The 49,561-nt window shown below is 67.6% G+C and carries 51 protein-coding genes, 1 tRNA gene and 1 pseudogene (1 of these 53 only partly in view); 28 read left to right on the top strand and 25 right to left on the bottom strand.

Annotated features, from left to right (window positions below; genetic code table 11):
* The 4 genes and pseudogenes from B2515_RS12625 to rpsL form a co-directional block, all read right to left on the bottom strand.
* Nucleotides 1-679, bottom strand: a pseudogene (locus B2515_RS12625) (GTP-binding protein); the annotation flags it as partial.
* Nucleotides 680-877: 198 nt separating this feature from the next.
* Entirely contained in the window at nucleotides 878-2,974 is a 2,097-nt protein-coding gene (gene fusA, locus B2515_RS12620) for an elongation factor G (RefSeq protein ID WP_293876804.1), read from the bottom strand.
* A gap of 83 nt (nucleotides 2,975-3,057) precedes the next feature.
* Nucleotides 3,058-3,528 carry a 30S ribosomal protein S7 gene (gene rpsG, locus B2515_RS12615; RefSeq protein WP_230629367.1) on the bottom strand — a complete coding sequence of 157 codons (471 nt, stop codon included), beginning with the start codon at nucleotides 3,526-3,528 and terminating at the stop codon, nucleotides 3,058-3,060.
* 86 nt (nucleotides 3,529-3,614) lie between these two features.
* Nucleotides 3,615-3,986: a 30S ribosomal protein S12 gene (gene rpsL, locus B2515_RS12610; protein WP_112381158.1), complete on the bottom strand. Its 372-nt coding sequence runs from the start codon at nucleotides 3,984-3,986 to the stop codon at nucleotides 3,615-3,617.
* 241 nt (nucleotides 3,987-4,227) lie between these two features.
* Between rpsL and B2515_RS12605 the strand changes: the two genes are divergently transcribed.
* From B2515_RS12605 to B2515_RS12575, 7 genes are all read left to right on the top strand, one after another.
* Complete coding sequence (locus B2515_RS12605; RefSeq protein WP_293876796.1) at nucleotides 4,228-4,866, top strand: hypothetical protein; 639 nt, start codon at nucleotides 4,228-4,230, stop codon at nucleotides 4,864-4,866.
* A gap of 98 nt (nucleotides 4,867-4,964) precedes the next feature.
* Nucleotides 4,965-5,040: transfer RNA gene (locus tag B2515_RS12600), tRNA-Trp, on the top strand.
* An 80-nt stretch (nucleotides 5,041-5,120) separates the two neighbouring features.
* On the top strand, nucleotides 5,121-5,264 hold the full coding sequence (locus tag B2515_RS12595) for a hypothetical protein (protein ID WP_293876794.1): 144 nt from the start codon (nucleotides 5,121-5,123) through the stop codon (nucleotides 5,262-5,264).
* 187 nt (nucleotides 5,265-5,451) lie between these two features.
* Complete coding sequence (gene secE, locus B2515_RS12590; RefSeq protein WP_017979500.1) at nucleotides 5,452-5,649, top strand: preprotein translocase subunit SecE; 198 nt, start codon at nucleotides 5,452-5,454, stop codon at nucleotides 5,647-5,649.
* Between the two features lie 11 nt (nucleotides 5,650-5,660).
* Nucleotides 5,661-6,197, top strand: a complete 537-nt coding sequence (nusG, locus tag B2515_RS12585; RefSeq protein ID WP_037534189.1) for a transcription termination/antitermination protein NusG — start codon at nucleotides 5,661-5,663, stop codon at nucleotides 6,195-6,197.
* 205 nt (nucleotides 6,198-6,402) lie between these two features.
* Entirely contained in the window at nucleotides 6,403-7,296 is an 894-nt protein-coding gene (locus B2515_RS12580; RefSeq protein ID WP_293876787.1) for a DUF262 domain-containing protein, read from the top strand.
* A gap of 157 nt (nucleotides 7,297-7,453) precedes the next feature.
* Nucleotides 7,454-7,993, top strand: a complete 540-nt coding sequence (locus B2515_RS12575; RefSeq protein ID WP_293876785.1) for a hypothetical protein — start codon at nucleotides 7,454-7,456, stop codon at nucleotides 7,991-7,993.
* 128 nt (nucleotides 7,994-8,121) lie between these two features.
* Here the strand turns inward: B2515_RS12575 and B2515_RS12570 are convergent, their stop codons facing one another.
* From B2515_RS12570 to B2515_RS12555, 4 genes are all read right to left on the bottom strand, one after another.
* Nucleotides 8,122-9,036, bottom strand: coding sequence for a hypothetical protein (locus B2515_RS12570; protein WP_293876784.1), 915 nt, complete (start codon nucleotides 9,034-9,036; stop codon nucleotides 8,122-8,124).
* 296 nt (nucleotides 9,037-9,332) lie between these two features.
* The gene (locus B2515_RS12565; protein ID WP_293876783.1) at nucleotides 9,333-11,201 is read right to left on the bottom strand and encodes a CHASE4 domain-containing protein; all 1,869 of its coding nucleotides are present in this window, start codon (nucleotides 11,199-11,201) and stop codon (nucleotides 9,333-9,335) included.
* The gene (locus B2515_RS12560; RefSeq protein WP_293876782.1) at nucleotides 11,201-13,111 is read right to left on the bottom strand and encodes a putative bifunctional diguanylate cyclase/phosphodiesterase; all 1,911 of its coding nucleotides are present in this window, start codon (nucleotides 13,109-13,111) and stop codon (nucleotides 11,201-11,203) included. The genes B2515_RS12565 and B2515_RS12560 overlap by 1 nt, the downstream gene beginning before the upstream one ends.
* A 48-nt stretch (nucleotides 13,112-13,159) precedes the next feature.
* On the bottom strand, nucleotides 13,160-14,071 hold the full coding sequence (locus tag B2515_RS12555) for an ROK family protein (RefSeq protein ID WP_414711395.1): 912 nt from the start codon (nucleotides 14,069-14,071) through the stop codon (nucleotides 13,160-13,162).
* Nucleotides 14,072-14,246: 175 nt separating this feature from the next.
* Here B2515_RS12555 and B2515_RS12550 point away from each other — a divergent pair, with 175 nt between their 5' ends.
* Nucleotides 14,247-14,567 carry a hypothetical protein gene (locus B2515_RS12550; protein WP_293876779.1) on the top strand — a complete coding sequence of 107 codons (321 nt, stop codon included), beginning with the start codon at nucleotides 14,247-14,249 and terminating at the stop codon, nucleotides 14,565-14,567.
* Nucleotides 14,557-15,123, top strand: a complete 567-nt coding sequence (locus B2515_RS12545) for a type II toxin-antitoxin system VapC family toxin (protein ID WP_293876777.1) — start codon at nucleotides 14,557-14,559, stop codon at nucleotides 15,121-15,123. The genes B2515_RS12550 and B2515_RS12545 overlap by 11 nt, the downstream gene beginning before the upstream one ends.
* A gap of 402 nt (nucleotides 15,124-15,525) precedes the next feature.
* On the opposite strand, the gene glmS is transcribed toward B2515_RS12545, so the two are convergent.
* Nucleotides 15,526-17,349, bottom strand: a complete 1,824-nt coding sequence (gene glmS, locus B2515_RS12540; RefSeq protein WP_293876775.1) for a glutamine--fructose-6-phosphate transaminase (isomerizing) — start codon at nucleotides 17,347-17,349, stop codon at nucleotides 15,526-15,528.
* A gap of 1 nt (nucleotide 17,350) precedes the next feature.
* Nucleotides 17,351-18,703 carry a bifunctional UDP-N-acetylglucosamine diphosphorylase/glucosamine-1-phosphate N-acetyltransferase GlmU gene (gene glmU / locus B2515_RS12535; RefSeq protein ID WP_293876774.1) on the bottom strand — a complete coding sequence of 451 codons (1,353 nt, stop codon included), beginning with the start codon at nucleotides 18,701-18,703 and terminating at the stop codon, nucleotides 17,351-17,353.
* Nucleotides 18,704-18,765: 62 nt separating this feature from the next.
* Here glmU and B2515_RS12530 point away from each other — a divergent pair, with 62 nt between their 5' ends.
* Complete coding sequence (locus B2515_RS12530) at nucleotides 18,766-19,470, top strand: HAD family hydrolase (protein ID WP_293876773.1); 705 nt, start codon at nucleotides 18,766-18,768, stop codon at nucleotides 19,468-19,470.
* Nucleotides 19,471-19,654: 184 nt separating this feature from the next.
* On the opposite strand, the gene B2515_RS12525 is transcribed toward B2515_RS12530, so the two are convergent.
* A complete protein-coding gene (locus B2515_RS12525; protein ID WP_293876772.1) occupies nucleotides 19,655-19,993 on the bottom strand; it encodes a DUF2794 domain-containing protein in 339 nt (112 codons plus the stop codon).
* A complete protein-coding gene (epsC, locus tag B2515_RS12520) occupies nucleotides 19,993-20,685 on the bottom strand; it encodes a serine O-acetyltransferase EpsC (protein WP_293876771.1) in 693 nt (230 codons plus the stop codon). Before epsC ends, B2515_RS12525 begins: the two co-directional genes overlap by 1 nt.
* Before the next feature lie 172 nt (nucleotides 20,686-20,857).
* Between epsC and B2515_RS12515 the strand changes: the two genes are divergently transcribed.
* The 5 genes from B2515_RS12515 (at nucleotide 20,858) to B2515_RS12495 (ending at nucleotide 25,723) form a co-directional block, all read left to right on the top strand.
* Nucleotides 20,858-21,631: a sulfite exporter TauE/SafE family protein gene (locus tag B2515_RS12515; RefSeq protein WP_293876769.1), complete on the top strand. Its 774-nt coding sequence runs from the start codon at nucleotides 20,858-20,860 to the stop codon at nucleotides 21,629-21,631.
* A 139-nt stretch (nucleotides 21,632-21,770) separates the two neighbouring features.
* Entirely contained in the window at nucleotides 21,771-22,334 is a 564-nt protein-coding gene (ahpC, locus tag B2515_RS12510) for an alkyl hydroperoxide reductase subunit C (RefSeq protein ID WP_293876767.1), read from the top strand.
* A gap of 158 nt (nucleotides 22,335-22,492) precedes the next feature.
* Nucleotides 22,493-24,082 carry an alkyl hydroperoxide reductase subunit F gene (ahpF, locus tag B2515_RS12505; RefSeq protein ID WP_293876765.1) on the top strand — a complete coding sequence of 530 codons (1,590 nt, stop codon included), beginning with the start codon at nucleotides 22,493-22,495 and terminating at the stop codon, nucleotides 24,080-24,082.
* A 74-nt stretch (nucleotides 24,083-24,156) separates the two neighbouring features.
* Complete coding sequence (locus B2515_RS12500; protein WP_293876763.1) at nucleotides 24,157-25,059, top strand: hydrogen peroxide-inducible genes activator; 903 nt, start codon at nucleotides 24,157-24,159, stop codon at nucleotides 25,057-25,059.
* Between the two features lie 37 nt (nucleotides 25,060-25,096).
* Entirely contained in the window at nucleotides 25,097-25,723 is a 627-nt protein-coding gene (locus B2515_RS12495) for a fasciclin domain-containing protein (RefSeq protein ID WP_293876761.1), read from the top strand.
* Nucleotides 25,724-25,897: 174 nt separating this feature from the next.
* Here B2515_RS12495 and B2515_RS12490 read toward each other — a convergent pair whose 3' ends face one another.
* Genes B2515_RS12490 through pgsA form a run of 3 tightly spaced genes read right to left on the bottom strand, consistent with a single transcriptional unit; the run spans nucleotide 25,898 to nucleotide 27,169 of the window.
* Nucleotides 25,898-26,344, bottom strand: coding sequence for a molybdenum cofactor biosynthesis protein MoaE (locus tag B2515_RS12490; protein WP_293876759.1), 447 nt, complete (start codon nucleotides 26,342-26,344; stop codon nucleotides 25,898-25,900).
* Nucleotides 26,341-26,598 (bottom strand): molybdopterin converting factor subunit 1, encoded by a 258-nt coding sequence (moaD, locus tag B2515_RS12485; RefSeq protein WP_293876757.1) that lies wholly within the window; start codon nucleotides 26,596-26,598, stop codon nucleotides 26,341-26,343. The genes B2515_RS12490 and moaD overlap by 4 nt, the downstream gene beginning before the upstream one ends.
* A gap of 4 nt (nucleotides 26,599-26,602) precedes the next feature.
* Nucleotides 26,603-27,169, bottom strand: coding sequence for a CDP-diacylglycerol--glycerol-3-phosphate 3-phosphatidyltransferase (gene pgsA / locus B2515_RS12480; RefSeq protein ID WP_293876755.1), 567 nt, complete (start codon nucleotides 27,167-27,169; stop codon nucleotides 26,603-26,605).
* A 136-nt stretch (nucleotides 27,170-27,305) separates the two neighbouring features.
* Here pgsA and B2515_RS12475 point away from each other — a divergent pair, with 136 nt between their 5' ends.
* Nucleotides 27,306-28,595, top strand: a complete 1,290-nt coding sequence (locus tag B2515_RS12475) for an MFS transporter (protein ID WP_293876753.1) — start codon at nucleotides 27,306-27,308, stop codon at nucleotides 28,593-28,595.
* Nucleotides 28,596-28,784: 189 nt separating this feature from the next.
* Here the strand turns inward: B2515_RS12475 and B2515_RS12470 are convergent, their stop codons facing one another.
* Complete coding sequence (locus tag B2515_RS12470; protein ID WP_293876831.1) at nucleotides 28,785-28,952, bottom strand: hypothetical protein; 168 nt, start codon at nucleotides 28,950-28,952, stop codon at nucleotides 28,785-28,787.
* A 98-nt stretch (nucleotides 28,953-29,050) separates the two neighbouring features.
* On the opposite strand from B2515_RS12470, the gene B2515_RS12465 reads away from it, so the two are divergent.
* Complete coding sequence (locus B2515_RS12465; RefSeq protein WP_293876751.1) at nucleotides 29,051-29,518, top strand: GreA/GreB family elongation factor; 468 nt, start codon at nucleotides 29,051-29,053, stop codon at nucleotides 29,516-29,518.
* Between the two features lie 572 nt (nucleotides 29,519-30,090).
* Here the strand turns inward: B2515_RS12465 and B2515_RS12460 are convergent.
* The 3 genes from B2515_RS12460 to B2515_RS12450 all read right to left on the bottom strand — a co-directional run bounded on the left by B2515_RS12460 (nucleotide 30,091) and on the right by B2515_RS12450 (nucleotide 33,561).
* Nucleotides 30,091-31,443 carry a sensor histidine kinase gene (locus tag B2515_RS12460; protein WP_293876749.1) on the bottom strand — a complete coding sequence of 451 codons (1,353 nt, stop codon included), beginning with the start codon at nucleotides 31,441-31,443 and terminating at the stop codon, nucleotides 30,091-30,093.
* Complete coding sequence (locus B2515_RS12455; RefSeq protein ID WP_293876747.1) at nucleotides 31,440-32,171, bottom strand: response regulator; 732 nt, start codon at nucleotides 32,169-32,171, stop codon at nucleotides 31,440-31,442. Before B2515_RS12455 ends, B2515_RS12460 begins: the two co-directional genes overlap by 4 nt.
* 61 nt (nucleotides 32,172-32,232) lie before the next feature.
* Complete coding sequence (locus B2515_RS12450) at nucleotides 32,233-33,561, bottom strand: MFS transporter (RefSeq protein WP_293876745.1); 1,329 nt, start codon at nucleotides 33,559-33,561, stop codon at nucleotides 32,233-32,235.
* 192 nt (nucleotides 33,562-33,753) lie between these two features.
* Between B2515_RS12450 and cyoA the strand changes: the two genes are divergently transcribed.
* The 5 genes from cyoA to B2515_RS12425 are packed head-to-tail and all read left to right on the top strand — an operon-like array spanning nucleotide 33,754 to nucleotide 38,602.
* Nucleotides 33,754-34,893 carry a ubiquinol oxidase subunit II gene (gene cyoA / locus B2515_RS12445; RefSeq protein ID WP_293876743.1) on the top strand — a complete coding sequence of 380 codons (1,140 nt, stop codon included), beginning with the start codon at nucleotides 33,754-33,756 and terminating at the stop codon, nucleotides 34,891-34,893.
* Between the two features lie 10 nt (nucleotides 34,894-34,903).
* Nucleotides 34,904-36,916 (top strand): cytochrome o ubiquinol oxidase subunit I, encoded by a 2,013-nt coding sequence (gene cyoB, locus B2515_RS12440; protein WP_293876741.1) that lies wholly within the window; start codon nucleotides 34,904-34,906, stop codon nucleotides 36,914-36,916.
* Nucleotides 36,917-36,921: 5 nt separating this feature from the next.
* Nucleotides 36,922-37,551, top strand: coding sequence for a cytochrome o ubiquinol oxidase subunit III (gene cyoC / locus B2515_RS12435; RefSeq protein ID WP_293876739.1), 630 nt, complete (start codon nucleotides 36,922-36,924; stop codon nucleotides 37,549-37,551).
* On the top strand, nucleotides 37,548-37,928 hold the full coding sequence (gene cyoD / locus B2515_RS12430) for a cytochrome o ubiquinol oxidase subunit IV (RefSeq protein ID WP_293876737.1): 381 nt from the start codon (nucleotides 37,548-37,550) through the stop codon (nucleotides 37,926-37,928). The genes cyoC and cyoD overlap by 4 nt, the downstream gene beginning before the upstream one ends.
* Before the next feature lie 2 nt (nucleotides 37,929-37,930).
* Nucleotides 37,931-38,602: an SURF1 family protein gene (locus B2515_RS12425; protein ID WP_414711394.1), complete on the top strand. Its 672-nt coding sequence runs from the start codon at nucleotides 37,931-37,933 to the stop codon at nucleotides 38,600-38,602.
* A gap of 231 nt (nucleotides 38,603-38,833) precedes the next feature.
* Here the strand turns inward: B2515_RS12425 and B2515_RS12420 are convergent, their stop codons facing one another.
* Genes B2515_RS12420 through B2515_RS12410 form a run of 3 tightly spaced genes read right to left on the bottom strand, consistent with a single transcriptional unit; the run spans nucleotide 38,834 to nucleotide 40,689 of the window.
* A complete protein-coding gene (locus B2515_RS12420) occupies nucleotides 38,834-39,010 on the bottom strand; it encodes a DUF4169 family protein (RefSeq protein ID WP_293876733.1) in 177 nt (58 codons plus the stop codon).
* 7 nt (nucleotides 39,011-39,017) lie between these two features.
* Nucleotides 39,018-39,566 (bottom strand): transcriptional regulator, encoded by a 549-nt coding sequence (locus B2515_RS12415; RefSeq protein ID WP_293876731.1) that lies wholly within the window; start codon nucleotides 39,564-39,566, stop codon nucleotides 39,018-39,020.
* Nucleotides 39,567-39,603: 37 nt separating this feature from the next.
* On the bottom strand, nucleotides 39,604-40,689 hold the full coding sequence (locus B2515_RS12410) for a GNAT family N-acetyltransferase (protein WP_293876729.1): 1,086 nt from the start codon (nucleotides 40,687-40,689) through the stop codon (nucleotides 39,604-39,606).
* A gap of 97 nt (nucleotides 40,690-40,786) precedes the next feature.
* On the opposite strand from B2515_RS12410, the gene B2515_RS12405 reads away from it, so the two are divergent.
* Both B2515_RS12405 and B2515_RS12400 read left to right on the top strand, forming a co-directional pair.
* Complete coding sequence (locus B2515_RS12405) at nucleotides 40,787-41,236, top strand: DUF2721 domain-containing protein (RefSeq protein WP_293876728.1); 450 nt, start codon at nucleotides 40,787-40,789, stop codon at nucleotides 41,234-41,236.
* Entirely contained in the window at nucleotides 41,233-41,664 is a 432-nt protein-coding gene (locus B2515_RS12400) for a DUF4345 domain-containing protein (RefSeq protein ID WP_293876727.1), read from the top strand. Before B2515_RS12405 ends, B2515_RS12400 begins: the two co-directional genes overlap by 4 nt.
* Here B2515_RS12400 and B2515_RS12395 read toward each other — a convergent pair.
* Complete coding sequence (locus B2515_RS12395) at nucleotides 41,622-43,178, bottom strand: amidase (protein WP_293876726.1); 1,557 nt, start codon at nucleotides 43,176-43,178, stop codon at nucleotides 41,622-41,624. The genes B2515_RS12400 and B2515_RS12395 overlap by 43 nt on opposite strands.
* Nucleotides 43,179-43,309: 131 nt before the next feature.
* Between B2515_RS12395 and B2515_RS12390 the strand changes: the two genes are divergently transcribed.
* Nucleotides 43,310-44,545 carry an MBL fold metallo-hydrolase gene (locus tag B2515_RS12390; RefSeq protein WP_293876725.1) on the top strand — a complete coding sequence of 412 codons (1,236 nt, stop codon included), beginning with the start codon at nucleotides 43,310-43,312 and terminating at the stop codon, nucleotides 44,543-44,545.
* Between the two features lie 34 nt (nucleotides 44,546-44,579).
* Here the strand turns inward: B2515_RS12390 and B2515_RS12385 are convergent, their stop codons facing one another.
* Together B2515_RS12385 and B2515_RS12380 are read right to left on the bottom strand one after the other, a co-directional pair.
* Entirely contained in the window at nucleotides 44,580-45,878 is a 1,299-nt protein-coding gene (locus tag B2515_RS12385; protein WP_293876724.1) for a chloride channel protein, read from the bottom strand.
* A gap of 217 nt (nucleotides 45,879-46,095) precedes the next feature.
* Nucleotides 46,096-46,917, bottom strand: coding sequence for a ferredoxin--NADP reductase (locus B2515_RS12380; RefSeq protein WP_293876723.1), 822 nt, complete (start codon nucleotides 46,915-46,917; stop codon nucleotides 46,096-46,098).
* A 125-nt stretch (nucleotides 46,918-47,042) separates the two neighbouring features.
* Here B2515_RS12380 and uvrB point away from each other — a divergent pair, with 125 nt between their 5' ends.
* The 3 genes from uvrB to B2515_RS17305 form a co-directional block, all read left to right on the top strand.
* Complete coding sequence (uvrB, locus tag B2515_RS12375) at nucleotides 47,043-49,241, top strand: excinuclease ABC subunit UvrB (protein ID WP_293876721.1); 2,199 nt, start codon at nucleotides 47,043-47,045, stop codon at nucleotides 49,239-49,241.
* A gap of 82 nt (nucleotides 49,242-49,323) precedes the next feature.
* Nucleotides 49,324-49,488 (top strand): type II toxin-antitoxin system RelE/ParE family toxin, encoded by a 165-nt coding sequence (locus B2515_RS17310; protein WP_349676247.1) that lies wholly within the window; start codon nucleotides 49,324-49,326, stop codon nucleotides 49,486-49,488.
* 3 nt (nucleotides 49,489-49,491) lie between these two features.
* Nucleotides 49,492-49,561, top strand: partial view of a type II toxin-antitoxin system RelE/ParE family toxin gene (locus B2515_RS17305; RefSeq protein WP_349676246.1) — the 5' portion only. The gene runs 50 nt beyond the window's last position; only the first 70 of its 120 coding nucleotides appear in the window; it begins with the start codon at nucleotides 49,492-49,494; its stop codon lies off the right edge, out of view.

Raw genomic sequence — 49,561 nt, 5'->3', positions numbered from 1 at the left:
CCCGAGATCGAGAACACGTCCTCGATCGGCATCATGAACGGCTTGTCGAGCGGACGCTCGGGCTGCGGGATGTAGTCGTCAACCGCCTGCATCAGCTCGGTGACGGCATCCTTGCCGAACTTGTCGTTCGAACCCGACAGCGCGCAGGTCGCCGACCCCTTGATGATGGGGATATCGTCGCCCGGGAATTCGTACGAGCTGAGCAGCTCGCGGATTTCCAGCTCGACCAGCTCGAGGATTTCCTCGTCGTCGACCAGATCGACCTTGTTCATGAACACGACCATCGCCGGCACGCCGACCTGACGGGCGAGCAGGATGTGCTCGCGGGTCTGCGGCATCGGGCCGTCGGTCGCCGACACGACGAGGATCGCGCCGTCCATCTGCGCCNNGCTGCACCGGTGATCATGTTCTTCACATAATCGGCGTGGCCCGGGCAATCGACGTGCGCATAGTGGCGGTTCGTCGTCTCATACTCGACGTGCGCGGTCGAGATCGTGATGCCGCGCTCGCGCTCTTCCGGAGCCTTGTCGATGTTCGCGAAGTCGACCGCGGTGCCGCCGGTCGTCTCTGCCAGCACCTTGGTGATCGCGGCGGTCAGCGACGTCTTGCCGTGATCGACGTGGCCGATGGTGCCGATGTTGAGGTGCGGCTTGTTCCGCTCGAATTTTGCCTTAGCCATTTTCCTACCTTCTGATTCGAATTCGGTGCCGCCGGGGCCACGCGAACGCGGCCCTGTAGCGGTAGTTGGTATGTAACGCCAGCCCCTGTGCGGCGGGGCCGACGACGGAGTAAATCCGTCGTCGGACGGGTTCGACTGCGTCGCCCCGCCGTCCGGCCTTCGGTGTCTCGGGGCCAAGTCGCCTCAGCCCCGCGCCCCTCAGGCGAGCTTCGCCTTGACCTCGTCAGCGACGTTCTGCGGCACTTCGTCGTAATGCGAGAACTGCATCGAGTATTGCGCGCGGCCCTGCGTGAACGAACGCAGCGCGTTGACGTAGCCGAACATGTTGGCCAGCGGCACCATCGCCTCGACCGTCTGCGCGTTGCCGCGACTGTCGGTGCCCTGGATCTGACCACGACGGCTGTTCATGTCGCCGATGACGTCGCCCAGATAATCCTCCGGAGTGACGACCTCGACCTTCATGACCGGCTCGAGCAGCGTGATGCCCGACTTCTGCGCCGCTTCGCGCATCGCGCCACGGGCACAGATTTCGAACGCCAGCGCCGACGAGTCGACGTCGTGGTACGCGCCGTCGTACAGCAGGACTTCGAAGTCGATGATCGGGAAACCGACCAGCGAACCGGTTTCCGCGGTTTCACGGAAGCCCTTCTCGATCGCGGGGATATATTCCTTCGGAATGTTACCGCCCTTGATCTCGTCCTTGAAGACGAAGCCGCTGCCACGCTCGCCCGGCGACAGCTTCACCTTGACGCGGCCAAACTGACCGGTGCCGCCCGACTGCTTCTTATGCGTATAGTCGATGTCGACCGGCTTCTTGAGGTATTCGCGATACGCCACCTGCGGCGCACCGACGTTCGCCTCGACCTTGAACTCACGCTTCATGCGGTCGACCAGGATCTCGAGGTGGAGCTCGCCCATCCCCTTGATGATGGTCTGGCCAGATTCGGCGTCCGACGACACGCGGAACGACGGATCCTCGCGGGCGAGACGATTGAGCGCGACGCCCATCTTCTCCTGGTCGGCCTTGGTCTTCGGCTCCACCGACAGCTCGATCACGGGCTCGGGGAATTCCATCCGCTCGAGGATGATCGGGGCGTTCTGCGCGCAGAGCGTGTCACCGGTCGTGGTATCCTTGAGGCCGGCGAGAGCGACGATGTCGCCCGCGAAAGCCTCCTGGATGTCCTCGCGGCTGTTCGCATGCATCAGCAGCATGCGACCGACCTTTTCCTTCTTGTCCTTCACCGAGTTCTGGACCTGCGACGCCGCTTCGAGCTTGCCCGAATAGATGCGCGCGAAGGTCAGCGTGCCGACGAACGGATCGTTCATGATCTTGAACGCCAGCGCCGAGAACGGCTCGGAGTCGGAGGACGGACGCTCGTCCGGCGTTTCGCCGTCGAGCTTGACGCCCTTGATCGCCGGCACGTCGAGCGGGCTCGGCAGATAGTCGACCACCGCGTCGAGCAGCGGCTGGACGCCCTTGTTCTTGAACGCCGAACCGCAGACGATCGGAACGAACGCCATCTCGAGCGTACCCTTGCGGATCAGCTTCTTGAGGTCGGCGACCGACGGCTCGTTGCCCTCGAGATACGCCTCCATCAGCGCATCGTCCTGCTCGACGGCCATCTCGATCAGCTCGCTGCGATACTTGGCGGCCTTGTCGGCCATGTCCGCAGGAATGTCCTGATATTCGAACTTCGCGCCCAGCGACTCTTCGAGCCAGATGATCGCGCGGTTCTCGACCAGGTCGACGAGGCCCTTGAAGCCGCCCTCGATGCCGATCGGCAGATACAGGACGGCCGGACGCGCGCCGAGACGCTCGATGATCGAATCGACGCAGAAATAGAAGTCCGCACCGGTACGATCGAGCTTGTTGACGAAGCACATGCGCGGCACGCCGTACTTGTCGGCCTGACGCCACACGGTTTCCGACTGCGGCTCGACACCGGCGACGCCGTCGAAGCACGCGACCGCGCCGTCGAGCACGCGCAGCGAACGCTCGACCTCGATGGTGAAATCGACGTGGCCCGGCGTATCGATGATGTTGATGCGGTGCTCGGGCCCCTTGCCCTCTTCCGCCGACCAGAAGCAGGTCGTCGCGGCGGACGTGATCGTGATCCCGCGCTCCTGCTCCTGCTCCATCCAGTCCATCGTCGCGGTGCCTTCATGCACTTCGCCGATCTTGTAGGACTTGCCGGTGTAATAGAGGATGCGCTCGGTCGTGGTCGTCTTGCCGGCGTCGATATGCGCCATGATGCCGATGTTGCGATAGCGATCGAGCGGATGGCTGCGGGCCATGATCGTGTTTCCTTAGCGATGTGGGGAGCGCAGCTTCCGCCGGCTCCCCACGATATAGGTCAAAGGTTGGAAGCTTCCAAGCCTTACCAGCGATAGTGGCTGAAGGCGCGGTTGGCTTCGGCCATGCGATGCGTGTCTTCGCGCTTCTTCACCGCGTTGCCGCGGTTGTTGGCGGCGTCCATCAGCTCGCCCGACAGGCGGGCGGCCATGGTGTTCTCGCTGCGGGCGCGGGCGGCAGTGATGAGCCAGCGGATCGCCAGCGCCTGGGCGCGCTCCGGACGAACCTCGACGGGGACCTGATAGGTCGCACCGCCGACGCGGCGCGAACGCACCTCGATGCCGGGCTTGATGTTGTTGAGCGCGTCATGGAACACGCCAATCGGCTCGCGCTTGGCGCGCTGCTCGACGGTTTCCAGGGCACCGTAGACGATCAGTTCCGCGACGGACTTCTTGCCGTCGAGCATGACCGAATTCATGAACTTCGAGAGGACCTCATCACCGAACTTGGGATCGGGGAGGATGATACGCTTTTCCGGGCGACGACGACGTGCCATTTCAAAAACCTTTCTAACTTCAGCCTGATGGTCGAGCCTGTGTGCCAGATGCCCGACTTGCGTCGGTTGGCGGGAGGCCGGCCGGCTTACTTCGGACGCTTGGCGCCGTACTTGGAGCGGGACTGGCGACGATCCTTGACGCCCTGCGTATCGAGCACGCCGCGCAGGACGTGGTAGCGGACGCCGGGAAGATCGCGCACACGGCCACCGCGGATCAGGACCACCGAGTGCTCCTGCAGGTTGTGGCCTTCACCCGGAATGTAGCTGATGACTTCGCGGCTGTTGGTCAGGCGGACCTTGGCCACCTTGCGCAGCGCCGAGTTCGGCTTCTTCGGGGTCGTCGTGTAGACGCGGGTGCAGACGCCGCGCTTCTGCGGGTTCTGCTCCATCGCAGGGACCTTGGACTTGGCCTTCTGCGGTTCGCGGCCCTTGCGGACCAGCTGGTTGATCGTTGGCATGAAGCCTTCACCTCGTGAATGGGTTACTTTGCTGGAGCCATCACAGCACTTCGGAATACAAAAAGGGACGTGAGCAGCGACACGCGCCACCCCGGCCCCACAACTTTGCATCCAGCAATGTTCAAGCTTGCCCGCCGGATCACTCCGACGAACGGGGCGGGCCTATACGCAGAGTCAGACGGATGGTCAACGGGGCGGCGCCTTAACGCGGTCGCAACCGGGCCGCGCGCAAGACGGGACGATGATCGCCATCCCGCGTCCGGCCGCGTCCGCCCTGCCCCTCCCGATTGTTGCGCCTCTCGTTGCAGCGGCGCTGCTGGCTGGGTTGCTGCCGGGCGGCCGGTGGAGCGACGCCCTCGCGCTGCTCGCGTCGGTCGCGGCGCTCTGCGCGGCACACGAAAGGCGGACCGGCGCGATGATCGTCGCTGCCGGGCTGGCAGCCGGGCTGGCGTCGACGGGGTTGCTGCTCGCGCCCTTGTGGCTGGGCCTTGCCATTCAGCGCCGGGCGGTGCGACTCTTGCCGAATGCGGCGGTGACTGCGGCGCTCGCCAATCTTGCGCTCCCTTGGCCCACACCGGTGCTGACACTCCCCAACCTCGCACAGGTGGCCGCCGCGTATCCGGACGCCTCGCCCCTGATCGCGGCGATCAGTATCGGGATGGCCGCATGGCTGGCGGCACGGGCCTCCGTCTCGACATCGGGCGTATTATGGTCCGAGGCACGATTGGGCGCGATCCTTATGGCTAGCGTCCTGCCGCTGCCGGTGAGCGCCCTCGGCATCGTCGTGATGCTTGCAGCCCTTCCCCAGCCCAGGCGACCGCTTCTCGATGCAGCCAACGACAATGTCGTCGGTCGGCGAACGATTCGACTTGCCGCCTGATCCCCCGCCCCGCGATCAGCCGCGACTCCGGTTTCATCCCGACCCCACAACAGCGTCTTGCCCTTTTTTTTCGGGGGGGGTAGGGGGTGCGGCGCTGCAGGAGTGTAGCTCAGTTGGTAGAGCATCGGTCTCCAAAACCGAGGGCCCACGGTTCGAGTCCGTGCACTCCTGCCAGTATCGCGCGCCGCGATGCCCCATGAAATTTTTGTCACGCGAGGCGATGACGCACGCGTCCGGGCTGCTATAGGCGCCCGATGGATGAGGCCACGCGATACACCCTTGTTTATGCGATCGTCGGGACGCTGCTGCTGATCGGCGTGCCCGCGTTGATCGTCCACCTGCGCCGCCGCAAACGCGAGAAGCTGCGCCGCCGCGGGATCAAGCGCTACGGCCATTGAGCCGCCGACACCCCCCGCCGACACTCCCCGCGCAGCGGCCTTGCGTTCGCCGCCCCGTACGGCTATCTGCGCAGGCCATCCGACAGCGAGGACGGGCCACGCCGGTTCCCCACCCCAGGGGAAGCGGCAGCGGTCTTATGCCTCGCGATCCGGTTTTCGTGATTCCAGCGGGTTTTGAGACAAAACAGTGGCGAAGACGACCCCCATCGAATTCATCCGCCAGGTTCAGGCCGAGACCAAGAAGGTCGTCTGGCCGACCCGGCGCGAGACGATCATGACGGGCGTCATGGTGGTCATCATGACCACCATCCTCGCGCTGTTCTTCCTGGGCGTCGACACGTTCTTCAACGCGGTCGTCCAGGCGCTGCTCAAGCTCGCGAAGTAAGGGTAGATCCAATGGCGCGCTGGTACATCATTCACGCCTATTCGGGCTTCGAGGGCAAGGTCCGCGACGCGATCATGGCGGAGGCGACGCGGCTCGGCCTCGAACAGCTGGTCGAGCAGATCGAGGTCCCGACCGAGACGGTGACCGAGGCCCGCCGCGGCAAGAAGATCGCGGTCGAGCGCAAGTTCATGCCCGGCTACGTCCTCGCCAAGCTCAACATGAACGACGACGTCTACCACCTCGTCAAGAACACGCCCAAGGTCACCGGCTTCCTCGGCAGCATGGGCAAGCCGCAGGCGATCAGCGAGGCCGAGGCCGCGCGCATGCTCAACAGCAAGGAAGAGGCCGCCGCCGCCCCCAAGACCAAGGTCAAGGTCGATTACGAGATCGGCGACGCGGTCAAGGTGCTGGAAGGCCCGTTCGCGAGCTTCAACGGCATCGTCGAGGAACTCGATTTCGACAAGTCGAAGGTCAAGGTGTCGGTGTCGATCTTCGGCCGCGCGACCCCGGTCGAGCTCGACTTCGAACAGGTCGAACGCTCGAAGTAAGGCGCACGCGGCTGGCGGCCGGGTCGCGGCGCGCGCACCGACTGGAAGCAAAAGCAAAGATGGCAAAGGCCGGGGCAGCAACGCCCCGGCCTTTGTCGTTTACAAGCCGGTGGTGTGCTAAAACAATATTTAACGCCCTTTCGGCCAACTTATTTGCAACCAGCGTTACACCGATACAGGTTCTGGGTCAGCGACAGGGGACACAATGGCGACAGTAGCGATACGCACGGCAATCGAACGCATCTTGAGCGGATCGATACGCATACCTGCATTTCAGCGCGGCTTTGTCTGGACGACAGACAATATATCTTTCTTGATGGATAGCATTTATCGCAACTACCCCATAGGAAACATTCTTCTTTGGCGCACACGTGACACACTTGAGAAAGAACGGGACCTTGGGCCATTTGCACTGCCAAAAGCCGAAAAAGAGTATCCGGTAGATTACGTGCTTGATGGTCAACAGAGACTGACCGCCATTTTTAGCGTTTTTCAAACAACTCTACAAGCAAATAGCTCGACTGAAGCTTTTGATATTTTCTTTGATCTACAGGCACCAGACGGTGCTTTAGAGGATCAATTTGTCTCGATCTTTGAGACGGGAGCGGATCCTAATAGATATTTCCCGCTTAGAGCTATTTTTGACACGGCTCGATTCTTTAAAATCGCAAGCGAACTGTCTGAGGACAATAAAGACAAAGTGGTAGAATTACAACGAAGATTTCAGGAATTTCAACTTAATCTAGATGTAATTGAGTTCGATAACAAAGATGAAATTGCAATAATTTTTGAGCGTGTCAATAGAGCGGGTATTCGTCTTGATGCTTTTCAACTACTATCGGCTTGGACTTGGAGTAGTGAATTCGACTTGAATGAGTCAATTTCCGAATTGGCAAGCGACCTCGAACCATTCGGATTTTACGACCTTTCATCAGACCCCAACTTAATGATGAAATGTTTTGCAGCCGTAGTGAAAGGCGACGCCCAGCTTAAGGACGTTGTCAGCCTTCATGGACCGACGGTACGGGCACGCTTCGACGAGATAAAGCGCGGTATTCTTGGCGCGATCGACTTTCTAAAAAAAGCAACTGTCCATTGAGAGCTTGGCACTTATGCCGTATCCGGCAATGCTCGTGCCCCTCTCTGCATTCTTCGCAACATCGTCACTTAGCGGCGTACATCCTACCGACGCGCAACGGCAGGCAATAATTCGCTGGTACTGGCGCTCGTGCCTATCTCGACGTTACTCGTCAGGCGTGGGCCGCGCTCATGCAGCGGATATAGCGTTAATGACGTTAATTAAAGCCGGGCAGGATCCCGACATCCTTCGCTCTGTCCGACCAATTGAACCGAGCTTTTTCGAAGAGAATCGCTTTGCAATCGGCAACGTAAACTCAAAAATTCTGATCAATATTCTTTCGCAGAAAAATCCAGTTAGCTTGCTATCAGGCGCAAAGATCGACCTCTCTTCAGTACTCCAAAAAGCAAATAAAAATGAATTTCATCATATATTTCCGAGAGCACATCTCAAACGAGAGGGACTCGAGAATGATCGCATCAACGCCATCGCAAATATTTGCTTCCTATCGAAAAGTGACAACAACCGAATTAAAGACAAAGAACCTAGTGCCTACGTGTCGATGATGACGGATGGCAAAATAGATGAAATTCTGCAAACAAACTTAGTACCCGTAAATTTTGCAACACTGAGCTACGATGAATTCATGCGGGATCGGTCGATATTAATTGCAAATTTTGCAAACTCGCTAGCCGGGATTTGGGGAACATCGCATTGAGGGAGATATTCGTCAAAGTCTGCTCTACTGTGATGGAAAAGCCTCCCACATCCGCTCAAGAGCTCTAGACACTTCGACCGCGAATTGTTTGACCGGCACTATCTCCGTACCCGTGTCGAGTGACTGGCTCACCCGCCCCCGCCCTTCCAGTCCCCGATCCGCCAGCCGCCGGCGATGCCGCGCCCGGGGCGGCGGGGCGTCCGGGCCGGGTCGGCCTTGCTCCAGCCCGTGACCTGGTCGAGCGCGGGGAGGATCGCGGGCGGGTGTTCGTGGGGGTCGCGGCGGGCGGGTTCGGCGAGCGCGGTGCGGGCGATCGCGTCGTCCTCGGCATCGCGGGCGCGTTCGGCCTGCCATTGCAGCGCCATGCGGGCGGATTGCTGGTCGCCGGTCTCGCCGCGGCGGCGCCTGTAGTCGGGACGCGTCGCCCACAGGCGGACGGCCTTGTGGTTGAGGGCGAGCAGCTGGATGACGTGGTCGCCGGTAACCTGCGCGACCGGCGGCAAATCGTTGTGGCGCCAGCCGTCGTCGCGCGCGGCGGCGACGTCGAAGCTGTCGAGCAGGGCGCCCTCGACCCGGTCATAGCCGCATTGCAGCGCGAGCCGCATCTCGCGGGCGAAGCCGGGATGCGCCTTTGCCCGGGCGTAGAAGGTGGCGTGGCTGAACCCCGCGGCGGCGGCGGACAGGCGGACGTTGGCGGTGGCGGACAGAGCGGCGAGGAACGCCTGTTCGGCGGCGCGGGTGAGCTGGCCCTTGCGGTGGGCGCGCAGCTGGAGCCGGCCGTTGCGGGTGCGGATCGCCTTGGGTTCGGGGACGGATTCGGCGGCGGCGGCCGGGGCGGGCGCGCGCTGCAGGCGGGCATGGGCGATGGCGAGCGCGGCATCCCATTCGGCCGCGAAGGCGGGGTGACTCGCACGGCGGCGGGTGAACAGCGCGCGATGCGCGCCCATCTCGCGGGCCGCGGCGCGGACGTTGCCGGTGCGACGGAGGATGGCGAGGAAGGCCGCGTTCTGGAGCGCCTGTGCGCGGGTGAAGGGTCTCGGCATGATTCGCATGGCGTGCGCCGGCCGATCCAACATTGGAAGAGGGCGCGGTCAGGGAAAGCACCGGATCGGAGCGGGCTTGGCGAACGGCCGTTGCCGCGGGGCCGACGACCCTCGGCCGCCGTTCGGTCATGCCGCCGCCCCCTCCGGCGGCACCGTTGCGCGAGCGCGGTGGACCTTCGGTATGCGGGCCCGTGGACGCCGGAATCCGTGCGGGGTGACGGGGCGATGGGGCGATGGGGGCGCCCGTTGCGACCTCGAACCGCGCGCCGTCGCATGGCGACCGGCGATCGGCGGCGTCAGGCGGCCTGCGCGATCGTGTCGGGCTGCGCGCCCCTGAGGGTGAGGACGGCGACCGCGCCCCTGCCCCGGCCCTCGCTCTCGAGCCGCAGGCTGCCGTCCATCGCGTTCATCGCATTGGCGCACCAGTGCAGGCCGAGGCCGCCCGATTTGTGCGCGCGGGTCGAGAAGCCGCGCTGGAACAGGGTAGCGCCGGTCGCCGCGTCGAAGCCCTCGCCGTCGTCGCGGATGTGGACGACGACGCTGGCGCCGTTTTCGTGGATGGTGACGCCGATCGAGCCGCTGTCGCGACCGCTGGCGGCGATCGCCTCGGCGGCGTTGCCGAGCAGGTTGCCGATCACCTGGCTGAGGATGACGCGGTTGGCGAGCGCGTGGTGCGCGCCCGCGGGGAAGCTGAAGGCGATCGACGCGGCGTCGGAATAGCGCGCGATCGCGGCGTTGCGCGCGACGATCGCGCTGAGATCGCAGACCTCGAGCGTCGGGCGTTCGTGCGCCTGCTGCTGCTGCTGGCCGATGATCTCGAGCACGTGCGCCATCGCCTCGCGGCCGACCTGGAGTTCGCCGCGCATCGTCTCGCGGCCCTGCACCTCGGCGGCGAGCGCGGCGGCGACGAAGGCGGCGAGCTTGGCGCGGCGGCCGGGGGCGAGGTCGTCGCGGCCGAGCTCGGCGAGCGCGCGCTCGACGGTGGCGCGGTCGATCGGCGGCGCCTGGGCGATGCCCTGGCTGAGGATGGTGCTGATCGGGTTGAGCGCGTTGCGGACGTTGTGCATCACCGCGACCGCGCTCTCGCTGCGGCCGAGCGCGAAGCTCTGCGCCTCGATCTGTTCGCGCAGATCCTTGAGCTGCGAGAGCATCGCGTTGAGGCTGCGGCCGAGCGAGCCGAATTCGTCGCGGCGGCCGTCGTCGTCGAACAGCGCCATCGCGCCGGAAGCGCGGACGCGCTGCATGTGGCGCTCGACGCGCTGCAACGGGCCGAGCACCAGCCGGGCGATGACGCGGCGCAGGACGACGAGGACGATCAGCAGCAGCAATGTCGAGCCGGCGACGGCGAGCAGCAGCATGCGGCGGCCTAGCAGCGAGACGTCGCGGACGATGTGGAAGCGCGCGGCGGCGACCGCATGGCCGTCGGCGCCGGGGATCGGCACGGCGATTCCCATCGTGTTGCGGCCCGGCACGACACGCGCGTGGTCGCCGGTCGCCGCGAGGTCGATGCGCGCGTCGAGCTGGAGCAGCTCGGAGATCTGGCGCGAGGTGATCTGGCGCGCCATCAGCACATAGCCGCGCGGGCTGCCGGTGCCGTCGGAGCGGCGGACCTGCGCGACGCCGACCGCGGCGACGGTCGATCCGAGCCGGGCGTAGACATGGCCGGAATTGCCGGCGCCGACGATGCGGGCGAGGTCGGTGCGGGTGGCGAGGCGGACCATTGCGGCGCGCAGGTCGGCGCGTTCGCGGCCGGTCGCCGCGTCGAGCCAGCGGGCGATCTGGATGCGGCCGTCGGGGCGGACATAGGCCATGCCCTGCACGCCGAGGTTGGTCATGGCGAGCGGCGAGAAGCTGTCGCGCTCGAACGCCGCCGACTGCGCGGTGGAGGGCGCGCCCATGTAATCGTAGCTCTGCGTCCAGTCGCCATAGTCGCGGACGGCATTCTCCACCTTCGCGGCATATTCGCCGAGCGCGGCGCGGGTGCGCTCGACATGGCCGTCGATCGCCTTGGTTTCGAGCGCGCTGAAGCTGGGGGTGATGACGCCGGCGAGCAGCAGGGTGATGCCGAGCGCGCCGGCGACGCCGACCACGGTGAGGATCAGCACCAGCTTCGCCCCGAGCGAGGCGGGGCCGCGGACCCAGGCCCGGGACCGGGCGCGGCGCATCAGCCGTGCGTCCCGTTGCCCGGCTGCGGCTGCGGCTGCGGCTGCGTCAGGTCGCCGCCCAGGAAGCGCTGTGCCGCGAGTGCGACCGCGAGATCGGGCGCGACCGGGCGCGAGAAATAATAGCCCTGCAGGTGGCTGGCGCCGGCGAGGCGGAGCGCCTGCACCTGCGCCGCGGTCTCGACCCCCTCCGCGATCACCTCCAGCCCGAGCGCGCGGCCGAGGTGGATGATCGAATGGACGATCGCCGCGCTTTCGCGCTCGCGGCCCATGCCGTCGATGAAGCTACGGTCGATCTTGAGGCTGTCGAGCGCGAACTTGCGGATGTTGTAGAGGCTGGAATAGCCGGTGCCGAAATCGTCGAGCGCGATGCGGAAGCCCATCTGGCGCAACTTGTAGAGCGTTTCGGCGGCGCGTTCGGCGTCGTCGAAGATCGCGGTTTCGGTGATCTCGATCTGGACGCGGCCGGGCAGCACGCCGGCGCGCTGGACGCTTTCCATGATATGGCCGACGAAGTTGCTGCGGCGGAACTGGCGCGGCGAGAAATTGACCGAGACATATTGGTCGGGGAAGCGCTGCACCATGGTCAGCGCGGCGTCGAGGATCCAGTCGCCGAGTTCGTGGATGACGTTCGATTCCTCGGCGATCGGGATGAAGGTCGCCGGGCTGATCGGGCCATATTCCTCGGTGTTCCAGCGCACCAGCGCCTCGAAACCGATCACCTCCAGCTCGCTGCGGCTGACGATCGGCTGGTAGACGAGGCTGAGTTCGCCCTTGTCGATCGCCTGCGCGAGCCCCTGTTCGATGCGGCGGCGGAAGCGGATGCCCTCGTCCATGCTCTCGTCGAAGACGCGGGTGACGCCGCGGCCGGCGCGCTTGGCGTCGTTGAGCGCGAGGTCGGCGCGGCGCAGCGCGTCGATCGGGTCGCAGTCCGCGCCCTCGACGACGACGACGCCGCCGGAGGCGCCGCTCTGCACCGAATTGCCGAACACCTGATGCGTGCCGGCGCAGGCGGCGACGATGCGGTCGCAGGCCATCGCCGCGGCCGCTTCCCCCGGGGTGTCGAAGAGGATGCCGAATTCGTCGCCGCCGAGCCGCGCGACGATCGCGCCCTCGGGCGCCTGCGCCTGCAGGATGCCGCACACCTCGCGGATCAGCGCATCGCCCGCCAGATGGCCGAGCGTGTCGTTGACGATCTTGAACCGGTCGAGATCGAACATCGCGGTGGCGAACAGGCCGGGCCGCCGCGCGCGTTCGCCGAGCGCGCGCAGGAAGGCGAGCCGGTTGGGCGCGTCGGTGAGCGAATCGTGCGTCGCCATGTGGATCGCTCGGCTCTCGTTGGCGGCGAGTTCGGCGCCCTGTTCCTCGAGCTGGACGATCTGGGCGGCGAGCTGCGCGCGGGCGGCGGCGAGTTCGCGGTCGACCTGCCAGCGGTGCGCGAGCGCGGTGGCGGTCTGCACCACCTCGGCGACCTCGAACGGTTTGGCGATGTAGAAGATCTTGTCGGCGGGGCCGGCGACCTTGCTGATCTCCAACGGCGAGAAGTCCGAATAGCCGGTGACGATGACGAGGTTGATCTCGGCATCGAGCGCGCGGATGCGGCGCGCGGTTTCGCGCCCGTCGATCCCCGGCGGCATGCGCACGTCGATGAAGGCGACCGCATAGGGGGTGCCGGCGGCCAGCGCCGCCTCGACCGCGGCGACCGCGTCGAGGCCCTGGTGGCAGTGCGTCAGGTCGAAGCGTTCGCCGTCATCGACCGCATCCGGCGCGTCGTCGCCGAACAGCTCCGCCGCCATCGCGCCGAGCGCATCCTCCGCCACGCCGCGCTGGCCCGCGAAGCTGCGGGCGTAGCTGTCGTGCATCGCCGGTTCGTCGTCGACGATCAGCAGGCGCTTCGGTGCAACGGCGATCATGGCTGCAAACTTCCCTCTTATGGTTGACGAGGGCGTAAGCAGACACGGTTAAAGGGTCGTAAACGTCTTCAGCTGCCCCTCGAGCGCTTGCGCGCCGAGCACGATCGCACCGAGCGGCCCCGCATTGCCGCCGAGCGCGGGCGGGACGACGAAACCGGGCTCGGTGATCTCGGGCAGCGCGATATAGCCTGCGAGGCTCTTGACCATCGCGGCGCGGACGCGGGGGAAGAGGTGGTCGTTGCCGACCATGACGCCGCCGCCCATGACGATGCGGCGCGGCACGCCGGTGAGCACCAAAGTATGGCACAATTGGCCGAGGACGTGTGCGACCGGATCCCAGACGGGATCGTCGGCGGCGATATCCTCGCCCTTCTTGCCCGCGCGCGCGCCGATCGCGGGACCGGCGGCGAGCCCCTCGAGACAGCCGCCGTGGAACGGGCAGACGCCCATCCAGTCGTCGCCGGCGAGGCGATCGGGGCGGATATGGCCGAATTCGCTGTGGGTCAGCCCGTCGACGGGGAGCCCGCCGGCGATCAGGCCGACGCCGATGCCGGTCCCGACGGTCGCATAGGCGATGTCGCGCAGCCCCCTGGCGGCGCCCCAGCGCGCCTCGGCAAGCGCGGCGCCGACGACGTCGGTGTGGAAGCCGGTCGGCACGTCGTAGCGTGCGGCGAGGCGTTTCGCGACGTCGGTGCCGGCCCAGTGCGGCTTGGGCGTCGAGGTGATGTGGCCGTAATCGGCGGACTCATGGTCGATCGAGATCGGGCCGAAGCTGGCGATGCCGAGCGCATCGAACGCGCCCCAGCCGTCGAGCACGCGCTCGATCCCCGCGAGCGTTTCCTCGGGCCGGGTGGTCGGCAGCTGCACCCGGTCCTCGATCGCGTCGGGACCGCGCGCCAGCAGACAGACGATCTTCGTCCCGCCCAATTCGATGCCGGCTACCAACGGGGGGACGCTCACCACGATCTTGTTCTCCTTCGGGCGGGGTGGTTAGACGAGAACGGACGGTTTTGCGAGAGCGCTAACGCAGCGGGGATGCGTCATATCCGGCCGGAAAAGCCGATAGCGGGCGAGCCTCGTTGTCGTGTCATTCAAAATCGACTATATGTCATACGCAGGCGTATCGGAGGCAGACATGGCTGCTAAGGCGGAGACAGGGGAAGCGCCCGGCGGCACGACGCGCCGGAAGAACACCGCCGGCGCGGTGATGAGCCAGCGCGTCAGCAGCACGCTGACGACGGCCGCGGCCACCGGGCTCACCGCAGGCCGGAAGGGCAAGCAGCTGTCGGGCCGCGTGCACGAGACACTGTTCGAGGCGGCGGCCGCCAAATCCGGCCTGCGCGGCACAGAGCTGATCGACTATGCGCTGGCCAAGGTCGCGCTCGAAGACGACTTCGCCGACCGGTTAATCGCGTTGAAGGGGTCGATTCCCAAGGACGTGGATCTTGGCGCTTGACCTTGCGGCTGCCCTCCGCCGGCTGAAACCGGAGAAGCGAACGCAGCCGCTGGTGCGCCGGCCGGACGAAGCACTAACGTTCTTGGGCGACGTGGCGCTCGCCGGACCGCCGCTGCTGCTCGATACGACGGTCTACATCGACATCCTTCAGGACCGTGCGCCACCCGCGCTGGACGATCTGCTGCGCGTACGGCAGGTGACCCATTCGTCCGTGGCGATCGGCGAACTGGTGCACCACTTCGGACGGCTCGATCCGGCGCATCCCGGCACCGGCGCGATCCTCGGCGCGATCCGGACGGCGATCGAGAGCATCCCCGCCCATCGGCTATTCGCCCCCAGCATCCAGGCCGTCGCCGAGGCGGGTATCGTCACGGGGGTCGCCGCCCGGCTGCGCGGACTGCCCCGGACGGACCGCCAGCCGTTCATGAACGATGCGACGCTGTTCCTGCAGGCGCTGGAGAACGGTGCCGTGCTGCTTTCCCGGAACATCGGCGACATGGACCTGATCGAGCAGCTGGTGCCGTCCGGACGCGTGCTGCTGTATCGGCGGGTGTGATCGGCGGCGTTGCCCGCGGGTCGTCGCGATACGAGGCCGATCGGGAGGAAAAGGGTGCGCGCGGAGGGCGCGGAGGGCGCGGAGGGCGCGGAGGCGGTGCTTTAGAATCGGATGACATCAGATTGATCCGCATGTGTCGTTATTGCGAGCGCAGCGAAGCAATCCAGAGCCGTACCAAGACGTCCTGGATTGCTTCGCTGCGCTCGCAATGACGGATCAGTTTGATGTCATCTGCCGGCGTCGCGATGACGGGATGGGGCCGCCGCGTGCGATCCAACTCCGCGTCCTCCGCGCCTCCGCGCGCCTATATCTGCGGGGCGGTCCGTGACGCGCGGTTACGCGTCTTCGCTGGTCCACCCACCCCCTGCCCCTCCCTTCGAGGGAGGGGCGTGACGGCGCCGGTTATTCGACCGTCACCGACTTGGCGAGGTTGCGGGGCTGGTCGACGTCGGTGCCCTTGGCGACGGCGACGTGATAGGCGAGCAGCTGGACCGGGACCGCATAGACCAAAGGCGCGATCAGCGGGTGGACCTTGGGCATGGTGATCGTGGCGATGCAATTCTCGCCCGCCGCCTGGATGCCGTCATAGTCGCTGATGAGCACGACCTTGCCGCCGCGTGCCTGCACCTCCTGCATGTTGCTGACGGTCTTGTCGAACAGCGGGCCGGAGGGGGCGATGACGATGACGGGGACGTTCTCGTCGATCAGCGCGATCGGGCCGTGCTTCATCTCGCCCGCGGCATAGCCCTCGGCGTGGATGTAGCTGATCTCCTTGAGCTTGAGCGCCCCCTCCAGCGCGAGCGGATAGTCGGTGCCGCGGCCGAGGTAGAGGACGTCGCGCGCGCTGGCGATGACGCCGGCCATCGCCTCGATCGATTCGTCATAGGCGAGCGCGCCGTTGAGCGCGGCGGGCGCCTCGGCGAGGTGGCGGACGATCTCGCGCTCCTCGCCGTCCTTGAACTTGCCCTTGGCGCGGGCGAGGTTGGCGGCGAGCGCGGCAAGGACGGCGAGCTGGCAGGTGAACGCCTTGGTGCTGGCGACGCCGATCTCCGGCCCGGCATGCGTCGGCAGCAGCAGGTCCGCCTCGCGCGCCATACTGCTGGTCGGCACGTTGACCACCGCGGCGATCGTCTGCCCCTCCGCCTTGGCGTGGCGCAATGCGGCGAGCGTGTCGGCGGTTTCGCCCGACTGGCTGATGACGATCATCAGCCCGCCCGGCTCCATCACCGGGGCGCGGTAGCGGAATTCGGAGGCGACATCGATGTCGACCGGCACGCGCGCGAACTGTTCGAACCAGTATTTGGCGACCATGCCGGCGTAATAGCTGGTGCCGCAGGCGACGATGGTGACGCGCCTGATCCCGGCGAGATCGAAATCGGGAATCGGCAGCGTCACCTTTTCTTCCATCCGCTGGAGGTAGGAGCGCAGCGTCTGGGCGACGACGATCGGCTGTTCGTAGATCTCCTTCAGCATGTAATGGCGATGGTTGCCCTTGCTGACGAGTTCGCCGGTGATGCCGGAGATGGTGACCGGCCGCTCGACCGGCTTGTTGTCGCGATCGTAGACCTGCGCGCCCTCGGTGGTGCAGACGACCCAGTCGCCCTCGTCGAGATAGGCGATGCGCTGCGTCAGCGGCGCGAGCGCGAGCGCGTCGGAGCCGAGATAGGTTTCGCCGTCGCCATGGCCGACGACCAGCGGCGAGCCGAGCCGCGCGCCGATCAGCAGCTCGGGATGCTTGCGGAACAGGATGGCGAGCGCGAAGGCGCCGTGGAGGCGCGGCAGCACCTCGCGCACCGCGGCGACGGGTTCGATCCCCGCCTCGACCTTTTCGCTGATGAGATGGGCGACGACCTCGGTATCGGTCTCGCTGGTGAAGACGCGGCCGCGGGCGATCAGCTCGTCGCGGAGCGGCTTGAAGTTCTCGATGATGCCGTTGTGGACGACCGCGACCTCGTCGGTGGCGTGCGGATGCGCGTTGTTGGTGGTCGGGCCGCCGTGCGTCGCCCAGCGGGTGTGGGCGATGCCGGTGGTACCGGGCAGCGGCGCGGCGGCGAGCTCCTTCGCCAGGTTGACGAGCTTGCCCGAGGCGCGGCGGCGCTCGATCCGGCCGTCATGGTCGGTGGCGATGCCCGCCGAATCGTAGCCGCGATATTCGAGCCGCTTCAGGCCGTCGAGCAGCCGGTCGGCGACGTCTTCGGTACCGATGATTCCCACGATTCCGCACATGTTACTGCTTGTCCTTCTTCGCGCGCATCCGGGCGCGGAATTGCGTGGCCCAGCCGGATTTGGCGACCTGCGGCGGGCGGACGAGCGCGAGCGCGCCCGCCTCGACATCCTGCGTCAGCACCGATCCGGCGGCGACGATCGCGCCCTCGCCGACCGACACCGGCGCGACCAGGGCGGAATTGGAGCCGATGAACGCGCCCGCGCCGATCGTCGTCCGGTATTTGAAGAACCCGTCGTAATTGCAGGTGATCGTGCCGGCACCGATGTTCGCCTTCGCCCCGACCTCGGCATCGCCGATGTAGGAGAGGTGGTTGACCTTGGCGCCCTCGCCCAGCGTCGCCTTCTTCATCTCGACGAAATTGCCGACCTTCGACCCCGCACCGAGCGTCGCGCCGGGGCGCAGGCGGGCATAGGGGCCTACCTCCGCGTAAGCGCCGATGGTGGCGCCCTCGATATGGCTGAAGGCGTGGATGGTGACGCCGTCGGCGACGGTGACGCCGGGGCCGAAGACGACGTTGGGTGCGATCACCACGTCGCGGCCGAGCCGCGTGTCGTGGCTGAACCAGACGGTGTCGGGGGCGATCAGCGTCGCGCCGTCGGCCATCGCCTGTGCGCGGCGCGCCGCCTGCCAGCCGGCCTCCACCGCCGCCAGCTCGCCGCGGCTGTTGATGCCGGCGACCTCGTCCTCGCCCGTCTCGATGCACACCGCGCGGCCGCCCTCGGCGATCGCCAGCGTCACCACGTCGGGAAGGTAATATTCGCCCGCGGCATTGTCGTTGCCGACCGCCTCGAGCAGGCGCCACAGGTCGCGGGTGCGGACCGCGGTGACGCCCGAATTGCACAGGTCGACGGCACGCTCCGCCGCGCTTGCATCCTTGTATTCGACCATCTTCGCGATCGTGCCGTCGGCGGCGGCGATGACGCGGCCATAGGCACGCGCGTCGGCGGGGCGGAAGCCGAGCACCGCAACGGTCGGCGCGTCGGCCGCATCCAGCCGCGCCGCGAGCCGTGCGACGGTGTCCGTGGCGAGCAGCGGCGTATCGCCGAAACAGACGATGGCGATGCCGTCGAACCCGGCGAGCGCCGCCTTCGCCTGCAGCGCCGCATGCGCGGTGCCGAGCTGTTCGCGCTGCCACGCGATCTCCACCCCGGTCGCGGCGACGGCGGCCTCGACCTGTTCGCCCGACGCGCCGACGACGACGACGCGGCGGGTCGCGCCGGCGCGGTTCAGGCTGTCGATCAGGTGGAGCAGCATCGGCCGCCCGGCGACGGGATGCAGGACCTTGTGCAGGTCGGACTTCATCCGCGTGCCTTTACCCGCGGCGAGGATGATGACGGCAAGAGGATCGCTCATGGCCCCATCGCCTGCCATGGAAGTCTTGCCATTTCCATAGGTAGCCGTCACCGCGCGCGGTTATGACGCAGAATTCATCGCCCCGTTCGCCGTTCGACATCGTCGGATTCGACCTCGACGGCACCGTGCTGGACACCAGCGGCGACCTGGCCGCGGCGGTCAACCATGCGCTCGCCTCGGTCGGGCGGCCGGCGCTGGGCGTCGAGGCGGTCAAGCCGATGATCGGCGGCGGCGCGCGGCATCTGCTGGCGCAGGGGATGGCGGCGACCGGCGGCTGCGACGAGGCGACGCTGGACGTGCTGCACCGGCGGCTGCTCGCGTATTACGAGGAGCATATCGCGGTGCTGACCCGGCCCTATCCGGACGCGCTCGCCGTGCTCGACACGCTGGCGGCGCGCGGCGCGCGGATCGGACTCGTCACCAACAAGCTGGAGGCGCTGGCGCGCAAGCTGCTCGACGCGCTGGACCTGACCGGACGGTTCGCCTGCATCATCGGCGGCGACACGATGGGACCGGGCAACGCCAAGCCGAGCCCCAAGCCGATCTACGAGATGCTGGCGCGGTGCGGCGGCGGCACCGCGGCGTTCGTGGGCGATTCGCTCTTCGACATCCGCGCCGGACAGGCGGCGGGGCTGCCGACGGTGGCCTGTTCGTTCGGCTTCCTGATGCAGCCGGTCGCCGAGCTGGGCGCGGACGCGATCATCCATGGCTATGGCGAGCTGATCCCGGCGCTGGAGCGGCTGGCGGCGGCGCGAGGCGACGAATAGGCGATTTGGCTTCGCGCAGAGGCGCGGAGGCCGCGGAGGTGTTGCGTTCGTCGCGTGCGCGGTCCTCCTCATCGAAGCCCGGCGACATCAGCGGTGCGCTGCCGCGGGCGTTGCACCTCTGCGGCCTCTGCGCCTCTGCGCGAACCAGATTCGTCGGTAGCTGGCAGCGAAGGCGAATGTCGTCCTAGTCGACGAGCTTCATCAGGCGGCGTTCGACGGGGGCGAGGATCGGGCCGAGGTCGTGGCCGCGCTTCAGGACCATGCCCTGTTCGCCGATCAGCGCCCACATGCCCTGCCGGGCGCGCAGCGCGGGACGCTTCTCGATGCGGAATTCGGGGCGTTCGGCGGCGCGGCGGAAGGCGGCGAAGATCGCGGCGTCCCGGCCGAGCTGCATCGCATAATCCTTCCAGTGGCCGGCGGCGACCATGCGGCCGTAGAGGTCGAGGATGCGGTTGAGTTCGGCGCGGTCGAAGCCGACCTGCGACGGCTGTCCGCCCTGCGGAAACGGCGTGACGATTCCCATCAGGCGCGGTCGCGCTCCTGCTCGGGCAGCTGTTCGGCGAGCAGCGCGTCGAGGCGCTTGCGCATCGATTCGAGCTCGCAGCGCATGATCTCCATCTTCTGCGTCGCGGGGTCGAACATGTCGCTGCACGGCGTGCCGTACGGGACGAAGCGCGACGGGCTGGTCGCCGCCCCGCCCTCGACCATCGTCGCGCGCGCCGGGATGCCGACCATCACCGCGCCCGCCGGCACGTCCTTCGTCACCACCGCATTGGCGCCGACGCGGGCACGCCGGTCGACGAGGATCGGGCCGAGCACCTGCGCGCCCGAACCGATGATGACGCCGTCGGCGAGCGTCGGATGGCGCTTGCCCGCGACGCCATTGTCGGGGCTGGTCCCGCCGAGCGTCACGCATTGGTAGATGGTGACGTCGTCGCCGATCTCCGCGGTCTCGCCGATCACGACGAAGCCGTGGTCGATGAAGAAGTTGCGGCCGATCTTCGCGCCCGGATGGATGTCGATCGCGGTCCAGGCGCGGGCGATGTGGTTGACGAGGCGGGCGAGGAAGAACCAGCGCCGGCGGTAAAGGGCATGTGCGACGCGGTGGAGCGCCAGCGCCCAGACGCCGGGATAGAGCAGGATTTCGGCCCGCGAATGCGGTGCCGGGTCGCGCGCCCGGATCGAATCGAGATAGGCGGCCAACCGTCCGAACATCCGTCGTTCCCCTTACAGACCCGCGCATGTAATCCTTCCGCCAGCCGATTTCCATGCCCGACCCGCCGCAGCTTTGGCGTAGCAAACTCCAGCTTTGTTGTAGGGATTGCGCGCGCCGTGCACGATGCGGCCCGTCCTACCCGTCCGTATCCCTCCGGAGTGCCTGCCGCCGATGCCCGATTTCCTTACCGCCATCGACTGGAGCCAGGTGCTGCCGTTCATCGCGATCGGCTTTGCCGCACAGGTGGTCGACGGCGCGCTCGGCATGGCGTTCGGCGTCATCAATTCGACGCTGCTCGTCACCGTGATGGGGGTACCGCCGGCGGTCGCCTCCGCCAGCGTGCACGCGGTCGAGACCTTCACCACCGCGGCATCGGGGGTCAGCCACATCGTCCACCGGAACGTCGACTGGAAGCTGTTCCGCCGGCTGGTCATCCCCGGCGTGATCGGCGCGATTCTGGGCGCGACGCTGCTGAGCAATATCGACGCCTCGGTCGCGAAGCCGTTCGTCATGCTCTATCTCGCCTGTATCGGCCTCTACCTGCTGTTCCGCGCGGTGAAGGGGCGGATCGAACCACGCACGCCCAAGGTGATCGCGCCGCTGGGCCTCGTCGGCGGGTTCCTCGACGCGGCGGGCGGCGGCGGCTGGGGGCCGGTCGTCACCAGCAACCTGCTGATCCAGGGGGCGACGCCGCGGCACACGATCGGCACGGTCAACACCGCCGAATTCTTCCTGACCGCGACCGCGTCGGTGACCTTCTTCATCGCGCTCGGCTGGTCGGCGTTCACGCTGCACACGCTCGGCATCCTGATCGGCGGGCTGGTCGCGGCGCCGCTGGGCGGCGTGCTGGCGAAGCGGGTGCCGACTCGCGGGCTGATGGCGCTGGTCGGCGTGTTGCTGACCCTCACCAGCGCCTGGTCGGTCTATGCGGCGTTCGCGCACTGAATGGTTCGCGCCTGCGAACGGCTAAACCCGCGGAAATGCTGCTGATCGCCTCATTCGATCACGCAGCGCAAATAGATTAATTTTGCACTGCGGCATGAGGCACCCATATTCGGTCCACACCATTCAACCGGAGACCAACATGGCCCTCATCGGCAGCAAGCTGAAGCCGTTCACCACCCAGGCCTATAAGGAAGGCAAGTTCGTCAGCGTCAGCGACACGGACGTGCTGGGCAAGTGGGCGGTCTTCTTCTTCTACCCGGCGGACTTCACGTTCGTCTGCCCGACCGAGCTGGAAGACCTCGCCGACGTCTATCCGACGCTCCAGAAGATGGGCGTCGAGGTGTACAGCGTGTCGACCGACACCCACTTCAGCCACAAGGCGTGGCACGACAGCTCGCCCGCGATCGGCAAGATCAACTATTTCATGCTGGGCGACCAGAACCACAGCATCAGCACCAACTTCGAGATCCTGCGCGAGGGCCAGGGCCTGGCCGATCGTGGCACGTTCGTGATCGATCCCGAGGGCGTGATCCAGCTGATCGAAGTGACGTCGGAAGGCGTCGGCCGCAACGCCGCCGAGCTGCTGCGCAAGATCAAGGCCGCGCAGTACATCGCCGCGCATCCGGGCGAAGTCTGCCCGGCGAAGTGGGAAGAGGGCGAAGAGACGCTCGCCCCCAGCCTCGACCTCGTCGGCAAGATCTGAGGTTTCGGACGGATCGTCCGGCGGCATCCGCAGCCGGCGTCCCGTCCAGCCCCATCCCCGCCCTTCCCCGAGGGTCAGGGTGATCGCGGCCCGGGGTGGAAGCCTTCCACCCCGGGCCGCTTGTTTATGACGACCCGCATTACCCAGGAGTTTCCGCCATGCTCGACGCCAATCTGACGCAGCAGTTGAAGGCCTATCTGGTCAACATCCGCCAGCCCATCGAGCTGGTCGCGAGCCTGGGCGACGACGCCAAGTCGCGCCAGATGGGCGAATTGCTCGACGAGATCGCCGCGCTGTCGGACAAGATCGCGGTCGTCACCGCGGACGACCGCCGCCGCCCGAGCTTCATGATCCGCCGCGCCGGCACCGACATCGGCGTGCGCTTCGCCGGCCTGCCGATGGGGCATGAATTCACCTCGCTGGTGCTCGCGCTGCTGCAGGTCGGCGGCCATCCGTCGAAGGCGGCGCAGGAGCTGATCCAGCAGGTCGAGGCGCTGGACGGCGACTTCCATTTCGAAACCTTCTTCTCGCTGTCCTGCGCGAACTGCCCCGACGTGGTGCAGGCGCTCAACCTGATGGCGGTGCTCAACCCGCGGGTGACGCACACCGCGATCGACGGTGCGCTGTTCCAGGACGAGGTCGCGACGCGCAAGGTGATGGCGGTGCCGACCGTGTTCCTGAACGGCGAGCCTTTCGGCCAGGGCCGGATGGAGCTGGAGCAGATCGTCGCGAAGCTCGACACCGGATCGGCGGCGCGCGCCGCCGAAAAGATCGCGGCGAAGGCGCCGTTCGACGTGCTCGTCGTCGGCGGCGGCCCCGCCGGCGCGGCGGCGGCGATCTACACCGCGCGCAAGGGCATCCGCACCGGCATCGCGGCGGAGCGGTTCGGCGGGCAGGTGCTCGACACGATGGCGATCGAGAATTTCATCTCGGTGCCGCATACCGAGGGGCCGAAGCTCGCCGCCGAGCTGGAGCGCCACGTCCGCGATTACGACGTCGACATCATGAACCTGCAGCGTGCGGAAAAGCTGATTCCGGCGGCGGGCGAAGGCGGGCTGCACGAGGTTGTGCTGGAGAATGGCGCATCGCTGCATGCGCGCACCGTCATCCTGTCGACCGGCGCGCGCTGGCGGCAGATGAACGTGCCGGGCGAGGATGCCTATCGCAACAAGGGCGTCGCCTATTGCCCGCATTGCGACGGCCCGCTCTACAAGGGCAAGCGCGTCGCGGTGATCGGCGGCGGCAATTCGGGCGTCGAGGCGGCGATCGACCTCGCCGGGATCGTCGCGCACGTCACGCTGATCGAATATGACAGCGACCTGCGCGCCGACGCGGTGCTGCAGCGCAAGCTCGCCAGCCTGCCCAACGTCGCGATCATCACCTCGGCGCTGATCACCGAGGTGCATGGCGACGGCGAAAAGGTGACCGCGCTGTCCTATCGCGACCGCAATACCGACGCGATGCACCGTGTCGATCTGGAGGGGATCTTCGTCCAGATCGGGCTGGTGCCGAACACCGAATGGCTGGCGGGTGCGGTGGCGTTGAGCCCGCGCGGCGAGATCGAGGTCGACCATCGCGGCCACACATCGCAGCCGGGCGTGTTCGCCGCGGGCGACGTGACGACGGTGCCGTTCAAGCAGATCGTCATCGCCATGGGCGAAGGGTCCAAGGCGGCGCTGGCGGCGTTCGACCACCTCATCCGCCTGCCCGCGGAAGTGACGCACGATTGGGAAGAAGCGGCGGAGTGAGGGTGCGATCCTCCCCGTGCCGGGGAGGATAATGAGGGTGGCGTCGCGGCGGCGGCGCCTCTATCCGGCGGGGCATGGCGGCGACCTATCTTCCCACGCTCAAGCAGCTGCAATATCTGGTCGCGTTGAAGGACGCCGGCCATTTCGGACGGGCCGCCGAGGCATGTTTCGTCACCCAGTCGACCCTGTCGGCGGGCCTGCGCGAGCTGGAGACGCTGATCGGCGTCACGCTGGTCGAGCGGACCCGCCGCGTCGTCCGCTTCACGCCGCTGGGCGACCGGATCGCCGACAAGGCGCGGCGCGTGCTGCGCGAGGCGGAGGAGCTGGGCGATATCGCGCGCGCCGCCGGGCGGCCGCTGTCGGGCGAGATGCGGATGAGCGTCATTCCGACGATCGCGCCCTTCATGCTGCCGCATATCCTGCCGCGGCTGCGCCGCGACTATCCCGACCTCAAGCTGTTCCTGCGCGAGGAGCCGTCGGGCGCGGCGTGCGAGGGGCTGCACAACGGCCGCACCGATTGCGTGCTGCTCGCGCTGCCCTTCGCATGCGGCGACGTCGCGTCGCAGGCGCTGTTCGACGACCGGCTGTTCGTCGCCTACCAGCCGCAGGACATGCCGAGCGATCCGCCGACGATCCCCGCCGCGCTGATCGACGAGACGCGGCTGCTGCTGCTCGAGGACGGGCATTGCCTCAAGGACCATGCGCTGTCGGCGTGCAACCGGCCCGAATTGCGCGCGGAGGCGACGATGCTCGGCACTTCGCTGCACACGATCGTGCAGATGGTCGACAATGGTTTGGGCATGACGATGCTGCCGGAAATGGCGCTCAAGGCGGGGATCCTCGACCATACCAATATCGTCGCGCGGCCGCTCGACGCCGACAATGCGGTGCGGCGGATCGCGCTGGTCTGGCGCCGCGCATCCCCGCGCGAGAAAGATTTCCAGTTGCTCGCCGAGGCGCTCGCCGAAGCACGCTGATGCAACCCCGCCCGGCTTCGGGCGTAGAAGAGGGTACGTGACCCAGTCCTTTCCCACCTCCAAGTCTTCGACCAGCCAGGCGCGACGGATCGCCGTCTATGCCTCGCTCGTCCTGCTCGCCGGCTGCGTGCCGCCGGCGACCGCCCCCGTCGTCGCGCCGCCGCCGGTGGTCAGCGCGCCGGTGCCGGTCGACCCGTCGCGGATCGAATCGGAGGCGACGATCGCGACCTCGATCGCGGCGACTCCCGGGCTGAACACGCTGGCAACCGAGTTGCGGATCGCGGAGCTGGACCAGCTGCTCGGCGGCGACGGGCCCTATACGCTGTTCGCGCCGAGCGATGCGGCGTTCACCCGCCTCGCGCCGGGAATCGCCAGCGACCTGCTGGCGCCCGAGAATCGCGCGGCGCTGGTGGCGCTGTTGCGCTATCACGTCGTCGCGGGGACGGTGACGACCGAGCAACTGACCGACCGTATCCGCGCCGGCGGCGGGCGCGCGACGCTGACGACGCTGGGCGGGCAGCCGATCGTCGCGACGATGACCGGCGACGTCATCACGCTGACCAGCGTCACCGGCAACCGCAGCTATGTCGAGGCGGCGGACGTCGCGCAGGTCAACGGCGTGATCCATGTCGTGAACGGCGTGCTGGTGCCGGTGCTGCCGTAGGGCGCCTTTGCGCCCTCCCCCGCCGGGCGAGAGCGGGATGACATCTAACTGATCCGTGATTGCGGGCGCAGCGAAGCAATCCAGGGCGTCCTGGTACGGCTCTGGATTGCTTCGCTGCGCTCGCAATGACGAACATGCGGATCAATCCGATGTCATCCGATTCCAGGGCCTGCGTCAGTGCCGTTCCCAGCGTTCCGCGGCGGCGGTGTCGGTGTCGCGCGCCTCGACCCAGCGCGCATCGGTGCCGCGGGTTTCGCGCTTCCAGAAGGGGGCGTCGGTCTTGAGCCGGTCGATCAGATAGGCGCAGGCCTCGAGCGCGGCGGCGCGGTGCGGCGCGGCGGCGGCGACGAAGACGATCCGCTCCCCCGGGGTCATCGGGCCGACGCGGTGGACGATCGTCGCCGCGCCGAGCGACCAGCGCGCGACCGCGCCCTCCGCGACGCGGGTCAGCGCCGCCTCGGTCGCGCCGGGATAATGTTCGAGTTCGAGCATGCCGACCGAATCGTCGGCACGGACCAGCCCGGTGAAGGTCGCGACCGCGCCGGCCCCGGCGGCACCCTCCGCCAGCGTCATTTCCGCGCCGATGTCGATGGGATCGCGGCCGACGACGATGCGGATCATCCGCCGGTCACCGGCGGGAACAGGGCGACCTCGCGCGCGCCGGCGATGCCCGCGTCCATGGCGACGAAATCCTGGTCGACCGCGGCGCGCAGCCGGGCGCGGTCCGCCAGCGCATCGGCGCTGGTGGCGTCGCGGGCCGCGAGCCAGTCGACCAGCGCGGCGACCGTCGTCACGGTCGGCGGCGGCGACACGATTTCCTGCGCGCAGCCCATGCGTTCGCGCACCCAGGCGAAATAGAGCATCTCGATCGCCATCGGATCAGTCCATATGCCGGATGCCGACGCGCAGATAATCCCAGCCCGTCACCAGCGTCAGCGCCGCCGCCGCCCACAGGCAGCCGAGGCCGGTCACCTTGATCCACGCCTGCGCGGGCAGCGCGCCGGCGAGGATCAGCGCACCGAAGGCGACGAGCTGCAGCGTCGTCTTCCACTTGGCGAGCTTCGACACCGGCAGCGACACCTGCAGCCCGGCGAGGAATTCGCGCAGGCCCGACACCGCGATCTCGCGCAGCAGGATGATGAGCGCGGCGATCAGGTGGACGCCGGTGATGAGCGCCAGATCGTCGTGGCGGGTGCCGACCAGCATCAGGATCACCGCGGCGACCATGATCTTGTCCGCGATCGGATCGAGGAACACGCCGAGCTTCGACACCGCGCCCTGCGCGCGGGCGAGATAGCCGTCGAAATAATCGGTGATGCCCATCAGGCAATAGAGCGCGAAGGCGATGCCGAATCCCGCCTCCCACCGCGGCCACCACAGGAAGGCGACGAGCAGCGGGACCGCGACGATGCGCGACAGCGTCAAAAGGTTGGGCAAGGTCAGCATCGTATGCCCCTCCTACCGCGACAGCCGCGCGGACGTAACCCCCATGCATCGGCTCGCATGACCTAAGCCGTTGGCGTGCCGGACCGGCTGGGCTATGCCTGCCGCAATATCGCCACGATCGAAGGCCGACGTTCGCATGCTGAATGCCATGGGGTTGCTGAAGCAGCGCCGCTTCCTGCCCCTCTTCGCCACGCAGTTCCTCGGCGCGTTCAACGACAATCTGTTCAAGACGTCGATGGTGCTGTTCGCGACCTATGCGATCTTCAACGATCCGCACATGGAATCGAACTTCAACGCGCTGGCGACCGGCATCGCCATCCTGCCGTTCTTCCTGCTCTCCGCGCTCGCCGGGCAGCTCGCCGACAGCCACGACAAGGCGCGGATCATCCGCATCGTAAAGACCGCGGAGATCGGCATCATGCTGCTCGGCGCGGGCGGGCTGATGGTGGCGCGCGCGGGCTATCCGACGCTGGGCATCGGCCTGATGCTGGGCGCGGTGCTGTTCCTCGGCGTGCACTCGACCTTCTTCGGGCCGATCAAATATGCGATCCTGCCGCAGCACCTGAAGCCCTGCGACGTGCTCGGCGGCACCGGGCTGGTCGAGGCGGGGACGTATCTCGCCATCCTGCTCGGCACGATCATGGCCGGCTGGGTCCCGATCGAGGGCGCCGCGATGCTGGTGATCGTCGTCGCGCTGATCGGTTGGGCGACCGCGAGGCAGGTGCCGCCCGCCCCGCGCGAGGGGCCGCGGCTGAAGCTCAACTACAATCCGTTCACCGCATCGTGGCGGCTGATCCGCACGACGATGCACATCCCGCGGCTGTTCCTCGCGATCTGCGCGATCAGCTTCTTCTGGACGATCGGGGCGCTGCTCATCATCATCTTCCCGCCGCTGGTGAAGAACGTGCTCACCGCCGACGAGCGGGTCGCGAGCGGGGCGATCGCGGTCTTCTCGGTCGGGGTGGCGATCGGGTCGGTGGTCATCAACACGATGCTGAAGGGCAAGATCAGCGCACGCTATTCGCCGGTATCGGTGATCGCGATGGGCGTATTCGTCGTGATCTTCTCGTTCCTGTGCCGCAACTGGGTGCCGGCGGCGCCGGGCAGCTTCTACGACTGGAGCCAGTTCGTCGCGCAGCCGCGCGCGATCCCGATCATGCTGTGCCTGCTGGCGATCGCGACGACCGGCGGCATGTTCGTCGTGCCGCTCTATGCGTTCCTGACGACGACGGTCGAGAAGGACCAGACCGCGCGCACCGTCGCCGCGAACAACGTCGTCAATTCGGGCGCGATGACCCTGGGATCGATCGCGGCGATCGGCATCGACCTGATGGGCGTCCGGTCGGTCGACATGCTGTTCCTCGTCGCGGCGATGTGCCTGGTGTCGGCCTGGATCGCGCAAAAGCTGCACGCCGCCTGCGACTAGGACGGACCGGGGGTTCGCGGCGACCCGCCCGCGGTCGGGGAAAACGGGTTCGCGCGGAGGCGCGGAGGACGCAGAGGCGTCGCGCTGCCGGCATCGACAGCCTACGCTTCCAAGGCGCGAAGATGACGGGGCCGTACGCCCCCATCTCCGCCCCTGCGCGAACCGCTCATACCCCCGGCGGCGGGGCGGTCAGAAGATCAGCGTGTAGAAGCAGGTGAAGAAGGCGGCGAAGCTGAGCAGGAACAGCTTCCAGTCCTCGTCGTCGCGCTTGCGGGCATCGGGCGTCACCGGTGGCGGCAGGGTCTGCCGAAACGGATGGCGGGCGGCTTCGTTGGTCAGGACAAGGCGTCTGGTCATCATGGACATGTTAACGTCCTGTTTACGATTACGACCAGCCGCAAAGGTGGTTAAACCGGACCTGTCCGCGGATGGGACACATTGAGAGAGGCCGTGCCATGAGTGTCGCGTTCCGCCGCGAGAGCGACGAAGAGCATCTGGAGCCGAAGTTCGAGCTGCCCATCCCCGCCGGTCCCAATCTGGTGACGCGGGCGGGCAAGGCGTTGATCGAGACGCGGATCGCCGCGCTGGAGGCGGCGCTGGCGCAGGCGGCGACCGAGGATGCCGAGGCGATCCGCCGCGACCTGCGCTATTGGCAGACGCGGCGGACGACCGCGATCCCGACGGCGGCGCCCGAGGACGGCAGCGCCGGATTCGGCACGCGGGTGCGCGTGACGATCGGCGGCAAGCCGCGCACGATCGCGATCGTCGGCGACGACGAGGCCGATCCGCATGCCGACCGGCTGGCATTCGGCGCGCCGCTGGCGCGGGCGCTGATCGGCGCGGAACCGGGCGACGTGCTGCCGTTCAACGGGCGGGACGATGCGATCGCGGTGCTGGGGGTCGAGCCGATCGACGGGGCCTGAACCGACACGAGGCCCGGATATGAGCCGAGCTACGCGACCATCGCTGGTCCCGTAGCTCGACCGTCGGGCACCGGGGAGCACCCGAATGCCGGCGGTGCCGTGTCTGGGAGAGAACGCCGCCGACCGCTCACGAATATCGTCCCCATGTTGCGGCGATATTTCCGCCGGGACATCGCGGTGCAATCCGGAACCGCGATGCACGTGGCGAAGGAGCCCCGCGCATGTCCGCCCTGCCGCCCGTCCCGTCCGCTTCCGGCCCCGCCCCCAGCCCTGCCCCCTGTCTCGTGAGCCGGCACCGGCCCGCGCGCAAGCAGACCAGCGTCGGCGGGGTGCGCCGTGCGCGGTGCCTGTGCTGCGGGTTGCAATTGATGCGCACTGCGATCAGCCGGCGCTGGATCATCGCCGACCGGCTTGGGTGATTTCCCGGCCCGGCGTCGGTGGGGCGAACCGGCTGGCGCGATCTGTTCTTCTGGCTCCTGCGCAGGGGGGGGGCTTTGGACGCGAAGGGTGCGGATTGGGTCGAAACGCCAGCGTTTCTGGATCCCCGCCTGCGCGGGGATGACGGGTTTTGTTTACAGCGGCAGCGTGACGCGGGCGATGGCGCCGCCGTCGGGGTGGTTGGCGATGGTCGCGTCGCCGCCGTGCGCGCGGGCGACGCCGCGCACGCTGCTGAGGCCGAGGCCGATGCCGCCGGTGTCGCGGTTGCGCGAGCGTTCGCCGCGGAAGAAGGGTTCGAACAGGCGGTCGAGGTCGTCCGGGTCGATGCCCGGGCCGTGGTCGCGCACCGCGATCACCGCATGGCCGTCCAGCTCGGCGAGCGTCACTTCGGCGTCACCGGCATATTTGAGCGCGTTGCCGACCAGATTGGCGACCAACGCCTTGAGCCCCGCCGCATCGCCCTCGATCACGACGGGGTCGCCGTCGTGCAGCGTCACCGGCTCGCCGCGGTCGGCGAGATCGTCGGTCACGCTCTCGACCAGCGAGCGCAGGTCGAGCCGCCGCCGCTCACCGATACGATTGTCGTCGCGGAAGAAGGCGAGCGCGGCCTGGATCATCGCCTGCATGTCGGCGATGTCCGATTCGCTGGTGGTGCGCAGCGGCTCGGGCGCCCGTTCGAGCCGCAGCCCGAGGCGCATCAGCGGCGTGCGCAAATCGTGCGCGATCGCCGCGATCATCGTCGTGCGATCCTCGACATAGCGGTTGAGCCGCGCCTGCATCCGGTTGAACGCCGCCGCGGCATCGGCGATCTCCGCCGGGCCGCCGAGCGGCACGGGCGCGGCGCGCGGATCGCGGCCCAGGCGTTCCGCCGCGGCACCGAAGGCGGCGATCGGCTTGGTCAGCCGCCGCGCCAGCAGCCAGGCGAAGGGCGCGACCGCCAGCATCGCCGCGAGCAGCCACAGCAACGCCCGCCCGCGCCAGCTTTCGAAGCCGGTGCGCGCGCCCCGCGCGCTCAGCCAGCTGCCGTCGGGCTGCTGCACCGAGACGGTGAAATGGCCGAACATGATCTGGCTCCGCGCATCGGGGGAGCGACGGCGCTCGGGCGGCCCGGCGCGGCGCGGGATCGGGCCGAAGACCATCGGCGGCGGGCCGCCACCGAAATGGACGCGCACCCGCTCCGCGGCGACGCCGAGCTGGCCGGCGATCACCCCGGCGAGATGGTTGCCGCGATCGTCGAACGGCTCCGGATCCTCCGCATCGCGCGACAGCAGCAGCTCGCCGCTCGCGTCGCCGCCATGGCGCAGCGCCGCCACCACCTGCGGCACCGAATAGATGCGCGGCGTCGGCGGCGCGATCGAGACGACCAGCGCGACGTTGAGCGCCTGCACCGCGGCGACGCTGAGCAGCATGACGAGGAACACGCGCCAGAACAGCGACCGGCGCACCCCGCCCCATGGCCCCCGGGCGGGCCGGTCCGGCCGGCTCATGCGCGGCTGACCGCCGGCACGAACAGATAGCCTTCGTTGCGGATGGTGCGGATGATTTCGTCGCCGCCGCTGCGCAGCTTGCGCCGCAGCCGGCTGATCTGGACGTCGATCGCGCGATCGAAGGCGTCGGAATTGGGGCCCCGCGCCGCCTCGAGCAGCCATTCGCGCGACAGCACCCGGCGCGGCCGTTCGGCGAAGACGCGCAATAGGGCGAATTCGCCGTCGGTCAGGCCGACGAGCACGCCCTGCGCGTCGAACAGTTCGTGCGCGAACAGGTCCATCGTCCAGCCGTCGAAGGTGAGGCGCGAACGGTCCTGCGGCTCCGCCTGCTGGCGGCTGCGCAGCGCGGCGCGGACGGTGGCGAGCACCTCGCGCGCGCTGCACGGCTTGGGGAGGTAATGGCTCGCGCCGATCTCCAGCCCGACGATGCGGTCGCGCTCCTCGCCCAGCGCGCTGAGCATGATGACCGCGGGGCCGCCGTCGCGGGCGATGCGGCGGCAGGCGGCAATGCCATCCTCGCCCGGCATCATCACGTCGAGCAGGATCGCATCGATCCGCTCGCGCTCCAGCACCGCGTCCATCTCGCGCGTGTTGGCGGCGGCGCTGACGCGGTAGCCGCGCGCGCCGAGGCTCTGCGTCAACAGGGTGCGGATCTCGCGATCGTCGTCGACGACGAGGATCGCGGCCGGTTCGTCCCCCGCGGCGGTATCGACAGGTCGGTGCGTCATCGCCCCCTCATGCCGCAGAAATGTTTCCACGGAATATCAGGGGGCGACGCACCGGCACCGATCAGTCCAGCCGGCGCGCGAGTTCCTTGTTGAGGCCGAGCGCGACCAGGGTGGCAATGGCGCCCGAGAGCAGATAGCCGCCCGCGGCGATCAGGCCGAACTGGCTGGCGAGCACCAGCGCGGCGAGCGGCGCGAAGCCGGCGCCGAACAGCCAGGCGAGGTCCGAGGTCAGCGCCGCGCCGGTGTAGCGCGCGCGCTTGGGGAAGTTGTTGGTCACCGCGCCCGACGACTGGCCGAAGGCGAGGCCGAGCAGCACGAAGCCGCCGATCATGAACGCCAGCTCGCCCGAGCGGCCGCCGGCGAGCAGCTGCGGCGCGAAGCCGCTGAACACCGCGATCGCCGCGGCGGTATAGCCGAGCACCGAGCGCCGGCCGATGCGGTCGGCGAGCAGGCCGGAGATGACCACCGAACCAAGGCCGAAGAAGGCGCCGATGATCTCGATGCCGAGGAAGCTCGCGATATTCTCGCTGGTGTAGAGCGCGATCCACGACAGCGGGAACACCGTCACCATGTGGAAGAGCGCGAAGCTCGCCAGCGGGGCGAAGGCGCCGATGATGATGTTGCGCCACTGCGCCTTGACCGTCGCGGTGACGCGCGACGGGGTGAGCTCGCGGCTCTTGAACAGCTCGGTATATTCCGGCGTCACGACGATCCGCAGCCGCGCGAACAGCGCGACGACGTTGAGCGCGAAGGCGACGAAGAACGGATAGCGCCAGCCCCAGGACAGGAAGTCGACCATGTCCATGTTGGCGAGGAAGAAGGCGAAGAGCGCACTTGCCACGATCAGGCCGAGCGGCGCGCCGAGTTGCGGCACCATCGCGTACCAGCCGCGCTTTTCGGGCGGTGCGTTGAGCGCGAGCAGCGAGGCGAGGCCGTCCCAGGCACCGCCGAGCGCCAGACCCTGGCCGATGCGGAAGGCGGCGAGCAGGAACGCCGACGCGGCGCCGACCTCGCCATAGCCGGGCAGGAAGGCGAGAGACACGGTCGAGGTGCCGAGCAGGAACAAAGCGATCGTCAGCTTGGTGCCGCGGCCATATTCGCGGTCGACCCACATGAAGATCTGCGTGCCGATCGGCCGCGCGATGAACGCCAGCGGGAAGAGCGCGAACGACCAGAGCGTGCCGGTCAGCCGGTCGACGTACGGGAAAACCAGCGCCGGGAAGACGATGACCGACGCGATCGCGTAGCAGAAGAAGTCGAAGAATTCGGAGGTGCGGCCGATGACGACGCCGATCGCGATCTCGCCCGGACGGACCTCATGGTCGCCCCGGGTGTTGACGGCACGGGCATCGCGTTCGAGCGGTGCGGAATGGGCGGAAGCCACTGACATGTATCGCAGTCCTGTCGTCTCGCAGCCCGAGGGCCATCGGTCATCAACGCACTTCGCCCGGAAACGGACGCAGCGCGAACATGCCTCCTTACCGCAGCGGCCGGCCGGGCGGGATAGGACAAAATGTCCTATTTTGCGCTGCAGCACACAGGCGTAGCGGCAATGACGATGCGAACTCCCTCGTTCTCCCCCATGCGGCTTCGAACCGCTGCCGTCGCACTCCTCGCGCCCGCCCTGCTGGGTGGCTGCGACTGGGTGGTGATGAACCCGTCCGGCGACGTCGCCCGGCAGCAGGCCAATCTGATCCTGTGGTCGACCGGCCTGATGCTGCTCATCATCGTGCCGGTGATCGCGCTCACCATCCTGTTCGCGTGGAAATACCGCCACAGCAACGAGGATGCGGAATATACGCCCGACTGGGACCATTCGACGGGCCTCGAGCTCATCATCTGGTCGGCGCCGCTGCTGATCGTCATCGCGCTCGGCGCGCTGACCTGGATCAGCACGCACAGCCTCGACCCCTATCGCCCGCTGGCGCGGCTGGAGCCGGGCAAGCTGCTGGCCAAGAACGACAAGCCGCTGGAGATCCAGGTCGTGTCGCTCGACTGGAAGTGGCTGTTCATCTATCCCGAACAGGGCGTCGCGACGGTCAACGAGCTGGTGCTGCCGATGAACCGGCAGGTCCGGTTCCGGATCACCTCGTCGTCGGTGATGAACACCTTCTACGTCCCCGCGATGGCCGGCATGATCTATTCGATGCCCGGCATGGAGACGCGGCTGCACGCGGTGCTCAACAAGCCGGGCCGGTTCGACGGGTTCAGCGCCAATTACAGCGGCGCGGGCTTCTCGGACATGCGCTTCACCGTCGACAGCATGGACGATGCCGGCTTCGCCAAATGGGCGTCCGAGGCGCGGACCGCGCCGAAGCGGCTCGACATGCCGGCGTATCTCCAGCTCGAAAAGCCGAGCGAGAAGGTCGCGGCGGCCCGCTATGCCGCCATCGCGCCGCAGCTGTTCGACCGGATTCTGGGCATGTGTACCAAGCCGGGCGAAACCTGCATGCAGGCGACGATGATGCAGGACGGCGCACACGATCCGAAACGCGACAGCGGCCATGGCGCGCCGGTCAACAACGGCGGCCATATGCGCGGCAGCGAGGCCAAGGGCGCGCTGCTCAAGGAGCCGGAGGAGAAGGGCAGCAGCCCGCACCGCAACGCGCCCCGCGACGCCGCCCCCGGCAGCAGCAAACCTGGCAGCGAAGACAATCGCTCCATGACTTCCATCGACCCCCTGCGCGCGCCGTTTGCCGGCGCCGCGGCCGCTCGATCCTAGGACCCGCACGATGTCCGACGCATTGCTCAAGACCATTTTCGGGCGGCTGACGCTCGAAAGCTTCCCGATCCATGAGCCGATCCTGATCGCGACCTTTGCCATGGTCGCGATCGGCGGCGCCGCGGTGGTCGGCGCCCTCACCTATTTCAAGGTGTGGGGCTATCTGTGGAAGGAGTGGTTCACCAGCGTGGACCACAAGAAGATCGGCATCATGTACATGGTGCTCGGCATCGTCATGCTGCTGCGCGGCTTCGCCGACGCGCTGATGATGCGCGCGCAGCAGGCGATGGCGTTCGGCGCCAACGACGGCTTCCTGCCCGCTCACCATTACGACCAGGTGTTCACCGCCCACGGCGTCATCATGATCTTCTTCGTGGCGATGCCCTTCGTCACCGGACTGATGAACTATGTCGTGCCGCTCCAGATCGGCGCGCGCGACGTCAGCTTCCCCTTCCTCAACAATTTCAGCTTCTGGATGACCGCGGCGGGTGCGGCGATCGTCATGGTCAGCCTGTTCGTCGGCGAGTTCGCGCGGACCGGCTGGCTGGCGATGGCGCCCTTGTCGGGGCTCGATTACTCGCCCGATGTCGGTGTCGATTATTACATATGGGCGTTGCAGGTGGCGGGCGTCGGCACCTTGCTGTCGGGCGTCAACCTGCTCGCGACGATCGTCAAGATGCGCGCGCCGGGGATGAGCCTGATGAAGATGCCGATCTTCACCTGGTCGGCGCTCGCCACCAACGTGCTGATCGTCGCCGCCTTCCCGGTGCTGACCGCGGTGCTCGCGATGCTGAGCCTCGACCGCTATCTCGGCACGCACTTCTTCACCAACACCATGGGCGGCAACCCCATGATGTACGTCAACATGATCTGGATCTGGGGCCACCCGGAGGTCTACATCCTCATCCTGCCGGCGTTCGGCGTGTTCAGCGAGATCACCTCGACCTTTTCGGGCAAGCGGCTGTTCGGCTATACGTCGATGGTCTACGCGCTGCTGGTCATCACCATCCTCGCCTACCTCGTCTGGCTGCACCACTTCTTCACCATGGGGTCGGGGGCGAGCGTCAATTCGTTCTTCGGCATCACCACGATGATTATCTCGATCCCGACGGGCGCGAAGATCTTCAACTGGCTGTTCACCATGTACAAGGGTCGGATCCGCTTCGAACTGCCGATGATGTGGACGATCGCGTTCATGATTACCTTCGTCATCGGCGGCATGACCGGCGTGCTGCTCGCGGTGCCGCCCGCCGACTTCGTGCTGCACAATTCGCTGTTCCTGGTGGCGCATTTCCACAACGTCATCATCGGCGGCGTGCTGTTCGGCATGTTCGCCGGGATCAACTACTGGTTCCCCAAGGCGTTCGGCTTCACGCTCGACAAATTCTGGGGCACGATCAGCTTCTGGTTCTGGACGGTCGGCTTCTACGTCGCCTTCATGCCGCTCTACGTGCTCGGCCTGATGGGCGTGACGCGCCGCCTGCGCCATTTCGAGGACCCGTCGCTGCAGATCTGGTTCGTCATCGCCGCGATCGGCGCCGCGATGATCGCGGTCGGCATCGCCGCCTTCCTGATCCAGATCTTCGTCAGCGTCCGCAACCGCGAGGCCCTGCGCGACACGACCGGCGATCCGTGGAACGGCCGCAGCCTCGAATGGGCGACCTCGTCGCCGCCGCCCGCCTATAACTTCGCGTTCACGCCGGTCGTCCGCGACCTCGACGCCTGGTACGACATGAAGTCGAACCATGCCGAGCGGCCGCTCAAGGGCTTCCGGGACATCCACATGCCGCGCAACACCGGTACCGGCGTGTTCCTGGCGGGCCTGTCCGCGGTCTTCGCCGTCGCGATGATCTGGTACATGTGGTGGCTTGCCGGGCTGGCGTTCGTCGGCCTGCTGGCGGTCGCGATCGGCCATACCTTCAACTACGACCGCGATTATTACATTCCCGCCGCCGACGTGACGGAAGCCGAGGACGAACGGACCCGGCTGCTCGACGCGCGCGCCGCGGTGGCGGGGGCCTGAGGACCATGAGCGAAGCAACCATCCCGCCCGGCGCCGAGGCGCCGATCTTCTACGAGACGGACGAGCATCATCACGACGCCGGCGGCAGCACCATGCTGGGCTTCTGGCTGTACCTGATGAGCGACTGCCTGATCTTCGCGATGCTGTTCGCCTCCTACGGCGTGTTCGGCGGCAGCTATGCCGGCGGTCCGCAGCCGCATGAGATCTTCAAGCTGCCGCTGGTCGCGCTCAATACGTCGATGCTGCTGCTGTCGTCGATCACCTACGGCTTCGCCATGCTGTCGATGAACGACGGCAAGTTGCGCAGCGTGCAGGGCTGGCTGGCGATCACCGGCCTGTTCGGCCTCGCCTTCCTCGGGATCGAGCTCTACGAATTCTCCGAGCTGATCCACGAGGGCGCCGGGCCGCAGCGCAGCGCCTTCCTGTCGGCGTTCTTCACGCTCGTCGGCACGCACGGGCTGCACGTCACCTTCGGCATCATCTGGCTGGTGACGCTGATGGTGCAGGTCGGCCGCAAGGGCCTGATCGACGCCAACCAGCGCCGCCTGCAATGCCTGTCGCTGTTCTGGCACTTCCTCGACGTGATCTGGATCGGCGTCTTCACCTTCGTCTACCTGCTGGGAGTGCTGCGATGAGCGCCGACACCCATGGCCACGGCCATGACGATCATGCGTCCGGAGCCCCCCACGGCACCCGCAAGGACTATATCATCGGCTTCGTGCTGTCGGTCATCCTGACCGCCATCCCGTTCGGTCTGGTGATGAGCGGCATCATCGCCGACACGCGGATCACCGCCGGCATCGTCATGGTGTTCGCGCTGGTTCAGATCGTCGTCCACATGGTCTATTTCCTCCATATGAACTCAAAGTCGGAGAACGGCTGGACGCTGATGGCGCTGATCTTCACGATCATCGTCGTCACCATCTGTCTGGCGGGATCGCTCTGGGTGATGTTCCACATGAACGCCAACATGATGCCCGGCATGACCTCCGGAGACATGGCCGGCATGTGACCATGCGGCGGGCGATCGTCACCGGCCTGCTGCTGGCCGCGATCGCCCTGCTCGTCGGGTTGGGCATCTGGCAGCTCGAACGCCGGACGTGGAAGCTCGCGCTGATCGCGCAGACCGAGCGGCAGCTGGCGCGCGCGCCGGTGCCCGCGCCAGGCCCCGCCCGCTGGGGCGCGATTGGCGCGGACGACGTCTACACGCCGGTCGTCGCCACCGGCCGCTACCGGCGCGACGCCGACACCTATGTCCAGGCGGTGACCGAGATCGGCGGCGGCTTCTGGGTGCTGACCCCGTTCGACACGACCCGCGGCTTCGCGCTGCTGGTCAACCGCGGCTTCGTCCCCGCCGGCGAGCGCGGACGCGTTGCCCCCTCCCCCGACGTGCAGACGGTGCGCGGGCTGCTGCGGCTGAGCGAGCCGGGCGGCGGCTTCCTGCGCCGCAACGATCCCGCTGCCGGCCGCTGGTATTCGCGCGACGTCGCGGCGATCGCCGCGGCGGGGGGGGCCGGAAGACTCGCCCCCTATTTCATCGACGCCGGCGGGCCGCGCACCGGCTGGCCGCGCGGCGGGCTGACCGTGGTGCGCTTCCGCAACAGCCATATGGTCTATGCGCTGACGTGGTTCGGGCTGGCGCTGCTGGTCGCGGGCATGGCGTGGCGGGTGCGGCGGCGGGGGTAGCGGGTTGGACTGATGGCTTGGCCCTTTGCCGCCTTCAGCGTCTGTTCCCTCTCCCGTCGAGCGCGCCGGGGAGGATGGCTATAGTCGGTCGCGACAATCCACGCCGTCACTCCCGCGACGGCGGGGGTCGATACGCGCCGACCTCACGGACGGAATCGAAGCGGTAGCGTCTATGGATTCCTGCCTTCGCGGAATGACGAACTTTTGGTGTCCCGCGGATGTCGATCGAATTTAATCGTCGAGCTTGGCGCCGTCGAGCGTGCGGTCCGCTCTCGCGCGGTCGGCTGCGTCGGCGTCGCGTTCCGCTTTCGTGCGGCCGAATTTCGCGCGGTTCGCTTCGGCCGCCTGCGCGGCGGTGGCGCGGTCGCGGGCCTTGCGGGCGCGGCGGAGGTTGACGATCTCGGCCATGGCGCGCCTATCGCCCGGCGGCGCGGTCTTCGGCCGCGCGACGGACCGCGCACCAGCGCTCCCATTCGTCGCGCGCGTCCGCGAGCGCGCGATGCGCGGGTATGTCGCGGTCGCGGAATTCGGCGAGCGCGACCACATCGGCGACCGCGACGCCGAGCGCCGCCGCCGGCACCGCGTCGCGCAGGATCGCCGTCGCGGTCTCGCGTTGCGCCTCCTCGGTGTCGCTCAGCCGGAGCGCGTGGCGCGGCAGCTTGGCGGCGCGCAGGAGCGCGCTCAGCCATTTGCCGTCCCATGACGGCGCGCTGGCGAACAGCGCGTGGCCGCTCAGCACCGCGACCATCCGGCGCGCGACGACGTCGTGCGGCGTGCCCTCGGCCTCCAGCTTTGCGCGCGGGATATGGTGGATCGCCTCGGCCGCGTCGTCCCAATCGTCCCATTGCAGCGGCGGGCGAATCAGGTGGCTTTCCTCGCGCCCGTCCTCGAACACCCAGGCGACCTCGATCGGATAGCTTCTCTTGGCGAGCGACGAGGCTTCGAAATCGAGGAACACCAGCATGACGCGTCAACGCCTAGGCGCGGCAAAGGGGTGCCGTCTAGTGACCCGATCGCCGCCAGACACCGCGGGCGAGACGGCCGGCGAGCGCGGGCAGGCCAGGTCGGAGCAGCAACCAGTCGCGGATCGCGGGGCCGCGTTCGGCGCCGATCACCTGTTTGTAGCCGCTGTCGCCCGCACCCCAGTCGACGCGCGCGATGCCGCGGCCAAGCGCCTCGACCAGATTGCGGTAATAGAGCAATTTGCCGGGCGAATGCTTGGCGTAGGCCGGGTCGTAGCTGTTGGCGATCGCATATTTGAGGTTGCCGGCGTCGAGGTCGAAGGAGAAGGCCGCGGGGCTGCCGTCAATCGTCAGCAGCGCGGCGCGGAGCATGCCGGCGATCACCGGATCGGCCGCCGCGGCGCGCCAGAAGGCGCCATGGCCGGTGGCGGTGAATTTCGCGTCCGACCCGTCGGTGCGCGCGGCGATCCAGCTCGCCTGTTCGACCGCAGCGAGCGCGTCGAAGGCGGCGGGCCAGTCGGTGCCGGCGAGGAACCGCCAGTCCGGCGCGCCGTGCGCGGCAAGATGCTTTTCGTGGAAGCGGTTCTTGCGCAGCGTCGATCCGCGCGGCCAGCTGCCCTCCGCCTGCAGCGCCGCCATGTCGAGCAGCCAGCTGTCGGCAACGAACCGGTCGAGCACCGCCCAGCCGCTCGCCCGCGCCGCCGCGATCAGCGGCATCGCCGCGGCATCGTCGTCATAGACCGGCCCGATGCGCAGACCGTTGACCGCGCCCGCGAGCGTCGACAGCGCCGCCCGGATCGTCGCCTCGCCCGCGCGACGCGCGAGCGGGAAGCTGCGGAACGGCCAGTAGCAGCCCGGCACCGCGGCGAGGCGGAGCAGCGCCGGGCCGACGCCGACCAGCGGCAGCGCCAGCGTCGGTTCTCCATCCTCCTCGACCAGCACGGTGCGGGCATGGCCGCCATAGGCCGCCAGCGCCGCGGCATACCAGCCGTAGCGCAGGAAGGCGTGGGTGGGCGCCGCGCCCTGCGCGACCGTGTCGATCGCGGCGGCGAGGCCGTCGGCGACGCTGCCGCGCGCCACCGGGGGCAGCCGCTGGAAATCGGCGAGGAACATCGGCCTGGTCACGGTGCCGGGGTGTAGCCGTGATGCGTTACCAAGCGGTGCAGAAAGCGGCGGCCCGTGCACCCTTTCGCGCCGCGCGAACCGACCTATGATGCGCGCCATGCCGACGTTCTTCCAGGTTTCGACGATCGCCCAGACGATCCAGCTGTCGCTCGCGCCGGTGTTCATGCTCGCGGCGATCGGACAGATCCTCAACGTGCTCGCCGGGCGGCTGGCGCGGGTGATCGACCGCGCGCGGGTGCTGGAGGATCGCGTGCTCGGCAGCGAGGGAACGGACCGGCAGCGCTACGTGTGGGAGTTGAAGCTGCTCGACGAGCGGATGTCGATCATCAACGCCGCCTTGTTCCTGTCGGTGTCGAGCGCGGTGATGGCGTGCATCGTCATCGCGCTGCTGTTCATCGCCAATATCGCGAGCTTCCACATCGGCACCTGGATCGCGCTCGCCTTCATCGTCGCGGTGGCGCTGCTGATCTGCTGCCTCAGCGCCTTCATGTGGGAGGTGCGGGTCAGCCTGCGCGCGATCCACGTCCGCAAGGAGATCCTGTCGTGAGCCTCGCGGGCGAGCGCCGGCTGTTGCAGGCGGTGGTCGCGCTCGCCTGTGTCGTGCCGTTGAGCGTCGGCGGGCAGAGCGTGCTCCACGGCCCCGGCTTCCTCGGCCATCCGCCGGTGATCCCGACCGACCTCGACAGCCATTTCCGCTATATCTCGGGCATCTTCCTCGCCGTCGGCGTCGCCTTCGCGACCTGCGTGCCGCGGATCGAGACCAAAGGCCCGCGCTTTCGCCTGCTCGGCGCGCTGGTGGTCGCGGGCGGCGCGGCGCGGCTGGTGTCGCTGGCCGCGGTCGGCGCGCCGTCCACGGGGCATCTGTTCGGCTTCGCGATGGAGCTGGGCGCGGTGCCGCTGCTGATGCTGTGGCAGGCGCGCTTCGCGCAGCGCTACCGTCGTGCGCCCTCCAGCCCCTCGCCGACGTCCGCCTGAGGGCGATAGCGCGGCGCCACCCGCGCCTGCGCCCGCTGTTCATAGGCGTAACCCGCGCCGAGCACGGTCGCATCGCCGCCGCGCGTCGCGATGAAGGACAGGCCAACCGGCAGCCCCTTCACCAGCCCCATCGGCACCGTCAGATGCGGATAGCCCGCGACCGCGGGCAGTTCGGACGCGGAGGGGCCGTTATACTGGTCGCCATAGACCGGGTCGCTGAGCCATGCCCCCGCATAGGTCGGCTCGACCAGCAGCTGCGCGCGTGCGCTGCGCAGCATGCCGTCGATCGCCTCGCTCGCCAGCCTGAGCGATGTCGCCCGCGCCGCCTTGTAGGCGGGATCGTCCAGCCCCTTCGTCTTCGCCGCCTCCTCGAAGATCTCCTGCTGGAAGAAAGGCATCTCCTCGGTCGCATGCGCGCGGTTGAACGCGATCAGCTGGTCGAGCGTGCGCGCGGTCACCGTCGGCGGGGTGGTGGCGAGATAGGCGTCGAGGTCCGCCTTCAGCTCGGTCTTGAGCACGATGAATTCGGCGTCGCCGATCCCGTCGAGCTTCGGCGCGGCAACGTCGACCAGCACCGCACCGGCGCTGCGCAGCACGGCGAGTGCGGCGTCGTAGCGCGCGGCGAGATCGGCCGACAGCCCGTCGGGCCGTAACACCGCGACGCGCACGCCCGACAGCGCGCTGACCGACAGGCCGGCGGCATAATCGGGCGCGCCGCCGCGCGTCACCATCGCCTGCAGCAGGATCGCGGCGTCGCGGACGCTGCGCGCCATCGGCCCCGGCGTGTCCTGCGAATGGCTGATCGGTACGACATGCAGGCCGCTGACGAGGCCGATCGTCGGCTTCAGCCCGACCAGCCCGTTGATCGACGACGGGCAGACCACCGACCCGTCGGTCTCCGTCCCCACCGCCGCCGCGGCGAAGCTCGCCGCCACCGCCGCGCCCGATCCCGACGACGAGCCGCAGGCGGTGCGATCGAGCGCATAGGGGTTACGCACCAGCCCGCCGACCGCGCTCCACCCGCTCATCGCGTGACTGGAGCGGATGTTCGCCCATTCCGACAGATTGGTCTTGCCGAGGATCACCGCCCCCGCCGCGCGCAGCGCCGCCACCACCGGCGCGTCGCGGCCGGTGACATTGTCCCGGAGCGCAAGGCTGCCCGCGGTCGTCGCCATCCGATCGGCGGTTTCGATATTGTCCTTGATGAGCACCGGCACGCCGTGCAGCGGCCCGCGCAGCCGCCCGGCCCGGCGCTCGCCATCCAGGGCCTTCGCCTGCACCAGCGCATCCGGGTTGACCGCGATGACGCTGCGCAGCGTCGGCCCCTTGCGGTCCATCGCGGCGATCCGGTCGAGATAGGCGCGGGTCAGATCGACGCTGGTCGCGCGACCCGCGGTCATCAGCGCCTGCGCCCGTTCGAGCGACACCTCCTCGACCTTGACCGACCTCGCCGCCGCCGGCGCGACCGGCATGGCGGTGGCGGCGAGCAGAAACCCTAGAAATATCCGGCGCATGGAACCCCCTGTCCTGTTCAGGCGATGCTACCGACAGACAGGGCCGGCGCAAGGCAGCGACGCCGGATTGACCCGGCAACGATCCCGCGCCACTCCTCGACATTGATCTGCATCAACCCATAAGGACGTCCGTGGCGCGCGTATCGAAGATCATCGGTGGAATCCTGCTGCTGCTGGTCGTGGCGGTCGGGCTGGCCGTGACGATCGTGCCGCGCTTCCTCGACCGCATCTATTACCGCGGCCACGCCAGCGATCATTATGACGGCGAACGCTTCTTCAACCCCGACAATGACGGGGACACGGCCAGCGTGCCGGGCGGCGGCGGGCGCGCCGGCTTCCTGTGGCGGCAGCTGACCGGTCGCGACGGCCGTCCGGCCTGGCCGGTGCGCGTGCCCGTCGCGGCGTCCAGGCCCGCCGCCCGCGTCGAAGGCGAGCGGATGGTCGTCACCTGGATCGGCCATGCCAGCGTGCTGATCCAGACCCAGGGCCTCAACATCCTGACCGACCCCGTCTATGCGGAGCGTGCCGGCCCGCTCGGCTTCGGCCCGACGCGGGTCGCCGCGCCCGGCGTTGCGTTCGACGACCTGCCGCGGATCGACCTCGTGCTGGTCAGCCACAACCATTACGACCATCTCGACCTCGCGACGCTCCAGCGGCTGTGGCAGCGCGACCATCCGCATATCGTCACCAGCCTCGGCAACGACAGCGTCATCGCCGCGACGGGGGCGAAGGCGATGGCGCTCGACTGGGGCGGCAATGCGACGCTGACCGACAAGGGGCTGGAGAACACCAGCGACGCCATGCGCTGCGACCCCGACGGCGCCTGCCCCGGCGACCGCGCGCGCATCTTCATCACGCGCAACCACCATTGGGGCAGTCGCTGGTTCACCGACCGCAACCGCGCGCTCTGGTCGAGCTTCGTCGTCACGCTGCCGCGCGGCGGCAACATCTTCTTCGCCGGCGACACCGGCTTCGGCGACGGGCTGTGGCCCGCAGAGGCGGCGACCTATGGCCCGATCCGCTTCGCGATGATCCCGATCGGCGCGTTCCGCTTCGCGCCCGGGCAGATGAGTTCGGGCAGCCATGTCGGGCCGGCGGAGGCGGCGCTGATCCACCAGCGGCTCGGCGCGGCGCGGTCGCTGGCGATCCACTGGGGGACGTTCCGCCTGTCCTACGAAGGCTATGACACACCGCCCCGGATGCTGGCGCTGGCGATGCGCTGCACCGGTGGCGGTGGGTTCGAGGCGGCGCGGATCGGCGTGCCGTTCGAGGTGCCGGTCTATGCGCCGCCGCAGGGGGGCCGGCCGATGATGCGCGAGGCGATGCTGCGTTGCATGGATACGCCGGCGGTGAAGGCGCTGCGCTGACGCGGGGAGTGTGCGGCCGCGGTGCCGGACGCCGCTACCGGAAGGTCTGCGCCAGCCCGTGGTACAGCTTTTCCCGGCATACCAGCTGGCTCGCCCAATCGGCGAGGAAGGCGGTCGCGAACATCGGCAGCAGCAGGCCGCGGCTGGCGGTCGTTTCCGACAGGATGATGACCGCGGTCAGCGGCGCGCGGACGACGCCGGCGAAATAGGCGACCATGCCGAGGATCACCACCGCGCCGGCCGGATCGTTCGGGAACACAGCGTGCAACAGGTTGCCGACGCCCGCGCCGACCGCCAGGCTCGGCGCGAAAATGCCCCCGGGCAGCCCCGCCACCGCGGTCGCCAGCGTCGCCAGCGCCTTGGCCGGGCCGAACCAGAGCGGCGCGTCGACCCCGACGATCATCGCCCGCGCCGCCGAATAGCCGGTGCCCCAGGTCAGCCCGGCGGTGAACACGCCGAGCGTCGCGACGACCGCGCCGCACAGCCCGGCGAAGACGATCGGATGCGCCTTGCTCCACCGCGTCACCGCATGCCGGCCGCTCGCCAGCCCGAGCAGCAGTCGCGAGAACAGCCCCCCGAACGCACCGCCGGCGATCCCCGCGACCGGCACCACCAGCAGTGCGCTGGCGATCGGCATATGCGCGCCGATCGCGCCGAAATAGACATAGTCGCCGGCAAGGCTCTGCGCGACCATGCCGGCGATGACGATCGACGACAGCACCAGCAGCGTCACCTTCTGCTCATAGGCGGCGGCCAGTTCCTCGATCGCGAACAATACGCCCGCGAGTGGCGTGTTGAACGCCGCCGCGACCCCCGCCGCGCCGCCGGCGATCACCACCGCGCCCTGCAACGGCACCCGCAGGATGCGGTGGCTGACCCCCATCACCGCAGCGGCGATCTGCACCGTCGGCCCCTCGCGCCCAACGCTGGCGCCGCACAGGATCGCGCCCATCGTCAGCACGACCTTGCCGGCCACGGTCTTCACCGCGATCAGCCCGCCGGTCGCCGCCTGCGGATCGGCGCGCGCCGCCATTACCTGCGGGATGCCCGATCCGCGCGCCAGCGGCACGAACGCCCGCGTCAACCAGACGAGCGCCATGAAGCCCAGCGGCGTGGTCAGCAGCGGCAGCCAGTGCCAGCGGCGCGCATAGCCGCCGAACAGCAGCCCCGTTTCGTCCGAGACTTCGGCGAACAGCACCGCGACGATCCCGATCGCGATCGCCCCGGTGATGACCGCGATCCGCCGCCGAAAGCGCACGCTGGTCGGCCCGCGCGACCGCAGCAGCGCGCGGAAACGGTGCGGAGTCCATCGGCGATGGGTCTGATCGGGCATACGGATGCCCTAGCGGAAGGGGGGCGTGAGCGGAACCGCGCAAAGCCCCTCCTCTTCAGAGGAGGGGTTGGGGTGGAGGAGTCACGGTCGCCCGTCTCGGTGAGACATCGCCCCACCCCCAACCCAGCAACAGGCCGGTCAGGCTCCCAGCCTGACCTAAAACCACGCAGGGCGCGGTTTTACCTGATGCTCCTGAAGGGGAGGGGCTTACGAGGCATCAGTCGACGAAGGCGCGCTCGATCACATAGGTCCCGGCCTTGGCGTTCGAGCCTTCCTCGAAGCCGATCGTATCCAGCATCGCCGCCGTCTCGCGGATCATCGCCATGCTGCCGCACAGCATGATCCGGTCCGTCTCCGGATCGAGCTTCTTGGCGCCCTGTACCGGGTCACCGAACAGCGCGGCGCTCTCGATCAGGTCGCCGATGCGGCCGGTGGTGCGGAACGGTTCGCGCGTCACCGTCGGGATATAATGGAATTGCGTCGCCGCCTCGTCCGAGACGAGGGGATCGTCCGCCAGCCGCGCCTGCAATTCGTCGTGATAGGCAAGGTCGCTGACCTGCCGCACCGAATGGACCAGGATCACCTGATCGAACATGCTGTAGACGTCGGGATCGCGCGCGAGGCTGAGGAACGGCGCGAGGCCGGTGCCGGTCGAGAAGAAGAACAGCCGCTTGCCGCCGACCAGCGCATCGGTGACGAGCGTACCGGTCGGCTTTTTGCCCATATAGACCTCGTCGCCGGGCTCGATCAGCTGCAGCTTGGACGTCAGCGGGCCGTCCTCGACCTTGATCGACAGGAATTCCAGCTCCTCCGCATAATGCGGGCTGGCGATCGAATAGGCGCGCATGATCGGCTTGGCGCCCTCGCCGTCGCCCGGCAGGCCGATCATCACGAACTCGCCCGAGCGGAAGCGGAAGCTCGCCGGGCGTTCGACCGCGAAGCTGAACAGCCGGTCGTTCCAATGGCGTACCCACAACACCTTGACGTTGGCGAACGCCTTGGTCTCGGGCAGGGTTACGGGAATACGGACATCGGTCATCGATCGGGGGCTTCGGGTTGTTTGCGAAGGGATCGCATTATGAACCCTGCGGCCCATGGTCAACCAAAGCAAAGCTTTGCCGTGCATTGCCCTCCCTACCCGGTGGCCCCATATTCGTTCCCGATATGGCCATCCAGATCCGCACCAGCCTCGCCGAGCCGGAAACCGGCGAAAGCTTCGTCCCCCACCGCCCCGCCCGCCCCGACAAGGTCGAGGGCGGGCGGCCGTTCAAGCTGGTCAGCGAATACAGCCCCAGCGGCGACCAGCCGACCGCGATTCGGGAATTGACCGCGACCGCGCGGGCGGGCGAGAAGGACCAGGTGCTGCTCGGCGTCACCGGATCGGGCAAGACCTTCACCATGGCCAAGGTGATCGAGGAATTGCAGCGCCCGGCGCTGATCCTCGCACCGAACAAGATCCTCGCGGCGCAGCTCTATGGCGAGTTCAAGAGCTTCTTCCCGGAGAATGCGGTCGAATATTTCGTCAGTTACTACGATTACTACCAGCCCGAGGCGTACGTGCCGCGGTCGGACACATACATCGAGAAGGAATCCTCGACCAACGAATCGATCGACCGGATGCGCCATTCGGCGACCCGCTCGCTGCTCGAACGCGACGATTGCATCATCGTCGCCTCGGTATCGTGCCTGTACGGCATCGGCTCGGTCGAAACCTATTCGGCGATGATCTTCGACCTCAAGAAGGGGACCGCGGTCGACCAGCGCGAGATCGTCCGCAAGCTGGTCGCGCTCCAGTACAAGCGCAACGACGCCGCCTTCCAGCGCGGCAACTTCCGCGTGAAGGGCGACACGCTGGAGATCTTCCCGTCGCATTACGAAGACAGCGCGTGGCGGATCAGCTTCTTCGGCGACGATATCGAGGACATCACCGAATTCGACCCCCTGACCGGCAAGAAGGTCGCGAGCCTCAACAGCGTGCGCGTCTATGCCAACAGCCATTACGTCACGCCCGGCCCGACGCTCAAACAGGCGGGCGATGCGATCAAGCACGAGCTGGCCGAGCGGCTCAAGGAGCTGGTCGCGGAGGGCAAATTGCTCGAGGCGCAGCGGCTGGAACAGCGCACCAATTTCGACCTCGAGATGATCGCCGCCACCGGCAGCTGCGCGGGGATCGAGAATTACAGCCGCTTCCTGACCGGCCGCCTGCCCGGCGAACCGCCGCCGACGCTCTTCGAATATCTGCCCGAGAACGCCGTGCTATTCGTCGACGAGAGCCACCAGACGGTGCCGCAGATCGGCGCGATGGCGCGCGGCGATCACCGCCGCAAGATCACGCTCGCCGAATATGGCTTCCGCCTGCCCTCATGCATCGACAACCGGCCGTTGCGCTTCAACGAATGGGACGCGATGCGCCCGCAGACGGTCAGCGTCTCGGCGACGCCGGGCAATTGGGAGATGGAGCAGACCGGCGGCGTCTTCGCCGAACAGGTCATCCGCCCGACCGGGCTGATCGATCCGCCGGTCGAGATCAAGCCGGTCGAGGAGCAGGTGCAGGACCTGATCCAGGAATGCCACAAGACCACCGCGCTCGGCTATCGCACGCTGGTGACGACGCTGACCAAGCGCATGTCCGAGGATCTGACCGAATATATGCACGAGGCGGGGATCAAGGTCCGCTACATGCATTCCGACGTCGAGACGCTGGAACGCATCGAGCTGATCCGCGACCTGCGGCTGGGCGTCTATGACGTACTGATCGGCATCAACCTGCTGCGCGAGGGGCTCGACATCCCCGAATGCGGGCTGGTCGCGATCCTCGACGCCGACAAGGAAGGCTTCCTGCGTTCCGAGACGTCGCTGATCCAGACGATCGGCCGCGCCGCGCGCAACGTCGACGGCCGCGTCATCCTCTACGCCGACCGGATCACCGGATCGATGGAGCGGGCGATGAACGAAACCGCCCGCCGCCGCGAGAAGCAGGAAGAGTATAACCGCGAACACGGCATTACGCCGACGACGATCAAGCGCAACATCGGCGACATCATCGCGCATGTCAGCCAGGGCGATCAGGTCACGATCCCGATCGACGAGGACCGCCCGCACATGGTCGGCCACAATCTGCGCGCCTATATCGAGGACCTCGAAAAGCAGATGCGCAAAGCGGCGTCGGATCTGGAATTCGAGACCGCCGGCCGGCTGCGCGACGAGATCCGACAGCTGGAGAACGAGGAACTCGGCCTGCCGGTCGACGAGCAGAAGGCGCCGATCATGGGCCGCAGCAACGAAGGCAAGCCGGGCACGCGCAAGACGCGCTACGGCAAGGCGCAGGCGATGCGGATGGGGGGCAAGCGCGGGGGACGGTGATAGTGTAGAAAGGCTTTCTACACGATGACGGCGGTAATATCATCGGGGAGGCCGGCTATAGTCGAGGCGAAAGGACAGCAGCATGATCCTCACTTTCGCCGATTCCGAAACTGACCGTGTCTGGCAGGGTCAATCCAGTCGCAAACTGCCGCCTGATGTTCAGAGGACGGCACGCCGCAAGCTTCGCCAGATCAATCGTATTGGCAACCCAGCGGACATGCGCGTGCCGCCCGGCAACCGGTTCTAAGAGTTGAAGGGCGACCGCAAAGGGACATATAGTGTCAGGATCAACGACCAGTGGCGGATCACCTTCCGCTGGG

The organism is Sphingomonas sp. UBA978 (assembly GCF_002292295.1).
Classification (GTDB): Bacteria; Pseudomonadota; Alphaproteobacteria; order Sphingomonadales; family Sphingomonadaceae; genus Sphingomonas.
This window is presented reverse-complemented; position numbering and strand designations above follow the sequence as displayed.

Bases quoted from the DNA above. Each gene is read 5' to 3' on its own strand.
- B2515_RS12405 (WP_293876728.1), top strand. From the start codon at position 40,787: ATGCCGACGTTCTTCCAGGTTTCGACGATCGCCCAGACGATCCAGCTG.
- B2515_RS12460 (WP_293876749.1), bottom strand. From the start codon at position 31,443: ATGAGCCGGCCGGACCGGCCCGCCCGGGGGCCATGGGGCGGGGTGCGC.
- B2515_RS12515 (WP_293876769.1), top strand. From the start codon at position 20,858: ATGCCCGATTTCCTTACCGCCATCGACTGGAGCCAGGTGCTGCCGTTC.
- B2515_RS12490 (WP_293876759.1), bottom strand. From the start codon at position 26,344: ATGATCCGCATCGTCGTCGGCCGCGATCCCATCGACATCGGCGCGGAA.
- cyoB (WP_293876741.1), top strand. From the start codon at position 34,904: ATGTCCGACGCATTGCTCAAGACCATTTTCGGGCGGCTGACGCTCGAA.
- B2515_RS12425 (WP_414711394.1), top strand. From the start codon at position 37,931: ATGCGGCGGGCGATCGTCACCGGCCTGCTGCTGGCCGCGATCGCCCTG.
- B2515_RS12470 (WP_293876831.1), bottom strand. From the start codon at position 28,952: ATGACCAGACGCCTTGTCCTGACCAACGAAGCCGCCCGCCATCCGTTT.
- pgsA (WP_293876755.1), bottom strand. From the start codon at position 27,169: ATGCTGACCTTGCCCAACCTTTTGACGCTGTCGCGCATCGTCGCGGTC.
- B2515_RS12500 (WP_293876763.1), top strand. From the start codon at position 24,157: ATGGCGGCGACCTATCTTCCCACGCTCAAGCAGCTGCAATATCTGGTC.
- B2515_RS12565 (WP_293876783.1), bottom strand. From the start codon at position 11,201: ATGCGCCGCGCCCGGTCCCGGGCCTGGGTCCGCGGCCCCGCCTCGCTC.
- moaD (WP_293876757.1), bottom strand. From the start codon at position 26,598: ATGGCGATCGAGATGCTCTATTTCGCCTGGGTGCGCGAACGCATGGGC.
- B2515_RS12570 (WP_293876784.1), bottom strand. From the start codon at position 9,036: ATGCCGAGACCCTTCACCCGCGCACAGGCGCTCCAGAACGCGGCCTTC.
- B2515_RS12525 (WP_293876772.1), bottom strand. From the start codon at position 19,993: ATGGGAATCGTCACGCCGTTTCCGCAGGGCGGACAGCCGTCGCAGGTC.
- B2515_RS12580 (WP_293876787.1), top strand. From the start codon at position 6,403: ATGGCGACAGTAGCGATACGCACGGCAATCGAACGCATCTTGAGCGGA.
- ahpC (WP_293876767.1), top strand. From the start codon at position 21,771: ATGGCCCTCATCGGCAGCAAGCTGAAGCCGTTCACCACCCAGGCCTAT.
- cyoA (WP_293876743.1), top strand. From the start codon at position 33,754: ATGCGGCTTCGAACCGCTGCCGTCGCACTCCTCGCGCCCGCCCTGCTG.
- ahpF (WP_293876765.1), top strand. From the start codon at position 22,493: ATGCTCGACGCCAATCTGACGCAGCAGTTGAAGGCCTATCTGGTCAAC.
- B2515_RS12420 (WP_293876733.1), bottom strand. From the start codon at position 39,010: ATGGCCGAGATCGTCAACCTCCGCCGCGCCCGCAAGGCCCGCGACCGC.
- rpsL (WP_112381158.1), bottom strand. From the start codon at position 3,986: ATGCCAACGATCAACCAGCTGGTCCGCAAGGGCCGCGAACCGCAGAAG.
- B2515_RS12560 (WP_293876782.1), bottom strand. From the start codon at position 13,111: ATGATCGCCGTTGCACCGAAGCGCCTGCTGATCGTCGACGACGAACCG.
- rpsG (WP_230629367.1), bottom strand. From the start codon at position 3,528: ATGGCACGTCGTCGTCGCCCGGAAAAGCGTATCATCCTCCCCGATCCC.
- B2515_RS12385 (WP_293876724.1), bottom strand. From the start codon at position 45,878: ATGCCCGATCAGACCCATCGCCGATGGACTCCGCACCGTTTCCGCGCG.
- uvrB (WP_293876721.1), top strand. From the start codon at position 47,043: ATGGCCATCCAGATCCGCACCAGCCTCGCCGAGCCGGAAACCGGCGAA.
- cyoC (WP_293876739.1), top strand. From the start codon at position 36,922: ATGAGCGAAGCAACCATCCCGCCCGGCGCCGAGGCGCCGATCTTCTAC.
- B2515_RS12395 (WP_293876726.1), bottom strand. From the start codon at position 43,178: ATGCGCCGGATATTTCTAGGGTTTCTGCTCGCCGCCACCGCCATGCCG.
- B2515_RS17310 (WP_349676247.1), top strand. From the start codon at position 49,324: ATGATCCTCACTTTCGCCGATTCCGAAACTGACCGTGTCTGGCAGGGT.
- B2515_RS12475 (WP_293876753.1), top strand. From the start codon at position 27,306: ATGCTGAATGCCATGGGGTTGCTGAAGCAGCGCCGCTTCCTGCCCCTC.
- B2515_RS12550 (WP_293876779.1), top strand. From the start codon at position 14,247: ATGGCTGCTAAGGCGGAGACAGGGGAAGCGCCCGGCGGCACGACGCGC.
- glmS (WP_293876775.1), bottom strand. From the start codon at position 17,349: ATGTGCGGAATCGTGGGAATCATCGGTACCGAAGACGTCGCCGACCGG.
- B2515_RS12595 (WP_293876794.1), top strand. From the start codon at position 5,121: ATGGATGAGGCCACGCGATACACCCTTGTTTATGCGATCGTCGGGACG.
- B2515_RS12450 (WP_293876745.1), bottom strand. From the start codon at position 33,561: ATGTCAGTGGCTTCCGCCCATTCCGCACCGCTCGAACGCGATGCCCGT.
- nusG (WP_037534189.1), top strand. From the start codon at position 5,661: ATGGCGCGCTGGTACATCATTCACGCCTATTCGGGCTTCGAGGGCAAG.
- glmU (WP_293876774.1), bottom strand. From the start codon at position 18,703: ATGAGCGATCCTCTTGCCGTCATCATCCTCGCCGCGGGTAAAGGCACG.
- fusA (WP_293876804.1), bottom strand. From the start codon at position 2,974: ATGGCCCGCAGCCATCCGCTCGATCGCTATCGCAACATCGGCATCATG.
- B2515_RS12605 (WP_293876796.1), top strand. From the start codon at position 4,228: ATGATCGCCATCCCGCGTCCGGCCGCGTCCGCCCTGCCCCTCCCGATT.
- B2515_RS12530 (WP_293876773.1), top strand. From the start codon at position 18,766: ATGACGCAGAATTCATCGCCCCGTTCGCCGTTCGACATCGTCGGATTC.
- B2515_RS12465 (WP_293876751.1), top strand. From the start codon at position 29,051: ATGAGTGTCGCGTTCCGCCGCGAGAGCGACGAAGAGCATCTGGAGCCG.
- B2515_RS12380 (WP_293876723.1), bottom strand. From the start codon at position 46,917: ATGACCGATGTCCGTATTCCCGTAACCCTGCCCGAGACCAAGGCGTTC.
- B2515_RS12455 (WP_293876747.1), bottom strand. From the start codon at position 32,171: ATGACGCACCGACCTGTCGATACCGCCGCGGGGGACGAACCGGCCGCG.
- B2515_RS12415 (WP_293876731.1), bottom strand. From the start codon at position 39,566: ATGCTGGTGTTCCTCGATTTCGAAGCCTCGTCGCTCGCCAAGAGAAGC.
- epsC (WP_293876771.1), bottom strand. From the start codon at position 20,685: ATGTTCGGACGGTTGGCCGCCTATCTCGATTCGATCCGGGCGCGCGAC.
- cyoD (WP_293876737.1), top strand. From the start codon at position 37,548: ATGAGCGCCGACACCCATGGCCACGGCCATGACGATCATGCGTCCGGA.